Genomic DNA, 57,671 nt, shown 5'->3' on the forward strand with positions numbered 1-57,671 from the left:
CACCGCGGTCATGGTGCCGTGCCCGTGCCCGGTCGCGGCGAGGGACCCATACAGGTCCACCCGCAGCGAGGCCACCTCCGCCAGCACGCCGAGGCCCTTGAGCTCCTCCGCAAAAACAGCAGCAGCCCGCATCGGCCCCACAGTATGCGAAGAAGAAGGCCCAATCCCGATCGAAAACAGATCAAAGACTCCAACAGCCATGCGCTTGGTTCCTAACGACTAGTTCGTGCCGAGATGGCAGTTCGCGCTAGTGTTCATCGGAATCTCTGCCGCGAACTGCCATCTCGATGCGTGGTTTGGGGTTAAAGCCCGGGGTAGAGCGGGTGGGCCTTTGCCAGCTCCTCGACGCGGTGACGCAGGCCGGAAAGGTCCGCGTCGGCGTTGGCCGTCAAAGCCTCGGCGATGATGTCCGCAACCTCGCGGAAGGCAGCCTCGCCGAATCCTCGCGTAGCCAGGGCGGGCGTGCCGATGCGGAGGCCGGAGGTGACCATCGGAGGGCGCGGGTCGAACGGCACGGCGTTGCGGTTGACGGTGATGTCGATCGCCGCGAGCCGGTCCTCGGCCTGCTGCCCGTCGAGCTCGCAGTTGCGGAGGTCAACGAGGACCAGGTGCACGTCGGTGCCGCCGGAGACCACACTGATGCCCTTGGCGGTGACGTCCGGCTGGACCAGGCGTTCGGCGAGGATGCGGGCGCCGGCCAGGACGCGCTCCTGGCGTTCCTTGAACTCGGCGGACGCGGCGATCTTGAACGCCACGGCCTTGCCCGCGATCACGTGCTCCAGAGGGCCGCCCTGCTGCCCCGGGAACACAGCCGAGTTGATCTTCTTGGCGATGTCGGCGTCGTTGGTCAAGATAATGCCGCCGCGCGGACCGGCGAGGGTCTTGTGCGTGGTGGACGTGGTGACGTGCGCGTGTGGGACGGGCGACGGGTGCAGCCCGGCGGCCACCAGGCCGGCGAAGTGCGCCATGTCCACCATCAGGTAGGCGCCCACGGAGTCAGCGATGCGGCGGAACTCGGCGAAGTCCAGCTGCCGGGCGTAGGCGGACCAGCCGGCCACGATCAGCGCGGGCTTGGTCTCCTGGGCGAGGCGCTCCACCTCCGCCATGTCCACGGTGTGGGTGTCCTCCCGGACGCCGTACGGGACCACGTTGTAGAGCTTGCCGGAGAAGTTGATCTTCATGCCATGGGTGAGGTGGCCGCCGTGGGCCAGGTTCAGGCCCATGATGGTGTCGCCCGGTTTGATCAGCGCGTGCATCACCGAGGCATTTGCCTGCGCCCCTGAATGCGGCTGCACGTTCGCGAACCCGGCGTCGAAGAGAGCCTTGATGCGGTCGATGGCGAGCTGTTCGATGGCGTCCACGTGCTCGCAGCCGCCATAGTAGCGCTTGCCCGGGTAGCCCTCGGCGTACTTGTTGGTCAACACGGAGCCCTGCGCCTGCATCACAGCGACGGCGGTGTGGTTCTCGGAGGCAATCATCTCCAGGCCGTCACGCTGGCGGGCGAGCTCGTCGTCGATCTTCGCGGCGATCTCCGGGTCCAGCGCGGCGAGGTCTGCGTCCAGCGACGGCGAAACCGCCTGCTCGAAGGCGGTCACGTCTGCCGGGGCGGTCACAGTTCGCCGCCGTTTGCTGAGGCGTATTCTTCAGCTGACATCAGGGGACCTTCTTCGGTGACGGAGACCTTAAAGAGCCAGCCGGCGCCATAGGGATCGTTGTTGATCAGGGCGGGGTCCGAGACTACTTCGTCGTTGATTTCCACTACTTCGCCGGTGACCGGGGCGTAGAGGTCGGAGACGGACTTGGTGGATTCCACCTCGCCGCAGGTCTCGCCGGCCGTCACGGTGGAGCCAACCTCGGGCAGGTCCACGTACACAATGTCGCCCAGGGCTTCGGCGGCCACTGCAGAGATGCCGATGTTGGCGGGACCGGAGCCGTCAGCAGCAACCCATTCGTGCTCGGCCGAGTACTTCAGTTCAGCAACAACTTTTGCCATGTGTATTTCCTTAGGTTCGTGTTTGAAAAGTGAGAGAGCGTCGGCGCAAAAGCCGCATCAAGTGAGAGAGCGTCGGAGTGAACCCGACATCAAGTGAGAGAGCGTTATGCGGAGCGCTTGTAGAACGGGAGCTGGACCACTTCGAAGGGTTCCGGCTTGCCGCGGAGGTCGATGTCCAGGGCGGTGCCGGGTTCGGAGTGTTCGACCTCGACATAGGCCAGGGCGATCGGGTAGCCAAGCGTGGGGCTTGGCTGGCCGGAGGTCACCTCGCCCACGACGTTGCCGTCTTTGAGGACGGGGTAGTGGCTGCGGCCGGCGCGGCGGCCCAGGCCCTTGAGGCCCACGAGCCTGCGGCCGGAGGTGGAGCCGGCTCCCAGTGCATTGAGCTCGGCCAGGACTGCCCTGCCCACGAAGTCAGATTCCTTGGCCAGCGAAACCACCGGGCCGAGGCCCGCCGCGTACGGGTTTCCCTCGCGCGACAGTTCGTTGCCGTAGAGCGGCATGCCGGCTTCGAGGCGAAGCGAGTCGCGGCACGCCAGGCCTGCGGGGATGAGCCCGTGCCCGGCGCCGACTTCCAGCAGGGCCTCCCACAGTCCGGCGGCGTCCTCGTTCGGGATGTAGATCTCGAAGCCGTCCTCGCCGGTGTAGCCGGTGCGGGCCAGCAGCAGGTCCTGCACAGTGCCATTGACGGTAATCCCTACCTCAACGGCGGCGTAGTACTTCAGTTCGGTGACCAGTGCGTGCTGTTCGGCGGGGACCAGCGTCAGCAGGATGGCTTCGGCGTTCGGTCCCTGGACCGCGATGAGGGAGGTCTCGGCGGAGACGTCGTGCACCTTGACGTTGAAGTTGGCGGCCCGCTCGGCAAGGGCCGCGGCGACTGTTGCAGCATTGCCGGCGTTGGGGACCACCAGATACTTCGCTGTTCCGTCCGCAGCCGCAGGAAGGCGGTACGTGATGAGGTCATCGATGATGCCGCCGTCCTCCTGGCAGATCAGCGAGTACTTGGCCTTGCCTACTGCGACGGCGGACAGCTTGCCCACCAGGGCATAGTCCAGGAAGGCCCCGGCGTCGGGGCCGGTGACCCAGATTTCGCCCATGTGGGAGAGGTCGAACAGACCCGCGGCGTTGCGCACTGCGCGGTGTTCGGCCAGCTCTGAGCTGTACTTCAGGGGCATCTGCCAGCCGCCGAAGTCGGTGAAGGAGGCGCCGGCAATTTTGTGCTGCTCGTAGAGCGCGGTGTAGTTCTCAGTCATCGGAAGTCCTTAGTTCTCAAATTCAGAAAGCGGCGGGCAGGAGCAGACCAGGTTGCGGTCCCCTGCTGCGCCATCGATGCGGCCCACGGGCGGGAAGTACTTATCCTGCCGGAGCGAGGCCACCGGGAAAGCCGCCTGCTCGCGCGGGTACGTCCGGTCCCAGTTGGAAGAGACGACGGCGGCGGCCGTGTGGGGCGCGTTGCGCAGCGGGGACTTCTCCACACTGAAGTCTCCGTTGGCCACCTGGTCAATTTCCTTGCGGATGGTGATCATGGCTTCGATGAAGCGGTCGATCTCGGCGAGGTCCTCGGACTCGGTGGGCTCCACCATCAGGGTGCCGGCCACCGGGAAGGACAGTGTGGGGGCGTGGAAGCCGAAATCGATGAGCCGCTTGGCCACGTCCTCGGCAGTTACGCCGGTGCGGGCGGTCAGCTCGCGCAGGTCCAGGATGCACTCGTGTGCCACCAGGCCGCTCTCGCCGGTGTAGAGGACCGGGAAGTGCTCGTCCAGTCGGGCGGCAACGTAGTTTGCCGCCAGCAGTGCGGACTTGGTTGCCTCGGTCAGGCCCTGCCCGCCCATCAGCTTCACATAGGCCCACGAAATCGGCAGGACGCCGGCCGAGCCGAAGCGGGAAGCGGAGATCGCCACGCCGTGGCCCTCTTCATGGGCAGCCTTGTTGGCGTCGCCCGGCATGAACGGTGCCAGGTGTGCCTTGGCGGCAACGGGTCCGACGCCGGGTCCGCCGCCGCCGTGCGGGATGCAGAACGTCTTGTGCAGGTTCAGGTGCGAGACGTCGCCGCCGAACTTGCCCGGCTGCGCCAGCCCGACCAGCGCGTTAAGGTTCGCGCCGTCAACGTACACCTGGCCGCCTGCTGCGTGGACCGCATCGCAGACTTCGCGGACGTCGGAGTCGTACACACCATGGGTGGACGGGTAGGTGATCATGATGGCCGACAGGGCGTCCTTGTGGGCCTCGATTTTGGCGGCAAGGTCCGCGTGGTCGATCGTGCCGTCGGTGGCGGTAGCAACCACCACAACCTTCATTCCTGCCAGGACAGCAGAGGCAGCATTGGTGCCGTGGGCGGAAGCGGGAATCAGGCAGACGTTCCGCTGCTGGTCGCCCCGGGAGCGGTGGTAGCCGCGGATGGCCAGCAGGCCCGCGAGTTCGCCCTGGGAGCCTGCGTTCGGCTGGATTGACACTTGGTCGTACCCGGTGATCTCGGCGAGGTCTGCTTCCAGCCCCGCAATCAGTTCACGCCAGCCTGCGGTCTGGGAGTCCGGGGCGAACGGGTGGATCGAAGCGAACTCGGGCCATGAGATGGCCTCCATTTCGGCGGTGGCGTTCAGCTTCATGGTGCAGGAACCCAGCGGGATCATGGTGCGGTCCAGCGCCAGGTCACGGTCGGAGAGGCGGCGGATGTAGCGGAGCAACTGGGTCTCGGAGCGGTGCGTATTGAACACCGGGTGCTGCAGGTAGGAGGAGGTGCGCAGCACCGACTCCGGCAGCTCAAACCCGGAACCCGCAACTACCGGGCCGGCGCCAAAGGCGACGGCCACCGCGGAGAGGACCTCCGGCGTCGTGGTTTCATCGACGGACACGCCAACTGTGTCCGCGTCGATGAGGCGCAGGTTGATGCCGCGGGCTTCGGCGGCGGTGATCACCTTGGCAGCCTTGCCGGGCACGCGGACAGTGAGGGTGTCGAAGAACGTCTCGGACACCAGTTCGCGGCCGGCGATCTGAAGCGTGCTGGCCAGGGCGCGGGCGTTGTTGTGGACGGTTTCGGCGATCGCCTTCAGGCCGTCGGGGCCGTGGTAGACGGCGTAGAAGGAGGAGACGATGGCGAGCAGGGCCTGCGCGGTGCAGATGTTGGAGGTGGCCTTCTCGCGGCGGATGTGCTGCTCGCGGGTCTGCAGGGCCAGGCGGTAGGCGGGGACACCGGCGTCGTCCTTCGAAACGCCCACGATGCGGCCGGGCAGGGTGCGTTCCATGCCTTGGCGGACGGCCATGTAGGCGGCGTGGGGGCCGCCGAAGAACAGCGGGACGCCGAAGCGCTGGGTGGAGCCGACGGCGATGTCCGCTCCCTGCTCGCCGGGCGGGGTAATGAGGGTGAGGGCCAGGAGGTCGGCGGCGACAGTGACCAGCGCGCCGCGGTCCTTGGCCTCGGCGATGACGGCGGACTGGTCCCACACGCGGCCGGAGACGCCGGGCTGCTGCAGCACCACGCCGTTGATGTCGCCTTCGGGCAGGCCGCTCGTGAGGTCGGCGATTTCCACCTCGAAGCCCAGGGCTTCGGCGCGGCCCAGCACGATGGCAATGGTCTGCGGCAGGAGTTCGGCGTCCAGGACGGTCTTGCCGTCCTTCGCGGTCTTGGACTTGTTGGCGCGGCGCATCAGCAGGACGGCTTCCGCGACGGCGGTGGCTTCATCCAGCAGGGACGCGTTGGCCACCGGGAGCGCGGTGAGGTCCTGGACCATGGTCTGGAAGTTCAGCAGTGCTTCGAGCCGGCCCTGGGAAATCTCGGGCTGGTACGGGGTGTAGGCGGTGTACCAGGCGGGAGCTTCGAGGATATTGCGGCGGATCACCGGCGGTGTCACGGTGTCGTAGTAGCCCTGCCCGATCATTTGGACGGCGGTCTTGTTCTTGGCGGCGAGCTGGCGGAGCTCGCCGAGGACCTGGACTTCGCTGAGGGCGCTCTGGAGGGTGAGCGGTTTGTCCTGGCGGATGGAATCCGGGACGGCGCTGTCAACGAGGCCGTCCAGGCTGTCGTAGCCGACGGCCTTGAGCATGGTGTCGATGTCGGACTGGCGGCGCGCGCCGATATGGCGGTCTGCGAAGGTGGTGGGGGACGAATGAACCGTCATGAGAGGAACTCCATAATTCAGGTGGGGCCTTAGCCCCACGTTGATTCGGGTTCCTCCCCGCTCTGTATTGGACCTGAGAGTTTTGTAGTGCCCTGCTGTTCAGCGGGGCGCCACTTGCACCGTCGGTGAGCCCGGTTGCCCGGACTGCTTTCCAGAGTTGCCTTGCCGCGGCGGTACGTGGGCCTGAGAGATTCCTGGGGAGGATTTGCTCCTACGGCGCCTGCTGAACGTACCGGCAGGACTCTCCCGCCGCAGATCATAAGCACGTGCCACTGGTCGGTGACACGGCTCACACCGTACAGGGTTGCGGGGCGGGAAGCAAATTTGCTCGCCACTTTGAGGCGGATGTACGACGGCGGGAGGCACCGCCGTCGTGCGCCTCACCTGCAGCAAAACCTTATTCGCTGCCCCGTCCGCAAGCTGGCTTATGATTCCCACAGTGACTCCGGCTACCCATGGAAAGAGGTATCACGCGTGCCCCCATGCCAACCGTCAGGTACCGCCCGCACAGAGGCGAACACCAACCCCCCGTCAGTCCTCCCCAATGATGCCGATTCGGCACTCCTGATCGGCCGGATCTGGGACGTGGAGACGTCCGGCCCGCACGTGGTCGCGATCCAGGGCGGTGACGTCTTTGACCTCCGGCCCCTCGCTGAAACGGTCTCGGAACTGCTGGAGCGTCCCAGCTTGGTGGCCGATGTGCGCGCAGCGATGACGGCGAGGCGATGGACGGCGGCGGAAGTCATCGAAGCCTCGCTGGCCCGCGACAGGACCCGGCCGCACCTGCTGGCGCCCGTGGACCTGCAGGTCATCAAGGCCTGCGGCGTGACATTCGTGGACAGCATGATCGAGCGGGTGATCGAGGAGCGCTGCGGCGGTGACGCCAGCCGGGCGCAGCAGGCCCGCGAGCTGGTGGCCAAGGCGCTGGGCGGCAGCATCACCGCCATCCGCCCGGGCTCCGCCGAAGCTGCCGAGGCGAAGAAGGTGCTGATCCAGGAAGGGCTGTGGTCGCAGTACCTTGAGGTGGGCATCGGCCCGGACCCGGAGGTGTTTACCAAGGCGCCTGTGCTGTCCTCGGTGGGGCTCGGTGCGCAGGTGGGAATTCCCTCGTTCTCGCACTGGAACAACCCGGAACCGGAGCTGGTGCTGGTGTCCACGTCCCAAGGCTCCGTGGTGGGCGCGATGCTGGGCAATGACGTCAATCTGCGCGACGTTGAAGGCCGGAGCGCCCTGCTGCTGGGCAAGGCGAAGGACAACAATGCGTCAAGCGCGCTGGGGCCCTTCATCCGGCTGTTCGACGGCGACTTCACCCTCGACACGCTCCGCGACGAAGAAATCCTGCTGCGGGTGGAGGGTGAGGACGGCTACGTGCTGGAGGGCCGGAATTCCGTGGGGCGGATCAGCCGGCCCTTCGAGGAACTGGTGGCAGCAACCCGTGGGCGGCACCACCAGTACCCGGATGGGTTCGCGCTCTACACCGGCACGCTCTTCGCCCCGACGCAGGACCGGGACGAGCCGGGGCAGGGTTTCACCCACCATCTGGGAGACGTTGTGACCATCAGCAGCCGGCACCTGGGCGCGCTCATCAACCAGGTGGGCCGTACCGAGGAACTGCCGGAATGGTCGTTCGGGCTACGCCAGCTGTTCGACTACCTGCACCGGCAGCGCCAGCTCACCAGGTCCTGGTCTTATGGCGGCTAGGAATCCCTCCGGGCGCGGCGGCCCTTTTGGCCAAGCCTGTACCCCGCCCAGAACGCGAGCATGAGCAGGCCCACCACGGCGATGGCCAGGCCCGCCTGCGTGCCGGGGCTGAGGAAGGCCATGCCTGTTCCGGCGAAGGGCTGGTTGCTCAACGGCGCGTAGGAGAACCAGCCGATGTAGGTGTTGCGGTTGATCCAAGCGATGATCATCCCCGCCAGGGCTACGGCGAGCCCCGTTACCGGCAGGACCACACCCGCAAGCCGGGCCGGTTTCGGCGGTTTGTGTTCTTCAGGCGTGCTGTTCTCCCCCATGCAGGCGAGTCTAGCCCTGCTGGTAGTCGGCGGCCGGGAACAACTGCGCCGCTTATCCCGTTGGCATCCCTACGACCCGCGGCGCACTCACAGTGCGGCAGCACGCAACGAAAGGGACCAACATGGTCAGGGCCATCTGGAACGGAAAAGTCGTCGCCGAATCCACGGACACCGTGGTGGTGGAGGGCAACCATTACTTCCCGCGCGACGCCGTCAACGCCGGCTACCTGCGGGACAGCGACCTGTATTCGGTCTGCCCGTGGAAGGGCAGGGCGAGCTACCACACGCTGGAAGTGGACGGGAAGCTGAACGTGGATGCGGCCTGGTTTGATCCCGATCCTAAACCACGCGCGAAGCAGATCGAGGACCGGATCGCGTTCTGGCGCGGCGTGACCATCGAGGACTAACAGAGTCCTCACCCAAGGCGATAACTACAAAGCGAGCGGACGACGGCGGGACCTCCTGCCGTCGTCCGCTTCAGTTGGGAGGGGGTACGGCAGGGGTACCGGCCGCAGATTCCGAGCGGTAGCGTGAAGAGCAGGCCAACGCCATTCGAGGAGGAATCCGGCATGGAAGTTGTCAGCATTGAAACGCCCCAGCTCGGCGACCGCACCTATCTGGTCCATGACGGCGAGGTGGGCATCGTCATCGATCCCCAGCGGGACACGGACCGGGTGGACAAAAACAGCTGACGCTTGTGGGCGAGCGCCAGGATGTTGAAAACGCCATCCGCGACCTGTCCCGCATCGGCATCGACAGCCCGGATGCAGCCGTCGGCAAAGGCCCCCAGGACCTGGCCCCAGGTGCGCCCAGCACCTCCTACCAAAGCGTCGGCTGGCAGGAGGTGCTGCAGAAACCGCAGGATGAACGCATCCTCGACGTCCGGCGTACCGACGAATTCGAGAAATCCCACATCGAAGGGGCGGTCAACATCCCGGTCCACGAGCTGCTCTGGCGGATGGACGACGTGTCTGACGGACGGCTCTGGGTGCACTGCGGATCCGGGTACCGCTCGGCCGTGGCGGCGAGCCTGCTGCAGCGCGCCGGACGGGACGTGGTCCACGTTGACGGCAAGTTTAAGGACGCGAAAAAGGCCGGCCTGGCCACGGTGTGAGGCCCGACCGGCCAGCAGATGCAGTGGTGAGTGCATGCAGTGGCAAGCTGACGACGGCGCCCCCTCCCGCCGTCGTCCATTCCGTCCGGCGACCCCCGGCCCAGCCCGCTGGCCACCCAGGTGCTAAGTATGCTTACGATAATAAGCAACCTGTCCGCACGATGACGGCCGGAGGATTCCGGCGGGAAAGAGGTAACCATGTCCGCGTTTCCTGTTGCATACCTGAAGGCGGGTGAACCATGGGGTCCGTAGTGATCTTTGCTCCATCCCCCGTCCTGACTGTCACGGTGGAGGAAGTGGACGGCACCCCCGACATCCACATCCACGCCGGCGGCCAAGGGGTCTGGCAGGCCCGCATGTTGAAGGCCCTGGGCGCCGAAGTGACCATGTGCGGGGTCTTCTCCGGCGAAACCGGACGCATCCTGAAGCACCTGATTGACGATGAGGGAGTCACAGTGCTGCCTGTTTCCGGTGAAGGGAACAGCGGGGCCTATGTGCATGACCGCCGCAGCGGTGAGCGCGATGTGGTGGCCGAATCGCCCGGCCACCGGCTGACGCGCCACGAGCTGGACGAACTCTACGGCCTGACGCTGCAGGCGGGGATGAAGGCGGGGACCGTGATCCTCAGCGGCACCGGCCGGGAGGATTCGGTGCCGCCGGACATGTATCGGCGGCTCACTGCCGACCTGCGCACCGCCGGATGCACCGTGGTCGCTGACCTCGCGGGCGAGAGGCTGAAGGGCATCCTGGCGGGGAAGCCGTCGGTGGTGAAGATGTCCGACTCAGAGGTTGTGGACAGTGGCCGTGCCAGCGCTTCGGAAACAGATCAGCTGGTTGAAGCGATGCACGCCCTCGCGGCGGAGGGGGCGGAATCGGTAATCATCACCCGTGCCAAGCTGCCCTCCCTGTTCCTCAGCGACGGTGAGATCAGCGAAATCCACGTCCCGCAGTTTGAACCCGTGGAAACCAGTGGCGCCGGCGATTCGCTCACCGCCGGGGTGGCCGCAGTACTGGCCGACCGCGGAAGCCTGCACGATGCCGTTGTCCTGGGCACGGCGGCAGGCGCCCACAACGTCACGCGTCACGGCCTGGGTTCCGGCGAGGCGTCGGCGATCCGTGAAGTCGCCAAGCTCGTCAGGATTATTGCGCTCGGTGATACGAGTGAAGACGAACCGGCAGAACAGCTGAGCCCCGACGAGCTGGCACGAAAGGTCAGGAAATCATGAACCAGTCCACGCGTGTACTAATTACCAACGACGACGGCATCGGCTCCCCCGGCCTGCACGCGTTGGCCGCCGCGGCAGTGCGCGCGGGCTTGAGCGTGGTGGTCGCAGCCCCCGCCTCCGAGGCCAGCGGCAGCAGCTCCTCGATCACTGCAGTGGAAGAAGACGGCAAGATCACGATAGAAGAGCGCGAGCTGGAGGACCTGGACGGCGTTGAAGCTTACGCCGTCCACGGCGCACCGGCGTTCATCACCATGATCGCGACCCACGGCGCCTTCGGCCCCCCGCCGGACATCGTCCTGTCCGGCGTCAACCGCGGGGCGAACGTGGGACGGGCCATTCTCCACTCAGGAACCGTTGGGGCGGCGCTCACTGCCGGCATCAACGACGGACGCGGCATGGCGGTGTCACTGGACACGGGCATGCATCCGGAGAAGATCCACTGGGACACGGCCGCGCGGCTGGCCACCGGCCTGCTGCCGTTCCTGATGGAGCAGGAGGCGGGAAGCGTCCTGAACCTCAACGTCCCCAACAGTGCCGGGCCGGACCTGCCGGAGTACCGGACTGCCACGCTGACCAGGTTCGGCATCGTCCAGACCACCCTCGCAGAACGGGGGCAGCAGCACGTGCGCCTGGCCATCGCGGACACCACGGAAACGCCCGATCCGGACAGTGACGCGGCCCTGCTGGCGGCGGGCTACGCCACGGTGACTGCGCTCCAGCCGGTCACGGGAACTGCGCTGCCGTCCCTTGACGCCCTGCCGCAGGCAGCCTCGCAGGCTTAGCGCGGCGTTCCTGCGCGGCGTCACACTTGACGCGTCACAGAGTAAAGCGGACGACGGCGGAACCTCCCGCCGTCGTCCGCTTTCTGGTTGTCTCCGTTCCCTGCCCCGGGAGGCATCAAATTACAGGGTGGCTCTTTCCTCCTCCGCCAGCCTGATCAAGCGAAGTTCGTCCTCAACGGCACGGGCCGGCCAATAGTCCTTCGCCAGTTCGTCCACCCACACCCTGTCCGCTTCCGGGAACAGCTTGGGGAGCAGCCCTGCCGCCTCAAGCAGGGCGATCAGGGCCAAGATCCTGGCATCGGGGCCTTTTGCGGCAGGCTTCGCGGCGGCAGCCGCACCAGCTTCGGGCGTTCCAGGTCCCGAATCCGTGGTTTCAGGCACCTGTGGAGCAATCCGCGTATCAGTGAGCGCTGCCTCGAGCTTTTTCATCAGGGCCGCCTCCGGGGCATGGTCCTTCTCCGGGTACCGCATTGTCCGGAACAGCCCCAGGTGCTTTTCGCCGACCTGTTCCACGATGCCCAGCGATGCCATCGACTCGTAAACCCGCTGCACCTCGGAGCGACCCTCCAGCATGGAGACCCACCGCCGCGGCGTGTGCGGGCGCGATTTGTGCCGGATGAGGTCCAGTTCCCGCTGGAAATCGGTTTCGGGGGTGGTGCCGGTATCCCTGACGTGCTTTCCCCGAAGCTCGATTGCTCCTGTCCGTTCCAGCTCGGCCAGTATCGCCCCCGCCAGGGTTGTCCTAAGCGCGAACACGGGAATTTCGGGTTTGCCGTCAGTGTCGCTTGTAGCCAAAAGGAGGAAGGCCTGGGGAAGGTTCAGCTCCTCAGCCTTGGGTGATTCCGCGTTCATAGCTTTATGGTGCGCGCGTCGATGGTCCACCACAATGGCCAAAGGACCCGAGTTGGGGAAGCCGCCACAACCGACAACATGAGGATCAGGACCATGGCCATTATGCTGAGCGAAGCCATCGACGGAGATGGGTTGGGGGCATAGGGAGCATTTGGTGACATCAGGTTTCGGCAGCAAGGATTCAGGTAAACCTGCAGGCGGGCATGACCTTCCAGGAGTCCGGCGTTCACCGAGCGGACGTATCCCGCAGTGGGCCATTGATGAAGCACTAAGCAAGCTTCAGGATCCCGAGCCTTGGCGGACCGGCCCCGCGCCGATTGCGGCGAAGAGGCGGACCTATCGCAGGACGAAGCTCAGGCCCGTGCGCAGGCAGGGTCCCCGATTAGCCACAGCTCTGGGCCTCGCGCTCGTCGTGGGGCTCTACTTCACCCCGTCGTTGTTTGACCGGTTAACGCACCAGGCCTGGCTGAAACATTGACCTATCCTGATGGATCCGCGTTGGTTCGGGCCGTCATCATGCACGAGTTGGCGCATGTCGTAGGGCTGGACCACGTGAACGACCCGACGCAGCTGATGTACGAAGAGAACAGCGGACAGCTCGGAACGGGTGACCGCACCGGGCTGGCCATGCTGGGAAGTGGCGAGTGCGTCCCAAGGGTATGACCTACACACCCGCCGAACTCTCAGCTTCTCCTGCTATAGGTGGAATACTGCGAATGTTCGAAAGGGATGCATCAGCGTGGGCAAAACCTTTGAGGGTGCCTCTCCGGTCCCCCGAAATCCCCTGATTGCAGGGACCACGGGTTACAGCGCCCTCAAGTCCGTTCTGTGACATAGGTCTGCAATCGTGAGTCCAGGCAAGAAAGGCGGCGCGCGGCGCCCGGTTCAACTTCTCCTGAGCCTTCTCCTGGTCGGGATCCTGGCCGCCGCACTAGTTACGGTGCCCGGATTGCTGGGCGGCGTGCGCAGCGTCGTCGTCGCACTTGGAGGCGCATCAGAGTGTGTGGTCGAGACCGCCGAAGGAGAAGTTGGGCTCAACCGTGAAAAAGCAAAACTGGCAACGACGGCGGTGGCGCTGGCGGCGCGAGGGGCTGTGGCACCAGACACCTCCGACATCGACCCCGCAGTGCTGCAGCGGTTGGCTGACGGGCCGCCCGGGGATGCCGGTCCCAGCCTGAGCTGCCGTGGCTCGGCGGCCGACGACTTGCAGGAAGAGCAGTTGGCTGCCAGCGGTCTGACTCCCCGCGCCGAGCGATTGCGCGGGGCGATGACCGCGGTCTTCAGTGAGGGCAGCCTGGGCGGGTTCGCCCCCGGCGGCGTGAGCCAGGGACACGGCGGGGATTCCACCCACTACGACGGCCGGGCCATCGATATCTTCTTTCGTCCGGTCAGCGAAGAGAACCGGCGGGAAGGGTGGGTGCTGGCTCACTGGCTTGTCGCCCACGCCGAGGACCTCGATGTCCAGTACGTGATCTTCGATGACCAGTTCTGGAGCGTGCACAGCCCCCGCGGCCGATGGCACGACTACAACGCACCCGATCCCGGCAACGAGATCCTGCGTCACCTGGACCACGTGCACGTGGACGTCCTTCGCGGTAGTCCAAGCTGAACGCGTGTTCCCCCTGATTGGACGGTAAATTTGGTGGGGTGATTTCCATTGACCGGGACGACCCCTCGCGCGCCGATGTCCACCAGCTCCTCAGCGAACACCTGGCGGACATGTTCGCCACCTCCCCGGCCGAAAGCGTCCATGCCCTGGACCACTCTGCACTGTCCGCGCCGTCCATCACTTTCTGGACGGCCCGAGAGCACGGCGATCTGCTGGGCTGCGGCGCACTCAAGCTCCTGGATTCCGGTGCCGGTCCACCACGGCATGGAGAGATCAAGTCCATGCGGACCACGGCACGTGCACGGGGACGGGGCGTAGCCACGCTGATGCTCGGCCATATCCTCGACCACGCCCGCGCCCGCAGCCTCGACCGCGCCTACCTTGAGACCGGCACCGAGGACTACTTCGCCCCTGCCCGGCGCCTTTACGCCCGCCACGGCTTCACCGAGTGCCCGCCGTTTGCCGACTACACCCTGGACTCGAACAGCGTCTTTATGGAGCTGCGCCTGTAGGTGGCTTGCTGGAACAAGGAAGCCGACGACGGCGGGCGGGCACCCGCCGTCGTCCGCTTCCTTTTGGTGGCTAGGAGCTGAACGGGACCTTTTCCCACCTCAGGATGTCTGCGCCGTCGGCGCTGTTTCCGGCCACGGTGAAGCGCAAGTAGCCCGGCAAGGGGGATGCTGCCGGGGTGCCCCAAGGAGCCTCCCCTCCGCGCACGAACGGAAACGGTCGGGTTGGTTTCGGCCGGTGAATAGCAGGCATCGCGGAGGACGGAAAGCAGGTGCCAACCACCTTAATTCGTGGAACATCCGCGCGCTTCCGGTTGTTGTACAGGGTGATGATGACTCTTCAGGACATGGACCTGACCTCTCTTTCCCCCGCCCGCTTGTGGGTTCCCAAACACGTGATGATCACGCGTGCCGCGGCGGAATTGCCCCACACCGCGGAGATCATCAGGAGGTGCGAGCGGGCAGGGGTGGATGACATCCGCTTCATGCCCGGCAATGCGCTGACAGGTTTGCGCGGCGCCAGTGACCGCGAGACGTATGCCTCTGCAAAGAACACGCTGGCGGTGGTCGTGGCCCCGCCCAGCACCCTGAAGCCGCAGCCGATCCCGCCAAGTGCTGACTGGAGGATCGATTTGGCCAAGGGCTGCCCCGCCCACTGCCAGTACTGCTATCTCGCCGGCTCCCTGCAGGGGCCGCCCGTGACCCGCGTGTACGCCAATATAGACGACGTGCTGGACGGTATCCGCACCCACGCCGGCAGAGGGTCCGTCACCAGCGGGACGATCGAGCGTGGTGGCGAGGGCACGACGTTTGAACTGTCCTGCTATACGGACCCCTTGGGCATCGAGAGCGTCACAGGTTCGCTTGCCACCGCCATATCCCGGGTGGGGGCTGCCGAGTTCGGGAGCGACGTGCAGTTGCGTTTCACCACCAAGTTCGACGACGTTGCCGAGTTGGTGAACCTTGATCATGGGCGCAGGACCCGGATCCGGTTCTCGGTCAATGCTGCCGAGATCGCCAACCGCTTCGAGGGCGGGACCGCGCGGATGCCCGCGCGGCTCGCCGCCCTCCGGTCGGTGGCGGGCGCAGGCTACCGGGTGGGCCTGACCATCGCCCCTGTCATGCCTGTTCCTGGCTGGCGGGAGCAGTACGGCGCGCTGCTGGATGACGTTTCCGAGGCAGTCGCCGGCATCGACGACCTCGATCTCACGGCCGAGATCATCACGCACCGCTTTACGCCCGCGAGCAAGGAGGTGCTGCTGGGCTGGTATCCGCGGACCAAGCTCGAGATGGACGAGGATTCGCGGAGCCAGAAGCGTTCGAAGTTCGGTGGCGTTAAGTACGTGTATCCGAAAGAGACCATGACGGAGATGCGCCAGTGGTTCACGGAGGAGCTGGAGCGGCGCCTGCCCGCTGCCCGGCTTCTTTATTGGACCTGACGGTAATCAATGCAGACGACGACGGCGGGAGCCGCCCGCCGTCGTCCGCTTTCTGTTTGCTGGGGCTGGCTTTGCAGCTGATCCCGCCAGCACTGCTATAACTGCCCGGTGGGGCCGGTGTCCTTGACTACGCCTCGCCAGCCGCCGGTTTCGCTGCCACGCGATTCAATGAAGTCCTTGAACTTGCGCATGTCGGCCTTGACCTGCATCTCGTCAATCTTCAGGGCCGCGCCTGCCTTTTCAGTGGCTGTTTCCGGCGCCCATTCGAAGTGGACCTTGACCTTTGTGTGATCGGCATCCAACGGAGTGAATCTAATGATGCCGGCGTGGGACTTGCCGTCGGTGCTGCGCCATGCGCCAGGCGATCCGGTCGTCAGGCTCCTGGTCAACTATCTCGGTGTCGAACTCCCGCCTAACGCCGCCCACCTTGGTGACCCAGTGGTTGGTGGTATCGGTCAGCTGGGTTACCGATTCGACACCGGACATGAACTGCGGAAAGGATTCAAACTGGGTCCACTGGTTGTATGCGGTCCGCACCGGGACAGCCACATTCACGGTCTCTTCAACGTGTTCCATCTGCTTCCTCCTTCTGACGGACGGCTGCAACGGCAGACCGGCAGCACGGCATCCTGCCAGTCAGGCAGCCGCCACATCTGCACGATAAATCCGGCGGCCACCTGCGTCCAGACCTTCGGAGGTACGGCGAACGACGACGGGTGAGCACCCGCCGTCGTCCGCTTTAGCTTGGTGCAGGAGCGGCGAAAGCCGGCCCGGCCCCGGTCAGGCCTGCTGCGCTCGATAGCCCAATGGCCGCAGCGCCGGCTCCGGTCAGCCTGATGATGTTCCGGCGGGATACGCCGGCCTTGATTCCCTTGGCGACGTTGGGGTTTACGTTGCAGTCCGTGCTCATCGTAGTCATCCTCGTGATTGTCGGTTACGCATTCTGATGGACTTCGCAACCGCTAACCGCCCAGAGGGGCCTTGGCATAACCAGTTCAGCAGGAACTGGCGGGCTGATCGATCAGCTTCCCCTGACGCTGACGTTCAAGGACCACGGCGGCCAGGAGAAGATCGCCGACCTGCCGGCTCCGCTCTCCCTCGAGGGCATGCCGGCCGGCAGTGACGCAGAACCGCTGACCATTGGCTACTACGCTCCCAATCAGGCATTGGTGCTTTACTACGAATACGTCGGACATTACAACGGCATTGTCCCCATCGGCACGTTCGAGGACCTCGCGGCAATACGCGACCAGCCTGACGGTTTCACTGCAGCGCTGGACTCTGCGCCATAAGGGACGACGGCGGGCGGGCACCCGCCGTCGTCCGCTTGCGTGTCGCACGTTTGCACCCAAGGTAGCTGGCACACTGGCCCAATGACAGAAGCTCTCCTGCCTTTCCGCAGGCCCGGCGTACGCGCCGCGATGTTTGTCGATTTCGACAATGTCTTCACCGGCCTGCAGGCATTGGATCCGTTGGCGGCTAAGCGGTTTGCCGAGGATCCCAAGCATTGGGCAGATGCATTGTCGGCCGGCGGAACAGGAGAGAGCACCCGCCGCTTCCTGATTCGCAACTGCTACCTGAATCCGACCGTGTACTCGAAGTACCGCACCTACTGGACCCGCGCCGGATTCCGCGTCATCGACTGCCCGTCCTTGACGCAGCAGGGCAAGAGCAGCACGGACATCAACCTGGTGCTGGATGCCATGGACGCACTTTCCGGAAGCGGGGGCATCGAGGAATTCTTCATCGCTTCTGCTGATGCCGACTTCACCTCCCTCATCCAGCGGTTCCGCGCCGCTGACAGGATGACCACCGTCATAGCTGCCGGTGCTGTGGCTTTCGCCTACCGGGAGATGGCGGACCACGTGGTGGAATCCCACGACTTCGTAGCGATCCTCAATGGCACCACGGGTGAACCGATACATGCGGTCACTTCTTCGAAACAGCCGCAGGTCACGGCTGCGGCCAAGGGAAAGTCAAAGGCGGCTCCGCCTGCTGTGCGGGAGGTTCTGGAATTCATCCGCGCAGCACCCGGGCCAGTGGTCGGCGCCATGGTGGCCCACCGCGCGCTGACGGCAGACCCATCCCTCAAGACTGATTGGGGCGGGTTCGGAAAGTTTGGGACATGGATTTGCAACATCGGCAAAGACGTCGAGTACTCAGCAGCACGGGGCGGCTGGGTTTGGGATGCAAAGCGGTTCTCCAGCGAAGACCTCCCGGTGCCTGCCGACCTCCAGCCCGGGGTGGAAGAGCGGGTAACCCGGGTTACGGACGTGCCGGCGCTGTCCGCAGCCCAATTCCGGCAGATCTTCCAAGCCATGGCAGAGCGGCTCCGGGAGGATCCGCCGCTCAACCGCACCGAGCTGTCCCGGCACGTCAGGGATGATTGCGTCAATGCGGGCCAGCCGGTGTCGCGAAGTGCAGTCAGCTTTGTCCTGCAGAGTCTCGCCTACGTCAACTTCCAGCTCAGCGACCGGGCGACCTCGGCAGAACTGGCAGCAGCGTGGACCGCGAACGTGGAAGAACTGTGCCGGGTGGCGCTGCTGGAATTCGATGCTGCAGAGAAACTCGCAGTGCGGCGCTGGGCAAGCGGGAGACTGCTGGACAGCTGACCCCCGAATCTCTCATTCAAGTTTTGGCGCAAGATTAGGGCAGGTTAAGCCGCAGACGCGGCCGCACTGAATATGCTGATTCAGCTACCCGGCCCGCGCGTAGCGTTTCACCCACGGTCCGTTCAACGAAGGAACCCGAAATCTTGTCACCTCTTGTTCGCCGCCCTGGATTGCTCATGCTGCTGACCGTCCTGTCGGTCACCTGCGCCGGCGTGACTGCCGGAAACGCCGCGCCGGATCCCTCGCAGGCTGCCGTCGGCGAGGGGCCTCAGGGCGCAAAAGCCCGCTACATCGTGAAGTATGCCGATGGGACCGATCCAGCAGTCGGGGAAAGGGCGCTGCACGCCCGGAAACTCCCCGTTGGGCGGACCTTCTCCGCAGCGCTTCGTGGAGCTGTGGTGACGGCGACTCCCGCCCAGGCCGAGGAACTCAGGACGGCGGGCGAGGTGGCAGCGGTGGAAATTGATGCACCGGTTACGGTGGCCAACACCGGCCAGACGTCTCTTTGGGGACTGGACCGCATTGACCAGCGCAAATTGCCGCTATCGGGCTCCTATACGCCGGGGGCTTCTGGCGCCGGGGTGAGTGCCTACGTCCTGGACACCGGAGTGCTGGCAACCCATACCGAGTTCGCCGGACGCGTGGCGACTGGATGGACGGTCTTTGCAGACGGCAAAGGCACCGCCGACTGCAGCGGCCACGGCACCCACGTGGCCGGCACCCTTGGCGGCAAGACCTACGGCGTGGCCAAGGAGGCCACCCTCATTCCCGTACGCGTGCTGGACTGCGCAGGTTTCGGCTACATCTCGGATTTGGTCGCGGGCCTGGATTGGGTGGCCCGGCACCACACTGCGGGAACTCCCGCCGTAGCCAACCTGAGCGTGCGCACTCCATTCAGTGCCATGCTCGACTCCGCCGTCAAGGGCGTTATTGCCGACGGTGTCACCGCTGTCGTGGCTGCCGGCAACGCCGCTGACGATGCCTGCAACAGTTCCCCGTCCAGGCTTCCGGAAGCAATCACAGTCGCCGCCAGCGACAGCTCGGACCGGCAAGCCTCCTTCTCCAGCTTCGGCCCCTGCGTTGACTTGTATGCCCCAGGTGTTGGCATCAAATCGACAGGGCACACCTCTGTCACGGCCACGGCCACCATGGGCGGTACATCGATGGCCACACCCCACGTGGCCGGGGCAGCGGCGGTGCTGCTCTCCCAAAACCCTGCGATGACCCCATCGGCGGTGGCCTTCAAAATCACCGCCGATGCCACCACGCAAACTATCAGCGGCGTGGGAGCGGGCACGCCCAACCGGTTGCTCTATCTGCAAACCCCCGCCGCAGCAGCAGAATATACCGAGGCAATTTCCGCGGCGGCTGCTGCGTCTCCAGGGATAGGGTCGCCCACGGGACCGGTCATTTGCGGCCTGGCCGGCGGAGGCTGCTACCAGAACTACGAGGGCGGCGTGGTTCACTGGTCCCCGGCCACGGGTGCGCGGATCACCAAAGGAGCCATCAGAGCAGTCTGGGCCGCGCAGAACTGGGAAAACGGCAGCCTCGGCTACCCCACCACGAACGAAATCGGCGGCCTCAAGAACGGGGGCGTCTACCAAAACTTCCAAGGCGGCGTCATTCACTGGTCTCCGGCCAGCGGCGCCCACATCACCAAGGGAGCCATCAGAACAGCTTGGGCAGCATTGAACTGGGAAAACGGCTTCCTCGGCTACCCCACCAGCAACGAAATCACCGGGCTTAGAAACGGCGGCGTCTACCAGAACTTCCAAAGCGGCGTGATCTACTGGTCCCCCGGCTCCGGCGCGTACAGCAACGCCGGCGCCATCCGCCAGGCCTACGCCTTCCAGGGTTGGGAGAACGGGCGCCTCGGATACCCGGTCTCCAACGAAATTCCCTCCGGGTCCGGCGTGGTGCAGTACTACCAAGGCGGACATATAACCTGGTCCGCCTTGGCTGGGGCAGCCATCACCTACAAGTAAGGCGTGGCTGGTGGAACAGGAGCCGGTGCTGGGTGATCGGAGACGTGACGTCACATAACGCGACGGCATCCGGATCCGGATAGTCAACGCCCTACCCTTGACAGGTGACATTCACTAAGATTCGCACCGCCGCCGCGAGCTCCCTCGCCGCCGCAGGTCTACTGTTTTCGCTCGCCGCCTGTTCCGCGCCGGCCACCCAGCCAGCTGCCTCCGACCCCGCTTCGACGGCTCCGGCGCCAGCCACCGCAACCGCTTCAACCAGTGCCGCCGATGCCCCGTGCGAGGGCGTGAAGCTCATCGTTGATACGGGCGCCCTGAAGCAGTCCGCAGCTGACAAGAACGTCTGCGTGCCGGTGGACGGCCCGACTCCCGCCACCAAGGTGCTCGAAGAGGCCAACGTGAAGACCGAGGGCACGGCCCAGTACCCGACAGATATCGTGTGCCGGGTGAACGGTGTGCCCGCCGCTGACCTCGACATCACCCACCAGGGCGGCGCCTACCGCGAAGAATGCAAGGGCATGCCCGCCGCCTTCGCCTACTGGTCCCTCTGGCTCAAGAAGGATGCCGGCGCCTGGGAATACGCCCAGGAAGGCGTCTCCACCCTGCAGGTCAGCCCGGGCCAGAGCCTGGAACTGCTCTTCACGGTCGACGGCGAACCGGCCGCACCCGCGGCATGACGTTCCGACCCGCGCCGTTGCGCGCCGGCGCTGCACTCGCCGTCGTGTTCATCGCGGCGCGGGTCGTCTACCGCGTCCTCTTCAACGGCGCGGGCATGGGCGGGCCGCTCCTGCTCGACCTGCCGGCGGTGCGGCTGCCTGCCCCGTACGCCCACGTGGTCTTCCTCGGCCCGGTCACGGGACAAGGTGTGTGGGAAGCGGTCCTCTCCGCCCTGCCGATTGCCGGGATGATCCTCGGCTTCGGCCTGCTCAACGCCCTGGTGGACGTGGCCCGCGGCTTCGTGCACCTCGCCCGCCGCGGCCCCCTGCAGGGACTCGCCCGGGCGCTGGTGGTGGCGTGGGCGGCGCTTCCGGCGCTTTCCGACGCCGTTGCCTCCGTGCGCCTTGCGTTCCGGTTGCGGGGGGAACGCTTTGGGCCCCGCGCCCTGGTGCCCGTGCTCGAGCGCACTCTTGAACATGCGGCCCGGGTTGCCGCGGCCCTGGAGCTGCGCGGTTTCGGAAGCCGGGCCTCGCACCAGCCAGCTCAAACCACTGAAGCGCAGGTGCTTCTCCGGGACGCGCAGTTCCGCATTGGCGATGCGCAGGTGAACGTCCCGGACTTCGAGCCGTCGAGCGGGTCAATAACAGTCATCACCGGACCGACGGGCTCCGGAAAATCCACCATCCTGCGGGGCATCGCCGGCTTGCTCTCGCACATGGATGGCGGCCAACTCTCCGGCACCGTCCGCGTTGCCGGGATGGACCGGGCAGCCACGCCGCCGCGCGACACGGCCCGGCTCGTCGGCGTCGTCCTGCAAAATCCCCGCGCCGCCTTTGCCACCACCCGAGTCCGGGACGAAATCGCCCTCGCCCTTGAGCTGCGGGGCATGGTATCCGCTGCCGCCAAGGCCCGGGTGCTGGACGTGGCGGAGCATATTGGAGTCTCGGCGCTGCTGGACCGGAATCTCAACACCCTCTCGGCGGGTGAAGCTACGCTCGTCGCCATCGCCACCGCCGTCGTGGATCACCCCGCTTTGCTGCTGGTGGACGAGCCCCTGGCCGACCTGGACATCACAGCCCGCGGACGGGTCATCTCCGTGCTTCATGCCCTCGCCCGCGACGCCGGCGTCTGCGTCATCGTGGCCGAGCACCGGGCGGAAGCGCTCGCTCCGGTTGCCGACTCCTGGTGGACCATCGACAACGGCGACCTGGTCCCAGGTGCCGCACCGTCCCCCTCTGCCCCCGCTGCTGCACACCCAACGGACGTTCCCGAGACCGGGCACGAGCCGGTGCTGACGGCGGAAAACCTCGCCGTGCACCGCAAGGGCAAGCCGCTGGTGCGCGAGGCGTCCCTGACCCTGCACCGCGGTGAAGTGGTGGCCTTGGTGGGGCCGAACGGCGCTGGGAAATCGTCCCTCCTGGTGGCGCTCGCCCTGGGTGAAGGCCTCGGCGAAGGGGCAGGGGCTTTGAAGATGTGCGACGGCGGAGCGTCCGACGGCGGCTGGGTCGCCCTAGTGCCGGACGCCTCAGACGACCTGTTCACCAGGGATACCGTCGCGGGAGAGCTCCGCGCGGCTGAACGGCGTCTTTCACGCCGAAAGAACGGTCCACAGCTTGAGCCCGGCTTTGCCGCATCGCGCCTCGCCCGTCTGCGCGGAAACGTCGCGATTCCCCTTGGACATGGGCATCCCCGCGACCTCTCTGCCGGAGAGCGCAGGATCCTCGCCATCGCGCTGCAGACCATGGACAACCCCCAGGTGCTCCTGATCGATGAGCCGACCCGGGGCCTCGATCCGGCGGCACGCACGGCCGTGTCAGCAGCACTGGGTGCCGCGGCGGACGCAGGCGCGGCTGTCCTCATCGCCACCCACGACCTCAATTTTGCCCACGCCCTCGGCGCCCGGATCCTCCCGATGCGTGACGGCGTCGTGCCCTCATCCGGAACAGAAGCCGCCCGGGCTGATGCCGCCACTGCACATCCAGCAACGGCCCCACGGATTCCGGCACCAAAGTTCGTCGATGAACCAACGGACATTCATAGCGCGAAGAAGCCGCACCGCATCCGGCTGCCCCGCGGCGTTGAACTCGCCGTCCTCGCAGCCGCAAACCTTCTGGCTCTCGGCGCCTTCTGCTGGCCGCTCCTCGCAGCAGCCCTCCCGCAGGACGCTGCCGCGGCCCTGCCCTTCGCGGCGCTGGCTACCGCACCCGTCGCCGCCGTCGCCGTCGCCGTGTCCTTGGACGGCTCGGTGCGTTCCGCGCACATGGTGGCGCTGCTCGGCGTCCTGGCAGCGGTAGGTTCGGCAGTGCGGGTGGCGAGCACCGGCGTCGGAGGCGTGGAGGCGGTCTTTATCCTGCTGATCCTGGCCGGGCGGGCGTTCGGTGCCCGGTTCGGCCTGCTGCTCGGCGCCGCTACCATCGCCGTCTCCAGCGTTCTGTGGGGCGGCATTGGTCCGTGGACCCCGTTCCAGATCTTCGCCTGCGCGTGGGTCGGCGCAGGGGCCGGCCTGCTCCCCCGCCGGGTGCGCGGGAAGGCAGAACTGTGGATGCTGTGCGGTTACGGCACCGTGGCGTCCTACCTGTTCGGCCTGCTGCTCAACCTGTGGTTCTGGCCCTTTGCGGTGGGTGCCGGCACCGGCATTTCGTACGAGCCCGGCGCGCCGCTGGGCACCAACCTGAGCAGCTTCCTGCTGTACTCGCTGCTGACGTCGACGGCGGGCTGGGACACCCTGAGGGCCGTCACAACCATTACCGGAATCGCCGTGGCGGGGCGCCCAATTCTGGCTGCCCTCCGGCGGGTGAAGCCGGTGTCCAGCCTGGCCGGAAGCACGCGCGGACACGCCCCGCAGGCTCAATCAACACAGGCGAGGGACCGGCTTCGGCTCAGGGTCTAAGCACTCCGCTGGGAACCCAGAAGGCTGCGGCAGCCCCCGCTATTGACAGTAAGCCGCACCCCGCGCTATACCTCAATCAAGTCCAGCAGCAGGCCCCGCATCAGCTTAGCCGGAGGCCGCTGTGACAGCCCCTTCTTCCTCCAACTCCACGCATAGTTCTGCCCGCGAGGAGCACAGGCCGGGCCTCCCCCATGCTCCTCCCAACTCCAGGGCTCGGCCTGGGCTAAAGCCCGCACCGTCGATGGCCCACACTTACGTGGCCAACGACCTGCACCTAAACCGCGCCGCTGCACGCCCTCGCAGAGTGAGTCTCCGACGAGCACGAGGCAGCGGCACCACCCACCACCACGGATAACCCTTGGGAGTAACCGTTGAATGCCGAAACGATCTTAGGATTCAGCATGGGATACCTTGCCGTCCTTGTCGGCATCTTCCTCATCTACCTGCCGTACCTAATACTCTTTGTGCTGCTACTGATAACGGCCGGGATCCTGTATCTGTTGCTGTTGCCCTTCGCCCTCTTGATCCGGAAACTGCGGCGAACAAGGCCGCGGCCAAGCCAGGACAGCTCATGGATCCTCACCCCGCCGGACAGGCAGCCCACTGACCAAATCCTGCTGCCCAGGCGGCACAACGCGGCACCTCAGTGACGAGGGCCGCCTGGAGCTGCAGGGGCATGTCCTCAACAGTGACGACCGTGGGCCCCCCAAACGTGGGCACCGGCCCCACGGCGGCGGCCCTCCCTGCTCGCTGAAAAGCGACCCTTTTCCCAGTGCGCGCTCTTCGTCACGAAATGACTAATGGAGCAACACTCGGAAACAATATAGGAAGGGTACTTACTAAAAATTAGTAATCATGCTTATTATTGCATCAGTGCTGGTCACCCAGCTATTGACAGCGAAGGAAAGAGAGCATGATGACGGAAAATCAGTGGACGAACGTCACCGGGTCCTCGTCCCAGGATCCGGAAGCAACCACCATTATCGAAACGACCCCGTCCGTCACGCCGGACTCCGGGGCCGGATCCAAGAAGGACGCGGCGAAGGAAGAGGCTTCCAACGTGGCAGGGCATGCCGCGACCGCCGCGCAGGATGTAGCGCAGACTGCGAAGGAAGAGGCCGCAAACGTCGCGGCCGAGGCGAAGTCCAGCGCGAAGGACCTGTTGTCGCAGGCGAAGTCGGGTCTGTCCAGTCAGGCTGGCACGCAGCAGCAGAAGGCTGCCGAGGGCATTCGGACCATTTCCAGCCAGCTGCAGACGATGGCCGAGGCTCCTGAGCAGCAGGGTATGGCCAGTGACCTTATCCGGCAGGCAGCCCAGCGCAGCGAATCCGTGGCTTCCTGGATCGAGAACAAGGAACCGGGTGACCTCCTGAACGAGGTGCAGCGGTTCGCCCGCAACCGTCCCGGCACGTTCCTGCTGCTCGCTGCCGGCGCCGGTCTTCTGGCCGGACGGCTCACGCGAAGCCTCACTGCCGGCGCCCCGGATTCGGCAAGTGGCGGCGGATCCGCCCAGTCTCAGGGGCAGGTTCCTGCCCCGCCGGCAGCTTCGCTGCCGCAGGAATCGGTGTACGCAACGGGCAGCGGCACGGACCTGTATGAGGAGCCGGTTGTCATCGGCGCAGCGCCTGCTTCCACCACAACGCTGCCGTCAGGCACCGCGGAAGACACGCCGCTGCGGTTTGAAGATGACCTGTACAAGCCCGGGGAAGGACGGCACCTGTGAGCAGTCAGATACCCGAACCCGCGCCCAGCGAGGCGCATGTGAAGGCGGACAACACCTCCCTCGGCGACCTGCTCGGCGAGGTAACCCGCGACCTGTCCACGCTGATGCGCCAGGAAGTCGAGCTGGCAAAGGCCGAAGCTAAGCAGTCAGCCACGAAGGCCGGCAAGGGTGGCGGCATGCTCGCCGGCGCCGGCGTAGCAGGGCACTTCGTCCTGGTCTTCCTGTCGCTGGCGCTGATGTTCGCCCTGGGCGCCCTGATGCCTTTGGGCTGGGCAGCGGTGATCGTCGCCGTGATCTGGGGCATCATCGCCGCAGTCCTGGCCTCGATGGGGCGCAAAGAACTCAAGCAGATGAAGGGCCTGCCGCAGACAGGCGAAACACTTTCTGAAATTCCCCCGACTCTGAAACCAGGTGAGGTAAACCGATGAGCGATAACCCGGATGCAATCCGTCAGGAAATTGAAGAGACCCGCGCGCGCCTGGGCACGAACGTTGACGCGGTCGCCGACAAGGTCACCCCGTCCAACATCGTCCACCGCCAGACCGACAAGGTGAAGGGCAGCGTCAAGGACGCCGTCACCGGGGTGAAGGAGAAAGTCATGGGAGTAGCGGATTCGGCCACGTCCACCGTCCAGGACAAGGTCTCCACCGTTCAGGACAAGGTCTCCTCCGGCACCAGCAGCACCGGGCAGGCCGCGCACAGTGCCGGCGAGTCCTTGCACGGGGCCAAGGACACCGTCGCCGCCAAGCTCTCCGGGGCCGGCACCGCGATCTCCCACACCCCGGCCCAGGTCAAGGCCCAGGCCCAGGGCAACCCGCTGGCGGCGGGACTGATCGCCTTCGGCGCCGGGATGCTTATCTCGTCGCTGATCCCCGCCAGCACCAAGGAACGCGAAGCGGCCCAGCAGCTCAAGACAGCAGCCGAGCCGCTGGCCGGCAAGGTCAGCGAGGCCGCCAAGGACGTGGTCGCGGACCTGAAGGAACCGGCCCAGGAAGCGGTTGAAAGCGTCAAGACCACCGCCGCTGACGCCGTCCAGAACGTCAAAGCCGAAGGCCAGGGCGCGGCGACCGATGTCAAAGACCGCGCCGTCGACGCCAAGGACAACGTCCAGAACACGTGAGCGGCCAGGACAAGGCCCCGGAGCCGTCCCGCAACCCGGCGGGACGGCCAAGGGACCTGGACCAGCAACCCCTCCCCGGCGGACCCCGGCACATGAAAGCCGTCCCCGGCCCCAGGCCGGGACCGCAGCAGTGGGCCACGCACCGGTTGGTCAGCATCGCGGCCCGTCTTTACGAACGCCGGCTCAACCGCAGGCTTGCCCGGCTCAAACTGACCACCTCAGCGCTGGACGCGCTGGAGGCCGTAGCGGAACTTGAACCCGCTACAGCCACCGACGTGGCAGCGATGCTCTGCGTGAGCAGGCAAAGCCTGGGCAAAGTCCTCAGGCGGCTCCAGTCGCTGGGGTACCTGAGCAAGGAACGGGGCAGGGACGGCCGCAGCGCCTACCTTGACCTCACCTCGGAAGGACGTGCCGCCCTTTCCGCGGCCGAAAGCCTGATCAGTGAAGAAAGCAGCGGGGAGACGGGCACGGACTTCGCGGACGAGGCAGTCTTCCGCCAGCAACTGGAACAACACATCCGGCATTTGCGGAATACAGAATCAGGCACTGTCACACGGCACAGGACGAGGGAGCGGCAGGCACGAACCGTTTTATCTTCCCGCCACGGGCAAGAACATCACTCGATATATAACAACGAATCAGGAGCATCCCTATGACTACAACAAACCGCACCACCGGCCCCAAGACAAACCTCCAAAAAGCGGCCCAGGCAGTAGGCGCAGTCTTCCTTCTCGTCGGCGTCCTCGGTTTCATCCCCGGCATTACCAGCAACTACGAAGCGCTCTCGTTCGCCGGCCACGGCTCCGAGGCGCTCCTGCTGGGCATCTTCCAGGTCTCGATCCTGCACAACATCGTCCACCTGCTCTTTGGGGTCGCCGGGATCCTGATGTCCCGCAACAACACCCAGTCCCGCAGCTACCTGCTCTACGGCGGCGTCATCTACCTTGTCCTGTGGCTTTACGGGCTCCTCGTTGGCCAGGACAGCGCCGCCAACTTCGTCCCGGTCAACACCGCTGACAACTGGCTGCACTTCGTCCTGGGCGTCGGCATGATCGCCCTGGCCATCCTGCTGTCGCGCAACAGCAGCACCGCCGGCACGACCAGCCGCTAACCAAACCAGCGGTAGGCCGGGACCCCAGAATCGGACCAGGCAGGTCCGACAGATCAGCACCCCCGACTGATCGCCCCGTGGTTCGGGCTAAACACCACCGAAAAGCTCCGGACATGTCGAAGAACGCCGATGGCCCGCCCTGGATTCCCCAAGGGTGGGCCATCCGGCTTTCTGCCGCGCAAGTGGCGGAAGGCCTTCCTGCCCTTGACGGTCAGACTCAGAACGAATGCCCGTCGCCCATTTCGTGCGCGGGTTGTAATCCGGGCGCACTAAACTAGCAGCGTAGACAGCGTCTCAAGCAATGGGGCCAAGCAACACGGCGAACTGCTGTTCGCTCCTGCCTCCACCACCTGGAGAGCCTGGTGGCTGCGCATTGCCTCTACGGGCTTGCATGGAACAGGCCAACTAAATTCACTCACCGATGCCCCCCAAAGGCAGGACCAAAGGCGCACCCGAACATGACGAACCACAGCCATAACCTCACCCCCACAAATCCTCCAGCCGTCAGCCAGGGCGAGGGCGCATTGGAGGACCTTGACCTCACCCCCGCCGGTCTTGCCGACGCCCCGGCCCACCAGCAGGACCCTCAGAGCCTCGTCCACACCGGAAACAGCTAAGGGTATGCAATGACAAAGGGCACAGCACGGACCTTCGAAGAAATTGTCATCATCTTCAATCCCAACAGCACCGGGGACGCACCCAAGCTCGCCGAGGAGCTGCAGTCCAAACTCACCGGGCTTCTCCCCTACGCCGCAGAGATCAGGCTCAAGCCCACAGATCATGCCGGCCATGCCGTAGAACTGGCACGTACGGCGGCCAGCAACGGCAGGGACGTGCTGATCGTCTCGGTGAGCGGGGACGGAGGATACAACGAGGTGGTCAACGGCGTAATGCAAAGCGGAAACCCGGACGCCGTGTGCGCCGTAATGGCGGCCGGAAACGCGAATGACCACCGCCGCACCACCGGCACCCAACCGCTGGAGGACGCCATTGCCGGCGGCGCCGTACGGCGCATTGACCTGCTGCGCATCAAAAAAGGCCAGTCACCCGATGGCCCCGCCGAATACGCCCACTCCTACATCGGGTTCGGCCTGACCCCGGTCGTGGCTATCGATTTGGAGAAAGGCAGCAAAGGCGCGTTGAAGGAAATGTTCTCCGTCATCCGCACTTTTTCCCAATTCAAGCCCTTTGAGATCCGGCAAAAAGACGGCAAGCGCCGGAAGTTCGATAGCCTCGTCTTCGCCAATATCGCCCAGATGGCAAAGTACGCCACCCTCAGCGAAGCCGACGACAAAGCATCAGATGGCTTGTTCGAAGTCATTATTTTCCCCCACCGTTCAAAGTTGCGGGTGCTGCTCACCGCACTCAAGTCCGCCACCCAGGGCCTGGGAGACCAGCCCAGCGTCAGCAGCTACGAATTCACCACCCTCAAACCCATCCCGTACCAAATCGACGGAGAAGTGAACTCGGTCGAGGCGAACACACGCGTCACCATCGAATGCGCCCCCGCTGCCCTCGCAACACTGGGATGAGCGGGCAACCCGCAGAACACATTAGAAGGAAGACGTTGCAGCCGCAACCGATCAAACATCCGGCGTTGAAGCAGCTTTCATCTTCGGAGACCACCGGAAACTAACCGTACGCGACAGAGGCGTCGAGCATGCCCTGGCCGAGGATGCGCGCCAGCCAGTAGCGCTGGTGCCGTCGCGGCTAGGCTGGGACGCCCTGCGCGCCGTCGGACACCACCCAGGCCAGGGACCGGCTTCAACTCAGGGCCTGAGCGCACGAGTCATTCTGGGTTCTTCTGGTGGCCGCGCCAGTGGCATCGCTGCTGCCGATTGGCGCGCGCTTGTGCTCCTTGGCTGCCAGCAGTTGCGCAGGTGACTGCGCCAATCAGCAGCCCGCGGCGAACGATAAGCCTGGTTCACAGGTGCCAGGAAATCTCTGGACATTGCTCATGTGACTCCCCTAGGATCACTGATATATCATCCTCCAGACAATGGGATATCAGATCGTTGCACGTCAGGCGCACGTCAGTCCGGATTCCCATGGGAGGCCGCAGCATCGCCATGCATCACAGACAAGATCAAGGGAGAGACAGTGTGTAATTCACCCAAGTCCAGGAGCGCCGGGATGCTGTGACACCTGGCACGGCATCCCGCTGACAGCCTTCGCCCTCACGAAGGATTAGCTGTCCCGTGCACGTGAATGGTGCTTCGGTGGCCTGGCACCTGGGGAGGTATCTCCATCGAAGCACCGCTCTCGGGCAAGGGATCAGCGCCGGCGAGTTTGCCGGACCAGTGGAAGTCATCCGAGATGTCATGCCCTGCACCAAAACCAGTACCAACCCCACAACCAACAGGAGTGTCCATGTCAGGAAACAGAGCTGTCGCCTACAAAGAACCCGGTGTTGTCGAAATCATTGACACCGACTACCCGACGTTGGAACTCAAGGATGGGCCCGGGGTCAATCCGGCCAATGTGGGCCGAAAAGTACCCCACGGCGCGATCCTGCGTACAGTGACCACCAACATCTGCGGCTCGGACCAGCACATGGTGCGGGGCCGGACGACGGCTCCCAAGGACCTCGTCCTCGGCCACGAAATCACCGGCGAAGTAGTGGAAGTCGGTCCGGACGTGGAGTTCATCAAGGTGGGAGACATCGTCTCAGTACCTTTCAACATCTCCTGCGGCCGTTGCCGGAACTGCAAGGAGCGGAAGACCGGCATCTGCCTGAACGTGAACCCGGACCGCCCGGGCAGCGCCTACGGTTATGTGGACATGGGCGGCTGGGTGGGCGGCCAGGCAGAATACGTGCTGGTCCCCTACGCTGACTGGAACCTGCTCAAGTTCCCGGACCGCGACCAGGCCCTGGAAAAGATCATGGACCTGACCATGCTTTCCGATATCTTCCCCACCGGCTTCCACGGCGCCGTCACCGCCGGGGTGGGCGTGGGATCCACCGTCTACATTGCCGGTGCCGGCCCCGTGGGGCTCGCAGCCGCCGTGGGCGCGCAGCTGCTCGGTGCCGCCGTCGTGATTGTCGGTGACATGAACGAGGACCGGCTGGCGCAGGCCCGTTCCTTCGGCTGCGAAACGGTGAACGTCTCCAACGGCGACCCGAAGGACCAGATCGAGCAGATCCTGGGCGTCCCCGAAGTGGATTGCGGCGTGGACGCCGTAGGGTTCGAAGCCCGGGGGCACGGCAAGGACGCCTCGCACGAAGCCCCGGCCACCGTGCTGAACTCCCTGATGGACCTCACCGCCGCAGGCGGGGCCCTTGGCATTCCCGGCCTGTATGTCACGGGCGACCCCGGTGGGATCGATGACGCCGCCAAGCACGGTTCCCTGTCGCTGTCCTTGGGCACCGGATGGGCAAAGTCCCTGTCCTTCACTACCGGCCAGTGCCCTGTCATGTCGTACAACCGCCAGCTGATGATGGCCATCCTGCACGACAAGGTCCAGATCGCCAAGGCCGTAAACGCCACAGCGATCCCGCTTGAGGACGCACCGCGCGGCTACGCAGAATTCGACGCCGGTTCGGCAACGAAGTTCGTGCTCAACCCGAATGGATACGTCAAGGTGTAAAACCCCGGCTGGTGGGGCCGTGCCACCGGCGCGCATCCACTCTCCCTGCATCAGCAAAGGTAGTTATTGACCCATCGCAACGACCAAGAATCAATTCTCCGCCTTAGCAGAAACGGGAAAGAGCATGGTGACATCCAGCTCAAAGCATCGAGTCCCGTGACCGTTCGCCTGCAGCTGGATGGTGGCTGCAATTGCCAGCATGGCACTCAAAATCGTCCCGGTTCGTATGTGACAGCGACCTCGGCGTCCGCTGACAGTGGCTGCACCGGCCCGCATCAGCCCTAAGGCCGGGGAAAACCGTGCACCGCGGTACTCGCGCTTGAAATACCCTGCCGTGTCCCTTCGGCTCCTGGGCCGCAAAACCCAGGGGTATGGCCTTGCTGTGGCACTCTTCGGAGTCAGTGCGATCTCAACGTGGGACTAAGCGATCTCAACGTGAGACTACAGGACCCGACGCTGGTCAGGTGGCCCTGCGGTGGCTTAAGTCAGTTCCCCTGGCACCGCAACACCGGCTCATCGGGGTACGTTTCAGTTTCGTTCGAAAGAAGAAACCAAACGGCGAAACGAGAATCACCGAAGTGGCAGCCGATTACGACGAAGTCCGCTCCGAGGTTAAGGAATTGCAGGAACGTTCTCTCGAGGCATTGCAGTCTGCGAATGCCACCGGATGCCCGCAGCGTTGTCAATGAACTGGACGAGGCCGACGCACTGGATAAGGGCCTCACCCCTGGTGGAGAGATCGTCGCGAGGAGGTCATCGTGCAGGTCATTCCGCAGGCCGCGGACGAGTTCACCTGCTATTCCTGTTTCCTTGTCCGCCACCGGTCCCAAGTCGCGCGTGAGAGCAACGGCCATTCGTACTGCATAGAGTGTGAAGGTCAAACATTCCCGCCTGATCGGTGCGTACGCTTGCCTCCCCAGCTCTCTCCTTAGTGTCTCAGGGTGCGTCTTGTTGCCCGCTCCGGATTATCGGTTCTGCCCGAGGCGAGGTGGCGTTTACGCAGCTGCTTTGGGCATGAGGATGGCGCGGAGTGCTGTGAGTGCCTCTGGAAGTTCTTCAAGATGGGGGTGCCAGGCTTTTTCCCATTCGAGGCAGGCCCAGAACGTTTTATCGCCCTGGTCTTTGCTGATCTTCTCAGCCGTACCTGCGATAGCGGCCATCGGGATGGCGCCTTGGCCCGGAAGAGTGAGAGTGACGCTGTCGGGTCCTGCCCCAATGATGGCATCTTTGAACTGGCAGTAGGCCAGGGATCCCCGGAGTGCGTTGGCCGTGTCCTCAGGCTGTTCCCCGTGCCGCCAGGGATGGAGGACGTCCCAGATGGCCTTTGTGGCTCCGCTGGGTTCGACGCGGCGCAGGATCCGGGCGATGTCTGTCCCCGTGGGATGGGAGTCATGGGTTTCGAGCAGCAATTGCACGTCCAGGGATGAGGCAACCTCTGCTGCGGCTGACAGCCGCCGGGCGGCGAGGCCGTCCCAGTCCTTGGCCTTACCGTTGCCAGGGTCAGCGCCGGGAAAGATTCTGACGCCGCCGGCACCAAGGGCGGCGGCGAGTTCGAGTGTTTCGTGAAGGTCGCGGATGACGTCCGCGTCGGGCTCGGGTGAGCAGATTTTGATGTAACTGGAGATGGCTATCAACGTGAGGCCGGCGCCTTCGATACGCCGTCTAGCTGTTTGCTGAGCCTTGGCTGGCATGGTCTTGGTGATGGCCTCACCATCGGCGATTCGCAGTTCCAGGCCGTCTGCTTTTCCTTCTTCGGCGCAGCGGATGAGCTCGTCGATGCCCGCTCCGGGCATGCCGAGCGAGGAAAAAGCGAGTTTCATGCGCCCGGTCCTGGGCCGGTTCCGGTCATGCTATCCACGGCTGGCGGCGCTGGTCCGGAACGAGGGTTCGGTTGTTGATTGACGAACATGCAGCCGCGGGACGAACTCGAGGTGCTCGGTTGCCATGGCTTCGCTTGGGCGTCCGAAATTCCCTGCTGGTTCCCTTTCGGCGATGCGGCTGAGAAGCCGCTGGACCGCCCGGTGACCCACCATGCTTTTCCAGGGCGCTACGGCGGTCAGTGGTACGTGGGCTACTCCGGCGATGACGTCGTCGTAGCCGGCAAGGGAAACCTCTCCGGGGACGTCAACACCAGCGTCCTCCAGCCACATCATGCACCGGACCGCGAGTTGGTCGTTGTGGACGAAGATACCTGTGGCGCCGTCGCGGACGGACTGCAGGAGCAGTCCGGCGGCATCCTCGGAGCCTGCCCCGCCTTCATCAATAACCCCTAGGGACTCCAGGCCGAGCGACTCCACAGCGGACAGGTACCCCTGCCGGACCTGCGGGGTGTTGGGGCCCGAGATCATGACGCTGACGAGTTTGCGGTGGCCCAGTTCGGCAAGATGCCGGATCGCGAGGGCAGCTCCCGCGGAGTGGGAGGAGCTGACGGAGTCCAGGATTGACGCTACGCCCGTGGACGCGACCGGGCGTTCGACCAGGACGACAGGAACGGAGAGGGACACCAGCCATTGCTGCTGCTCGGCGTCGAGTTCGCCAGTGATGAAATCCGGGGTGGGGGCGATAAGCAGCCCGTCGACACCCTTGTTCGTGAGCCGGGCGACCTGGTGCATTTCGGTGGCCTTGTCGTAGTCCGAGACGCCCAGGACCAGCCGTGCTCCTGCCGATGCCGCAGCGGCTTTGGCGCCGGCGATGACCCCGTCGAAGTAGTAGTTGCTGTGCGGTACTACCAGGCCGATGGTTTTTGGCCCGTCCAGCGCCGCCGATGCGGGTTCGGCGGCAGGGGCAACTGAGCCGTGCGTCCGGTGGACCAGGCCCTGCGCGGCGAGTTCCTCCAGGTCCCGGCGGATCGTCACGGCGGAAATTCTCAGCCGTTCGGCCAGCTCCAGAACGACTTGTGAGCCTTCCTTCTGGACGATCTCCAGAATCGCCTGCCGTCTCTCTGTCACACTCCGCGCCAACGCAAACCCCTCCGGATGACTGATTGATCAATTTGATCATACTCCCACGATTTCGCCACACGCCGGGTCATAGCAGGACAAAACCGAAGAAGACATTACGGAACGGCCGTCTAGGAGGACCCGGAATACCAAAAAAGCGATCATATGATCTGTTTCGTTGATCCCGTGCGTGGCGCCCCTGTAGCATCGCCAAATCCCCAAGTGGTGATGTGCACCACATGCAGGCCCGCGTTGTTTCTCCATGCTGATCAGGCCCCTACGGCATGGATTGGGCCCTGCGACGGTGTTCCTCTTTGGGGACCCGCACCCCCTGCCCGCGTGGCGGGCCTATCCGCAGGAAGACTATGAAACCCGCTTTGAGAAGAATGCGGCAACTGGCAGCGGTATTGACCGTTGTTGCCCTGAGTACCACCCTGGCGGGTCCAACCGCCACGGCTGCCAATCCTAATCTGGTCACCAACGCCTCCTTCGAGGCCTTCGGTCCATCCGGGCCCACGTCATGGGGTACGTGGACGCCCTCCGGCACGGCCACCTACACCCAGGTTCCCGGTCGGGACGGCAGCGGCGCTGTCCAGATCGCCACCGGCACCACCACCAGCCGGGGCTTCCTCGTCCAGGACGCTACGGTGCCCGGAACGGCCAAGAAGCTCCGCCTGACGTTCTGGCAAAAGAAAGGGACTCTCACGGGCACCGGCAGGGCCGGCGTCCGTGTGACCTTCCCCGGCACGCCCACCCAGTTCCTGGGGACCGATGCCGCCGCCGCGTGGCGCCAGGTCACCGCGCACCTGGACGTCCCGGCAGGGGCCACCACGGTCCGCGTCGAGCCGATGGTGGATGGCATGCAGGGCTCAATGCAGCTCGATGACATCGACCTCTCCGTTTACGATGAAGCCTCAAACTTGGCCACTAACGGAGGCTTCGAGGCCTTTACCGGAATCAACCCGGACGCCTGGGGTCGCTGGAATGCGGCCGGAACAGGCACGGTCAGCACAACGGACGGCTACACGGGGACCAACGCGCTGCGCATTAGCACCGACACCCCCTCCAGCCGGCTCGCGCTGACTCAGGACGTTACCCTCCCCCAGGGCGGGGGTACGTTCCAGGCAGAATTCTTCAGCCGGATCGCCTCCATCTCCGGCACCGGCAAGGTGGGCCTGCGGATCGACGTCCTCGACGGCGGCGGCTCCACCTTTATCGGGCGGAACACCCCGACCTCGGGCTGGCAGAAATCTTCGGGCCTCTTCACGGTCCCGGCGGCCGCCACCAGAATCCGGCTGCACGCCTTCAACGACGCCGTCCAGGGAACCATGGACATCGACGAGATCCGGATCTCCCCCTCAACCGTCACCGCAGGGCTTTCCACGGCCACCACGGAGGCCGGTGATGTTGGCCTGAACTGGACCGTTGCTGCCCCCACAGGAACACCGGCAAGCTTCGCCATCCACCGCGGACCGGCCGGATCACCACTCACCGTTGACGCGTCCACCCTGATCCGCACCGTCCCGGCCAGCCTCCTGCAGGCCACCGACGTCGAATGGCTACCTTCCACCGAGTACAAGTACGTTGTGGTTGCCCGGGATGCCTCGGGCGCAGAAGTGGCCCGCACCAACGAAAGCAGGATCCTCTCCCCCGCCGCTGACACCACGGCTACGAGCTACCTCAGCGTCACCACGGACACGGCCGGCACCCACCTCGGCTGGCGGGCCGCCGGAAACGCTCCGCTGCCGCTGACGGCCGTCGCGGACACCGAACCCATCACTGCAGCCAACCTCGCCTCCACACGGGCAGCGGCCACGGACCTGACCCGCTTCGGCGGGACATCCACCCAGGATGCAGCAAGCCATTTCGCTCTCGTTGATGCCAACGGCGCCATCCTGGCCACCGCTTCCCGGGCCGCATTGCCGCACCCCCGCATCGGCCTGAATACCGACGTGCTGGCCAAGATCAACCGCCTCATCAGTGCTCCCGGCACCCCGCAGGACGCGTGGAAGACCATCAAGGCAAGGGTCGACGGCGGCATGGCCACCTTCGGCTCGTCCACTGACCGGTACGCCCGCGAAGCCGCGTTCGTATACCAGGTCACCGGCGACTCCGGCTACGCCGCCAAGGCCTACGACGCCTTCGTCGCCTCCGCCAACGCAACCCCGTTCACCGCCAAGCAGGACCTGGACACCGCGAACCCCGTTTCGCAGCTGGCGCTCACGTACGACTGGGCCTACAACGGCTGGACGGACGCCCAGCGGGCCTTCGCCGTCGAATACTTCGAACGCACGGCGGTCTTCTTCGAATTCGCAAAGCACCCGAACATCATCCTGCCGGACAAGGCCAGCAACTGGGTGGGCGTCGTACGGGGCGCTGAGCTTGCCCAGCACCTGGCAGTCCGCGGCGATGCCGGCTACGGCATGCGGAACACCCGGATCGGCACCTTGGTGGACCAGCTCCGCCGGCACCTGGAAGCCGCCCATACCGAGCACGGCTGGTTCCAGGAAGGCCTGGAATATCTCGACTACACCCAGATGATGTCCATGCCCGGCATCCGCGGCAGCCTGGATGTCGGAATTGACGCCCTTAGGCAGGCATGGATGACGCCGGAGACCGCCAACCTCCTGCTGCACACGGTTTCCCTGCGCCAGCCCAACAACCGCCTCCAGTGGGGTGTTGCCGCTGGGAACAACTCCACTGCCTGGCCGCTGTACCTGGGCCAGGCAAAACCCGGCGAACTCACCCCGATGATTGAGATCTTCGAAAGGGTCAACGGCCACCGCTCCGCCAGCCCGTTCTACTCCCCCGGCTTCATCACCCAGGGACTCATTGACTGGCCCGAGTCGATCCCGGCCGGGGAGGGCTACGACCCGGCCAAGGTGTACCCGGCAATCCTGGATGACGAGGCAGGGTCCTACTCCTTCCGCAACCGCATTGTTGACGCGGACGACGTCCTGGTCCAGCTGAACAACCGCAACCACTCCCACCTCGGCTGGGCAGGGGACGAAACGTTTGGGATCTCCATGATCAGCCACGATGCAAACTGGGCCACCCAGCCGGCAAAGTCCGTCACCGCGGCCAACAAGTACTCCCGGGTCCTGGTGGACAACAACCCGGGCCAGGCGGAGGGCAACGGCCGCACGCTGGCCTCACGGTCTTACGAGGGCCAGGGCGGCGGCTACGTTTCACTCGATGGCAGCGGCAACTTCCAGGTGGCCTCAGCCACCCGCGAAGCTGCAGTGGACCTGACCGACCACGGCGACGCAGATGCCCTGCTCGCGTTCCGAGACCGCTTCACCGACACCGCCAGCCACACCTGGGCTTGGCAACTGGCCCCCGAAGCCGGCGTCACGGTGGACTTCGAGACAATCGGCACGAACATCCAGTTCACCTTCCACAAGGGCGAATCCTGGCTCCGGGGATGGCTGCAGAACGCAGAAGGGGCCACTGCCTCCTTCACCGACGGTTCCTTCCGGATCACCCGGACAGGCACCAGCGCCGAGTTCGACATCGTCCTGGCCGTGGGCAAGGGCACCTCAATCCCCACGGCCTCAACGCAAGGATCATCGGTCACCATGTCCGGGGCAACGATCGATATGGCGAACCTGGACGGATACCAGCCGGGCGCCGCGAAGAACCTTACGGCCCCGGCCCTTACGGGGGAGCCCGACGTCGGACGGACCCTCAGTGCCAGCCAGGGGACCTGGAACGAAACAGGGCTGACCTTCTCCTACCAGTGGCAGCGCAATGGCCAGGACATCCCCGGAGCCACCACTGCGGCCTACACCCTGGCCGCTGAGGACCAGGGCCAGGAGATCAGGGCTATTGTCACCGCAACAGGAGAAGACGGGCTCCGGACCCCGGCCGCGTCATCCCCGGCAACGGTCCGCTACGCAACAACGACCACGGCGACCGTGAAGCGCAAAACCGGTGTCTCCTGGCAGGAATACGACGTCTCCATCAGCGTCTCCTCTCCCGGTGGTAATCTCAGTGGCCCCGTCGTGGTCACTGCCGGAGAGTTCACGGCCACAGGAACCGTCGACAGCAACGGCATGGGGCTGGTGACCCTGCCCCCGCTTCCCAAGGGAACGTACTCGGTGGTGGCGACCTATCAGGGGAACAGCACCACTTCCGTCTCACCGTCCACCTCGGACACGCTCCGGATCGCCGCCTAACAACGACGACCAGCAGTACCTGCTTGCCCAAAAGAGGCGGGCCGGATCAAGGATCCGGCCCGCCTCTTTTCGTGTTCAAATGGGCCTGACTGAAGGCCGGCCGTCGCTTTACTTTTTCGTTTCTTTCGTTTGGCCAGGAAAACAGATCGTTTTGTTCATCTGCGCTTGACTGGACACGCGCGGTGTTTCAGCATTGTGAGTGGGGCCACATCTACTAGGAGTTAATCTTCATGCCACGCAGTCGCAAACCAAGCATCGTCATTGCAGCGGGAATGCTCTCAGCAGCACTCCTCGCCGGCTGCTCGGGAACAGGAGCGGGTACCACCGCAGCACCTGCACCCACCGAGCAGGAGACGGTGGAAATCACCTTCTCGTCATGGTTGAAGGGTTCAAAGCAGGTCGTTGACGCATTCAACGCCGCCCAGGACGACGTCAACGTGACCTTCAACGAAGTCGCAAGCTCAAAGGACAACTACCCGCAGCTGACGAACCAGGTCAAGGCAGGAAACGCGCCGGACGTCATCACTGTCGAATACCCGCGCGTGGCCGAAATGGCCAGCCAGGGCGTCCTGAAGGACATCAGCAACGAAGCCGGCGACCTCGTCAAGGACAACTTCTCCGAATCCATCCAGTCCCTGGTGAACTTCGGCGGATCCACCTGGTCCGTCCCGCTGGACGCAGGCGTCCTGCAGATGTACTACCGCCCCGACCTCTTCGAGCAGTACGGCATCGCCGTGCCGAAGACCTGGGACGAATACAAGGCCGCAGCCGAGAAGGTCGCGGCAGCCGATCCGAACGTCCGCATCGGCGCCAGCGCCGTGGGCGACCCAGCCCTGTACGCAGCCCTCGCCTGGCAGAACGGCGCCAAGTGGGGAGCGCTGGACGGCGACTCCTGGAAGGTGGACATCGACACCGAGGAAACCAAGGAAGCGCTGAAGGTCCAGCAGGACCTCGTTGACGCCAAACTCCTCTGGACCGAGGACGCCCCGGTGCTGCAGCAGAAGCAGGCCGCCGGTCAGCTCCTCTCCGTCATCAGCGGCTCATGGTACGGCGCGGGCCTGCAGTCCACCTACGCCGACCAGGCCGGAAAGTGGCGCGTCGCCCCGGTGCCGGCACCGACCGCGGAGCCTGCTTCGGCGCTCTACGGAGGCTCGACCTTCGGAATCTCCGAGAACAGCACCAAAGCAGAAGCAGGCGTGAAGTTCATCGAATGGATGACCACCAACCCTGAAGGCATCAAGGCACGCATCGCCGGCGGCACTTCCACCGTCTTCCCCGTAAACGAGGAAGCCCGCAAGGCAGCCTCCGCCGCCTTCGCCCCTGACTTCTTCGGCGGCCAGAACATCTACGACATCGCCGCAGAGGGTCTGGCAGCAGTACCCGAAGGCTGGGTATGGGGACCGGGCACGGCCACCACCCTGGCCAAGCTCACTGATGAAAGCGCAAAGGTCAAGGCCGGAACCACCAAGCTCACCGACATCTTCGCCACCACCCAGGAAGCCACGGTCTCAGAGCTGAAGAACCGCGGAATCTCCGTCAAGTAAAGACCCCTTGGTCAGCCCGCCGCCTTCCCCAGGCGGCGGGCTGGCCAAGGCCCAACCCAGTGCCACCCATTCGAAGGGAAAAGTCATGACAGGCGCCACCACAACGGCCCGCTCCACCGTCATACGCCGTTCACGCCGCCGGTCAGGCAAACACGCTTTCTTGTTCCTGGCTCCGTTTTTCGTGCTGTTCCTGGCGTTCACCATCGCACCAATCGTCTACTCCGGCTTCCTCAGCCTCTTCACCCAAAAATCCAGCGGACTGGGACTGGGCGGGACAGCGCGGGTCTTCAGCGGGCTGGCCAACTACGCCCGGGCCCTCCAGGACCAGGCCTTCCTGGCAGGCTTTGTGAACATTGCCGTTTACTGCCTCTTTTACATTCCCGTCATGATCGGCCTGTCCCTGGTCGTTGCGCTTCTGCTGGACTCTGCCGCCGCACGCGCAAAATCCTTCTTCCGCCTGGCGTTCTACATGCCGAACATCGTCCCCGGCCTGATCGCCGCCGTCATCTGGGTCTACCTCTACACCCCCGGCGTGAGCCCACTGGTAGACGTTTTCGAAAGCACCGGCGCCGGCTGGGACATGGGTAGCCACCTGGCCGCCCTGCTCTCCCTGTCCAACATCACCATCTGGCTGCACACCGGCTACAACGTCATCCTCTTCTACGCTGCCCTGCAGGCCGTACCGCAGGAAGTCCTCGAGGCCGCCACCGTTGACGGCGCCGGACCCATCCGCACAGCCTTCGCCATCAAAGCCCGCATGATCATGGGCGCCGTGAGCGTCGCGACCCTGTTCACCGTCGTGGGCGCCATGCAGCTCTTCGCCGAACCACTGCTCCTGAAGAGCCGCGCAACATCCATCGACAGCACGTGGACCCCGAACATGTTCATCTACCAAACCGCTTTCGACAAGCACGACTTCGGCTACGCGGCAGCAACAGCCCTGATCTTTGCCGTCTTCATCGGAGCACTGTCCTGGGGCGTCACCAAATTCGGATCAAAGGTGGAATCATGAGCCCCCTCACCACTCAACCGGCAACGACCGGAACCCCTGCCCTGCCCGCACCCCTGCCCCCGGCAGGGGCGCCCAAAAGGCGCCAGACCAGGAGCGGCTGGTCCTCCAAACTCGCCGTAAACATCATGCTGGGCCTGTTCTGCCTCTACACCCTGCTGCCGCTGACCTGGCTCATCGTCGCATCCACCAAGAACACCTCAGACCTCTACGGCACCTCCGGGTTCTCCTTCGCCGAGTTCAACCTCATCGAAAACCTCATCCAGCTGTTCACCTGGGAAAACGGGACCTTCCTGCGCTGGATGGCCAACACCGCCGCCTACGCCGGCCTCGGCGCCTGCGCCTCCGTCGCCGTCTCCTTCCTGGCCGGCCACGCCTTTGACAAATTCGACTTCCCCGGCAAGGAACGCTGGTTCGGTTTCGTCCTGGTCGGGGTCCTCGTGCCCGCAGCGGTGACCACCATGCCGCTGTACCTGCTCGCCTCCAACCTCGGCCTGGTCAACAACTTCTGGGGAGTCTTCCTGCCCCAGATCGCCAGCCCCTTCGGCGTCTACCTGGCCCGCATGTTCAGCGCCAGCTACGTACCCAAGGAAATCATCGAGGCCGCACGACTGGACGGCGCCGGTGAATTCCGGGCCTTCCTCACCATCGCAGCGCCCCTGATGAAGCCCGGAATCGTCACCCTGTTCCTCATGACCTTCAGCGCCATCTGGAACAACTTCTTCCTCCCCCTGGTCATGCTCAGCGACACCAACCTGTTCCCCGCAGCGCTGGGCATCTACTCCTGGCACGGCAGGACACTGGCCGATCCCGAATACGCCCAACTCGTCGTCACCGGTGCACTCGTCACCATCATCCCGGTCATCATCCTCTTCATCTCCCTGCAGAGGTTCTGGAAAGCCGGCATCGGATCAGGAGCCCTCAAATAGCAACGGACCAGCACCTGCCCCAGGCGCGGCGGCCCAAAGCAGCGCTCGCCATGGAAAACGACCTCCCGAATAGACTCTTCACGCCATCGGTGTTCGAAGACCTCAAAACCGTGGTGGACCTGCAACCGGACCTGCTCACCAAAGCCAACGCAGCGAACTACCCCCTGCAGGACATCGAACTCATCATCGGCTGCTGGGGCTGCCCCCAGCTCGACGAAGACATCCTGAACCGGATGCCCCACCTCAAAGCCGTCATCTACACAGCAGGCTCGGTCAAGGAGTTCGCCACCGACGAGGTGTTCAACCGCGGCATCACGGTCACCTCAGGCGCGGATACCAACGCCCTGCCGGTGGCCGAATACACGCTGGCCATGATCCTCCTCTCCGGCAAGCGCGTCCTGGAACTGGCCCGGAGATATACGGAGAGCCGAAAATACCGCCCCTTCGAGGTGGAGCCTGCGCGCTGGGGCAACCACGGCCTCAAAGTCGGCATCGTCGGCGCCTCCCGCATCGGCCGAAGAGTGATCGACCTGCTCGCACCCTTTGACATCGACGTCGTCTTCTACGACCCGTTCGTGCAGCACGGCATCCTCGATGCACGCCCCGCAAGCCTGGAACACCTGCTGCAAACCTGCGACGTCGTCACCCTGCACGCACCCGAGGTCCCCGAAACCTTCCACATAATCGACAAAGACGCGCTGTCCCTCATGCGCGATGGCGCCACGCTGATCAACACCGCCCGGGGATCCCTTGTGGACACCGCAGCACTGACAGCCGAGCTCGAGACCGGCCGGCTGCACGCCGTCATCGACGTCACCGACCCCGATCCGCTGCCGGAGGATGCCCCCCTCTTCGACGCCCCTAACCTGGTGCTCACCCCGCACATCGCCGGGTCTCAGGGCAACGAGCTGCACAGGCTCGGGGAAGCCGCCTACCGCGAAGTCACCCGGTTCATCGCAGGCAGGCCCCTCCTGAACCAGGTCAAAGCAGAAGTCCTCTCCCACACCGCCTGAGGCAAACCACGCCCAAGAATCAACGCGCAGTCAGCGCGTCCTGCAGTCGTAAGGAAATTTCGTTGCCCGAGCCCATCCTGAGCTACCAAAACTCCCAGCTTTTCCGGTCCCATCAGCCCCACCGGATTCTCGCTGGAGCCATCCACTACTTCCGGGTCCACCCCGATCAGTGGCGGGACCGGCTGCTCAAACTCCAGGCGATGGGTGCCAACACCGTGGACACCTACGTGGCATGGAACTTCCACCAGCCGCGGCAGGACCGTGCACCAGACTTCAGTGGCTGGCAGGACCTGGGTGCCTTCATCGACACCGCAGCCGACATTGGCCTCGATGTCATCGTCCGTCCTGGTCCCTTCATTTGCGCTGAGTGGGACAACGGCGGGCTGCCGGCCTGGCTCACGCGCCTGCCCGGCATCGGGCTGCGGTGCATGGACCCCGTCTTCACCGGCGCCATCGAAACCTGGTTCGACCAACTGTTGCCCATCATCGTGCCGCGGCAGGCCGCGCACGGTGGCCCCGTCGTCGCCGTACAGATCGAGAACGAATACGGCAGCTACGGCGACGACAAGGACTACCTGCGCTGGAACAGGCAGGCACTTGAACAGCGCGGCATCACCGAACTGCTGTTCACCGCCGACGGCGGAACCGACTACTTCCTGGACGGCGGCGCCCTGGAAGGCACCTGGGCGGCCGCCACCCTGGGCTCCCGTGGAGATGAAGCAGTGGAAACCTGGCAACGCCGCCGCCCTGGGGAACCCTTCTTCAACGTGGAATTCTGGGGAGGCTGGTTCGACCACTGGGGCGAGGAAAACCATCACGTCCGCGATGTCACCGAAACCTGCGTCGAGGTCCGCAAAATCCTGGACCTCGACGGCTCCATCTGCCTGTACATGGCCCACGGCGGCACCAACTTCGGACTGTCTTCCGGCGCGAACCACGACGGCAGCAAACTCCAGCCCACCACCACCAGCTACGACTCGGACGCCCCCATCGCCGAGAACGGCACCCTCACCGACAAGTACCACGCGCTGCGGGCCGAGTTTTTCCGCGCCCAGGGAATCACCGATCCACCCCCGCTCCCGCCCGCCCTCCTGGAACCGGCGCCGGTACTTCCGGCGCAGTCCCTGCCCGTCGCCGCGGGCAAACCCCTGCTTCCACTCCTGCGCGAAGCCGGCCGTTCCGTCAGCAGCGTCCTTCCACTGACCTTTGAGCAGCTGGGGCTGGACGCCGGGATGGTTCTGTATTCTGCGCATCCAGTCCTCCCGGGAAGGGATGACCAGCCGGAGGAAACCCCGCTGCGGATCCTGGGCCTGGCAGACCGTGCCTACATCTGGGTGGACGGCACGTTCGCCGGAATCCTTGATGACCACAATGGCGCCGACGGGCTCATGCTCACCGGGACCGGGACCCCGGTGCAGCTGGAGATCCTGGTCGAGAACCGGGGCAGGATCAATTACGGCCCGCTGATCGGCCAGGGCAAAGGAATCCTGCACGGCGTGCTCGTCAACCAGCGGCGCACCTTCAACTGGACTCAGACTCCGATTCCGCTGCCCGGATGGGGAGCAGACAAACTCGAACCCCTCGCTTCCGCAACCCTGGACATCGACGCGCCTGCCGATGCCTACCTGGCATTCCCGGGCTTCGGTCAAGGCTTTGTCTGGGTCAACGGATTCCTCCTGGGCCGCTACCAGGAGGCCGGGCCACAGGTCACCCTCTATATACCCGCTCCCCTCCTGCACGCCGGGACCAACCGCATGCACATCCTGGACCTGGTCAAGCATGGCACGCAGGTTGAGCTTCGTGCCGAACCTGAACTGGGTACCCCCAGTACGGGAAAAATCCTCGCCGCGGAACTGTAGCCAGGACCCGATCATGAGCACAGCAACAACACCATGGAAGAGCCATGCGCCTTCACGGCAGGTGGCCCTTGCCCTGGACATCGGCGGAACGACGCTCAAGGGCGCGGCCGTGGATATCACCGGCCGCACCCTCATCACGCAGACCGTCCCCACGGGCCGCCCCGGTAAAGGTGTTATGCACCGGGCACTGGAGATCCTCCGGGCATTGAAGGCCGAATCACTCCAGCGCGGGCTGCATCCCGTTGGCATCGGCATCGGAACTCCTGGGTTGGTGAACTCCGACACTGGGATTGTCGAATATGCCTCATCCCTGGGCTGGACCACCATGCCCGTCGCGGACCTGCTGTCCGCAGAATTCGGTCTTCCCGTTCTCATCGGCCACGATGCGCGCGCCGCCGGGCTGGCAGAAGCCCGCCTCCTGCCAGCGTCTCCAGGCCAAGATTCTGTCTTTGTCGCCATCGGCACCGGAGTCGGGGCAGCAGTCATCACCGACGGCACCGTCGTCAAAGGAGCCACCCACTCCGCCGGAGAACTGGGCCATATCCCCGTCATCCCCGGCGGCGAAACATGCACCTGCAGCCAGCGCGGCTGCCTCGAAGCCTACTTTTCCGGCGCGGGCCTCGTCCGCAGATACCGCCGCCATGGAGGAGATCCTGCCACGACCGCGGCAGACATCGCCTCCGGCCGGGCAGGTGAGGCCGGTGCAAGCATCTGGGACGAAGGAATTCAGGCCCTTGCCCTGGCGCTGGCCACCGTCACCCTGCTCACCGACCCCAGAACGATCATCATCGGCGGCGGACTGTCCGAAGCCGGCGACACACTCCTGCACCCACTCGGACAAAACATGTCATTGCTCTTGGGCTGGCGCCGCCCGCCGGAACTGCGGCGCTCACTACTGGGACCACGGGCGGGACAAATCGGGGCCGCCATCCTTGGCTTCCGGGCGGCGGGTTTCCCGGACGCAGACACCAGCTGGAGCCCTGAAGATGTCACCGCCGAAGCACCACGGCCGCTGGAAGAGCACATAAGCCCGCAGCTGACACTCGACATCAGGAACCACCAAGGACACCCATGAAAATCGCCATCCTTAAGACCTCCGCCGACATCGGCGCCTACGCCGCAGATATCATCGAAAACCGCATCAGCCACGGCCGCATGAAAGTCCTCGGCGTCGCTACCGGATCCTCTCCGCTGCCCGTCTATAAGGAACTGGCCGCCCGGCGCCTGGAAGGCCTGTCCGCTGTGTCCGCTTTCGCACTGGACGAGTACGTGGGCCTCAGCCCCAGCCACCCCGAGAGCTACCACGCAGTCATTAACCGTGAAGTGACAAAGCCCCTCGGACTGGACCCGGAACGAGTCCACGTGCCGGATGGGACTGCCACCGACCTGGAAGGGGCATGCGCCGGCTACGAGGAACGCATCACCGCCTTCGGCGGAATCGACCTCCAGCTGCTGGGCATCGGCTCCACCGGCCACATCGGCTTCAACGAGCCAACCTCATCCCTGAGCTCACGCACCAGGATCAAGACACTCACGCCCGAGACGCGCAAAGACAACGCCCGATTCTTCACCAGCCCGGACGAAGTCCCAACGCACTGCCTCACCCAGGGCCTCGGCACCATCATGGACGCGAAGGAAGTCGTGCTGATCGCCCAGGGCCGCTCAAAGGCAAAGGCCATCGCCGGCCTCATTGAAGGCCCGGTCAGCGTCATGTGTCCTGGCTCGGTGCTGCAAATGCACCCCCAGGCCACGGTAATTTTGGACGAAGAGGCCGCCTCAGAACTTCAAGGCGCCGCCTACTACAAGTACGTGGCAGAGAACCTGCCCCTCTGGCAGCGGTAACCCCATGCTCTCGGAAAACCTCACCCAAAAAGCAACGGCCCGGCAGGGGCAGGGTGTTCTCTGCGACCTCATCATGCACAGCGCACGCCTCCTGGATACAAACGGCGCGGTAGAGAACGGATGGGTGGCAATCCAGGACCGCACGATTATCGCAACCGGCTCGGGAACCAGCTGGCACACCTATGCCGCCCGGGAAGTCGTCGACGGCAGCGGCGGGATTCTGGTGCCAGGGTTCATCGACCTGCACTGTCACGGAGCCGGCGGAGCGTCCTTCGACGCAAAACCACACCACATCCTGGACGCGCTGGCGGTCCACCGGGCACACGGCACCACCCGTTCCGTTCTCAGCCTTGTCAGCGCCCCTCTCGATGAGCTCTGCCGCAGCCTGAACACCATTGCAGACCTGGTGGACATCAACCCCCTGATCCTCGGATCACACCTCGAAGGACCCTTCCTCGCCACCGCCCGGTGCGGTGCCCACAACCCGGATCACCTGATACATCCCACCCCCGCAGCGGTGAGCCGGCTCCTCGACGCAGCCCGTGGAACCCTCCGCCAAGTCACCATCGCCCCGGAACTGCCCGGAGCCCTTAACGCGATCGAAGAACTCGTCGCCGCAGGAGTCACCGTGGCAGTAGGCCACACCGACGCGGACATGGCACTCACCCAAGAGGCATTCGCCCGTGGCGCCACCCTGCTCACCCACGCCTTCAACGCCATGGCCGGAATCCATCACCGTGCACCCGGCCCCGTCGTCGCCGCATTCGGCGACCCGGCCGCATCCCTGGAAATTATTCTTGACGGCGTCCACGTAGACCCCGCCGTAGCAAAAATGGCCTTCGACGCCGCCCCGGGCCGCATCGCCCTGGTCACCGACGCCATGGCCGCGACAGGGGCGAAAGACGGGCACTACCGCCTAGGCAGCGCGAACGTCACCGTTAAGGCAGGGCGTGCCGTCCTGACAGGAATCAACACGATTGCCGGCTCCACCCTCACCCAAGACACCGCATTCAGAAACGCAGTCACCCTGCTCAACCTCCACCCCCACGACGCCATCACAGCACTGACCGCCACACCCGCTCACCTTGTCGGCCGCCAAGACCTGGGAAGCCTCAGTACCGGGAAAACAGCAGACCTTGTCCTGCTCGACCAGGAATACAACGTACTCGCCGTCTGGGCCGAAGGGATCGAACAATCGTGATCGACGTACAGACCAAAGCGCTGGACGAGCACCAACAGCTTCAATCCCTCAACGTATCCGGACCATCCGCAACCGGACAGGTGTTCTTCCAAGGCGCCCAGATCGTCCAATGGACGCCCAACGGTGCCGACCCCGTCCTCTGGCTAGGCTCACGCAACCAGTTTCGCAACGCAGATCCCATCCGCGGTGGCATCCCCATCTGCCTCCCCTGGTTCGGCAGCACAGCCGCGCCCCGCCACGGCATCGCCCGGACGCTTCCGTGGCAACTGACCGGCGTCGAGCAAAACCCGGAACACGTCACGCTGACATTCGAGCTTGACTATCAACGGATGGCCACAAACACGCCCACCTGGCCGCACCCCTTCCGGGCCCGGTTCCAAGCCAAATTCAGCCAATTCCTGACCATCACGCTGCAAGTGACCCACCTCGGCGACCAGCCCGCGATCTACGAACCAGCACTTCACCCCTACTTCCAGGTAGGAGACATCAGACGCGTCCGTATCTCAGGCCTGGACAACGCCCCGTTCACGGACCGCAGCACCGCCGACACCCTGGAACCAGGCATAGGCTTCACCGGGCAAGGCATCGACCGCGTGTATTCCTGCTCGAAAGCGATCACCATCCACGACGACGCCAACAACAGAGACATCATCCTGCACTCGCCTGATGCCAGGAGCCGGGTCCTCTGGAATCCAGGTGCCCAAGACGCCGGCTCCCTCCACGATCTCGGAGAAGACGACTGGCAATCATTCCTGTGCGTTGAGCCCGGCAACGTACACGAGAACGCCATCACCCTGATCCCAGGAGAACAACACAGCTTCACATCAGGAATTCAGGTCATCACCCAATACACCGGACGATAAAGCACTGCATGGGTCCAATGCCGCATGTTTGCCGGATGTGCCAGTGGCGTCTGCGCTGTCCTGGCTGCAGCACCCAGTGCTCAGGTTCCTCCGCCGGCTCACATACAAGATGGTTCCCGTGCCGAAAACCACCAGTGGACCTGGCCAGCCCGTGATGTAGCTGCTTACTAGAGTCTTGGGCGGCCAGCAGTATCTCCGCCCCGCCATTTAGCTTTCACGACCTTTTTGGGGCTCGCATCCTGCCTGGTGGGGAGGTAGAGCCGGCTGTTCCGCTCCCGGCACGTATCTCAGTTGTACCTGACTCCTCGGACAGTGCCCGTTCCGTCAGGCACAAGCCGTAGCGAATAGGTCGGCTCCTGTTCTGGGTACCCGGCGCGGCGTCATGCTTGTCTTCAACGCCTTGGGAGCCGCGCTCCGCCCAGGCAAAGGACCACACCCAACTCACACCTTGAAGTACTTCGCCTCCGGGTGGTGGAATACAAACGCGTCGGTGGACTGCTCGGGGTGCAGCATCAGCTCGTCGCTCAAGATCACGCCCATCCGCTCGGGCTTCAGCAGCTCCGTCACCTTGCGGCGGTCCTCCATGTCCGGGCACGCGGGGTAGCCCAGCGAGAACCGCGCACCGCGGTAGTCCAGCTTGAAATACCCTGCGGTGTCCTTCGGCTCCTCGGCCCCGAAGCCCAGCTCCTTGCGGATGCGCGCGTGCCAGAACTCCGCCAGTGCCTCGGTGAGCTGCATGACCAGGCCGTTCAGCTCGTAATAGTCGCGGTACTGGTTGGCGGCGAACATCTTCGAGGTGAACTCCTCGATCTTCGAGCCGGCGGTAACCAGCTGGACCGGCAGGACGTCGATCTGTCCGGATTCGCGGGACTTCACGAAGTCGGCCAGGCAGAGGTGCCGGTCGCGGCGCTGGCGGGGGAAGTCGAAACGCAGCCGGTCGATGCCGATGGGGCCCCCTGAACCACCGTCCGGGGCGAGCAGGCCCGGTGTGCCGAGGACGCCGTCGGAATCCTCGCCGTGGTGCAGCACCACCACCTGTTCGCCTTCCGAAACCACCGGGAAGTAGCCGTAGGCGACGGATGCATCGAGCATGCCCTCACCGAGGATGCGGTCCAGCCAGTAGCGCAGGCGCGGCCGGCCCTCACGTTCCACGAGTTCCTCGTAGGAGGCGCCGTCCTCGCCGCGGCCGGGCTTGAGCCCCCACTGCCCCATGAAGGTGGCGCGCTCATCGAGGAAGGCGGAGTAGTCGTGGAGCGAGACGCCGCGGACAATGCGCGTGCCCCAGAACGGCGGCGTGGGCACGGGGTTGTCGGCGGTGACGTCGGACCGGCCGGGCATGGCTTCCGGCTCGGTCACCGTGAACTTTGCGCCTCCCTTGTGGATGCGCTTCTTCAAAGGCGGCAGGCCGACGTCGTCCGGCGACTCGCCGCGCGCAACGCGGACCAGCGGCTCCATGAGGGCGAGGCCCTCGAAGGCGTCCTTTGCGTAACGGACCACGCCGTCAAACTGCTCGGCCAGGTCCTGCTCCACGTAGGCGCGGGTCAGGGCTGCGCCGCCCAGGATGACGGGCCACTTCTTGGCCAGGCCGCGGGACTGCAGCTCCGCGAGGTTCTCCTTCATCACCACGGTGGACTTCACCAGCAGGCCGGACATGCCGATCACGTCGGCGTCGTGTTCCTCGGCTGCGGCCATGATCTCGGCGATGCCCTGCTTGATGCCGATGTTCACCACTTTGTAGCCGTTGTTGGTGAGGATGATGTCTACCAGGTTCTTGCCGATATCGTGCACGTCGCCGCGTACGGTGGCGATCACCATGGTGCCCTTGCCGGAGGAATCGGATTTCTCCATGTGCGGCTCGAGCAGGGCGACGGCGTTCTTCATCACCTCGGCGGACTGCAGCACGAACGGCAGCTGCATCTCGCCGGCGCCAAATCGCTCGCCTACGACCTTCATGCCTTCGAGCAGGTGGTCGTTGATGATCCCGAGCGGGGTCATGCCCTCGCTGCGGGCCAGGTCGAGGTCCTCTTCGAGGCCCTTGCCTTCGCCGTCGATGATGCGCCGCTCCAGGCGCGCGCCCGTGGGCAGCGCGGCGAGTTCGGCGGCGCGCTGGTCCTTGAGCGCTGCAGTGTCGACGCCGGCGAACATGTCCAGCATGATGGCGAGCGGATCGTACGTGGTGTTTCCGTCGGCATCGTATTCGCGGCGGTCCCAGACGAGGTCCAGGGCCACCTTGCGCTGTTCCTCCGGCAGGGAGGCGAGCGGCACGATCTTGGCGGCGTCGATGATACCGCTGGTCAGGCCCGCCTGGACGGCCTCGTGCAGGAACACGGAGTTCAGGACGATGCGCGCGGCCGGATTGAGGCCGAAGGACACGTTGGAGACGCCGAGGGTGGTGTTGATGCCGGGGTACTTGGTGGTGATCTGGCGGATGGCTTCGATGGTTTCGATGCCGTCCCGGCGGGTTTCTTCCTGGCCGGTGGCGACGGGGAAGGTCAGGGCGTCGACGATGATGTCCTCGACGCGCATGCCCCATTCGCCCACCAGGGCGTCGACGAGGCGCGAGGCGATGGCAACTTTGCCTTCGGTGGTGCGGGCCTGGCCCTGTTCGTCGATGGTAAGTGCGATTACGGCGGTGCCGTGTTCCTTCACGAGCGGCATGATGCGCGCGAAGCGGCTGTTGGGGCCATCGCCGTCCTCGTAGTTGACGGAGTTGACCACCGGGCGGCCGCCGATGTGTTCGAGGCCGGCCTGCAGGACGGGAGGTTCGGTGGAGTCGATGACGAGCGGGAGGGTGGAGGCCGACGCGAAACGCGAGACGACCTCCTTGATGTCCGCGACGCCGTCGCGCCCCACGTAGTCGACGCAGACGTCCAGCAGGTGGGCGCCGACGCGGATCTGGTCGCGGGCGATGTCCACGCAGTCGTCCCAGCGCTCTTCGAGCATGGCCTGGCGGAACGCCTTGGAGCCGTTGGCGTTGGTGCGTTCGCCGATGGCGAGGTAGGAGGCGTCTTGGTCGAAGTTCACGTGCTGGTAGAGGGAGGCGATGCCGGCCTCGCGTTCGGTGGGGACGCGGGCGGGGCCGTTCCCGTTGCTGGCTTTCGTCTCCTTGTTGCGGAAGGGCGCAAGGCGTTCAACGACGGCGGCCATGTGCTCCGGCGTCGTACCGCAGCAGCCGCCCACGAGGCCCAGGCCGAATTCGCGCACGAACTGCTCGTGCGCGGTGGCGAGTTCGGTGGGGGTGAGCGGGTAGTGCGCGCCGTTGGCGCCGAGGATGGGCAGGCCGGCGTTGGGCATGCAGGCGATGGCCACGGAGGACTGCTTGGAGAGGTGGCGCAGGTGCTCGCTCATCTCGTCCGGGCCGGTGGCGCAGTTCAGGCCGATGGCGTCGACGCCGAGCGGCTCGAGTGCGGTGAGCGCGGCGCCGATCTCGGAGCCCATGAGCATGGTTCCCGTGGTTTCGACGGTGACCTCTACAAAGATGGGGAGCCGGACGCCGCGCGTGACGATGGCCTGCTTGCAGCCGTTGACCGCGGCTTTGGTTTGCAGGAGGTCCTGGCTGGTTTCGATGAGGAAGGCGTCCGCGCCGCCGTCGATGAGGCCCTCGGCCTGCAGGGCGAAGGTCTGCTTGAGGTAGTCGTAGCTGGTGTGGCCGAGGCTGGGGAGCTTGGTGCCGGGGCCCATGGAGCCGAGGACCCAGCGCATGCGGCCGTCGGTTGCTTCTGCCGCTTCGGCGCGTTCGCGGGCGATCTTGGCGCCCTTGAGGGCGAGTTCTGCGATGCGGTCGTCGATGCCGTAGTCGGAGAGGTTGGACCAGTTGGCGCCGAAGGTGTTGGTTTCCACCGCATCGATGCCCGTGGCGAAGTACGCGTCATGGATGTCCGCGAGGACATCCGGCCGGGTGTCATTGAGGATCTCGTTGCAGCCTTCGAGTCCCTGGAAGTCCTCCTCGAGCGAGAGGTCCCGGCCCTGCAGCATGGTGCCCATCGCGCCGTCGGCAATGACGACCCGGTGATTCACAGCATCCAGCAGCTCCTGTGAACGCACGGGGCGGGGCACGGACTCAATATCAAGCGCAAAACGAGGCATCTAAACAGGTTACGGGTGGGGGCCGGAACGTTGCGCTGTGTGTCCGTGTACTACGACGGGGATGCGAGGGGCAGGCTATCGGCTCCTAACGAGGTCATACGTTACTCCGGCACGTGAAGCGCAAAGATTCACAGTCGGCCAATCAAGGAACCGTTACGGGCTCTGGTTGCCAAGCAATGGCTTCGATGGGCTGACATTGCGGCTACTGCCCTAGTGTCAGCCCTGCTGTACCGCTAGTATGCCGCATGCCGATTACTAGCGGAACCGGCCAAGCTGCCGGAGGCACCCGAGGTAAGATCTATGCGTCTACCACCTTAGAGCGGAAACGGGGCGGCAATGATCGAGGAAAACGTTGCCCGTGAACTGTGGCGTGAAGCTAGAGCCCTTGGTGACACCCCCTCAGGAGAATGGACCTTTCCACTGCATGTTTGTCGCGCAGTGGCATCAAGACCTGACGGACTCGACTGGTCGTATGAGCATTTATCTGGCTGGGAGGAACTCCTTGAGCTTGACCAGTTAGTTACAGAGCTGACCCTCGAAGGAGATATAGAACCGCACCAAATCTACTCCGTTACCCTCGGGGTCCACCTCTTCGACGAGAGCTTCTATAGCGTCACCGGAGAAATTCCTTTGCCCGAGGAGAGTGAGCCGTACCGGGGTCGCCACGCTGTGCAAATGGCTGGCTTCGAAGGCGACTCTCTTGTCTTCGTAGGTTCGTGGGGGAGTCGGTGGGGCGACAATGGGTTTGGATACTTATCGCGGTCTTACTTCGAGAAGCACGTCGACCTCATTTTGGCAGTCCGCCCTGCCATTTTCGGCCCGTCACTCAAGTTGGACAATGCATGGAAGGCCTACACCTGGCAGCAAGGCCGACCAGGGCAGTTCTATCTCTCGGATCTACGTGATTTGTGGTTCACAGAGAATGCCATTCGCGCGAAAATAGTGACCCTCAACAACACTGAGCATTCGGTAGCCCGACGTCAATTATTTGATTTCCACAACCGCCCCTTCGAAATCGTAGAATTAAGAGTTGGAAACGAACTGTGCGGCCGCCTGCACCTCATTCACAACTTTTCCGAAGGCAAGTCACTTATTGATGAGCTGTGGGTACCCCCACAGAGTAGGAGGAATGGTTACGGGACGTATCTTGCTGAACTGGCAGTCGAATTGTCCCAAGGCAGGAGGCTTCATGCGCGCCTCCATGAAGCGGACAGCCAAGGCTATGGGTTGAGTCGCGCCGAGGACTTCGCGGATAAGGTTGGCTATACCTGCGAATATCTGAGTACCACTCGGCCAAACCTCGCCTTGGCCGCGACAAGAAAGGATTCTTGACCAGACATGGCCGACTTTACATTACGTCCTGGCAATCCATACGACTTCTCCACTGAGGAGCTTGAAGAGCTAAAGCTGTTTATATCGTCGCAAGTTCCGAATGCTGACTTCGACGTAGTCAGTGAAGCTGAGCATGGTTACGGAGTCACACTTTACGAAGTGATTCAGGTTATAGCTGACGTTCGCGGCGCCGGGGGCGATCTCCTGATTGGCGCCTTGGTCATGTGGCTACAAAATCGATGGAAGCAGGAGAGGACGTCAGGTCGCCGCCCACGGCCACGTTCTATAGTCATCTTCGATGAAGATGGGAAAAAATTACGGACTATCGATATAGATGAACCAGACGGAGACCCACAGGAACGCCGGGATAACGATTGATCAACTTGCTAAGTGGTCCGCGACCGGCGGTAACCTGGTGGTACCTGCATTGTATGTGATGGTGATGCTAAAGCCTTTTATACGGCGCATAGCTCTGACCGTGGTTCAGGATAAGAGCCGCTTAATCCATGCAACCCAAGCGGTTATAGTCGCTTTATCGCGGTCCTTAATAAGGCGCATATGTGAAAGCCGGTTTCGAATGGGGAGAACTTCGAATGCGAACCTCTGCCACGTGGAATCGGTTATCCCCAGCCCTGCATAGTTATTGGACCTCACAACTTCCAAGAGCTCGCCCAAGCTCATCCATTCTATAGGGTCACGTAACTCTGCAACGCTCAGGGCCGTGAGGTATGCGTCACCATTAGCCCTCTTAACGAGCTTTTCAGCTAGATCGCCATGGTTGGCGACTTGCTTACGCCAACGACCTTGATGCCGCTCAATCGCTGCGTTGCGCAGTGACCGTCGAATCATTCGTTCTATCGTGAAAAGGCCATCCGCTACTTCGCGCCAATCGTCCTGCGGCAAGACCACATCAGCTAAGGCATGAGCGAGAGCTTCACGAAATTCATTAATTCTGTTGGGCACCGCAAAGACATAATCGCCGTCCTCATTCGTCCTGAGTAGTCCGGCCCCACGTAGCGCCTCACTCTGCGCAACATCAAGGTGCTTGATCATGTCCGCACTCTTGGTCTCCGTTTCATATAAGGCATGATCAAGGCTGGCGAGAGTTCCGACACCAAGTTCTCTCAGGGAATGATGAAATACTTCCGCGCAGTCTCGCTTCTCGATTCCAACCGCAGGAAGCAAGTAACCAGGCGGCTTCTGGTCTCCCTCAAAACTCTCACATTCTTCAGCGGCGAGAAGCGGCAAATGAAATACGCTGGCATCCTCGATTATCGAACTGCCAGGTACCTTCGGGAAAGCAACCCTAGGCGCCCGGGAAACTAGACAAACATCGACCCCAACTTCCATTACTTCACTGATCACTTTTCGAAGAACACCAAGAGGATGACTGGAAGATCGCCCAGGCGCGGTCATCACTTCGAAATCCGTGATTACGAGAATCCCTTCTTGGGGTAACTCAGTTGGCGCACCGGCACAAAGCTCCTCTGCCGTTACGCACCGTCCTCCGAGGTTTGCCAAGAAGTCCTCTCGGAGCACCTCAAAAACGATCCCGAGTTGTATAAACAGGAGGCCTCGCCGCTTGACCTTATTCCTCGCCTGCTTACTACGAACCAGAGCTGCTTCGGCCGAAGTCATTGCAGTTGCAGAACAGGTGTCAGCTCGAAGGCATGGTCATCGCGCTGGACCAAGCCAAGATTCAGTAAGTGCCCTAGCGCCAAGGGTTCGTCCCTGGCCATTGACGCAAAAAGGTCAGGTTCATCGCGCAGTACGTCGAGCAGGAATGCCTCATCCGGATAGTAGCGCTTAACATGGTCAACCATCTCGCGCATGTTCCCAGCGATTGCCAGTCGCCAATCCTCAAGTGCTCCCAAGACGTTCGCTCGCCTCATTTTTCGGTGAAACACATCAGCAGGCAATGTGCCTACAACGTGGGAGGCAAGATGCCGGTACAGAAACGCATGGCCACCCGATGCTTGGTAGAGAGCCTCAAGGGCCCCTTCTTCAAGAGTAATTCCCATTTTTTGTCCAACTGACCGTGCTAAGTCGTCGGCCTCAGCCCGCTCAAAAGGGGCAAGGAAGTGTGCTTTGGCCCATGAAAAAAGCGGATTCGGCCGTCCATACAGCCTGCCGCTTTCGACAATGGCACTTGTCAGCCCTGACAGGACAAAGGTGAAGTTCGAGTTCTCTTGAACGAGACTGCGGAGGGCACCAAGCATTTGGGCGACTGAAGCCATGTCCCCCTCTTGGACATCGATTCTGTCCGAGGGAGTCAAGTACTCAATTTCATCGAGCATCAAAACAACGCTTACGTCTTTTTCCGCCAACTTACGTAGTACGTTCTGGACGGCCCTCTTGAAGTCTGGAATGCCGTACTCTTGAGGAAGGCTGGTAAGGGGTTGTGTCCGTAAATCCCGCGCTCGCAATTCTACTAATAAATCTGCAGTTAAGTCACGGAGCAAATCTGGAACTGGGTCGTCAGGAGGCGATGGTAGGCTTTCCAAATCCCTGAGGATTACAATCGTATTGGCGTCAGACATATTTCGAGACAGTTCGGAAAGAACACTAGTTTTTCCGGCTTTACGAAGACCAAACAAGCCAGCTACGCGCTGATTTTTGACATCGTCTCGCAGATTTTGCAGTAAAATACGACGGCCAAAAAACCGCTCCCCTTGAACGGGGGTTGTTTCGTAAAATAGGTCCCTGGCAAAGATATAGTCGCGGAGCAAAGAAATGAACGCAATTGGATTCTCATCGTCAGTGAAATCCAATGGGATCGTGAGGAACTTCCCGGAAGACCAGTCGTCCAGCTTTTCGCGGAGTCTAGGATCGGGCGACCAAAAAAACATTATGTCCGGCGTGATTTCGCGGCGCGATTCTCGCAACACCTTGCGAGCTGCGTTATATGTTCTTATTTGCAGGTCGGGATGCGGGCTATAGAAGAACAAAACTTCCCGCGTCAACCCAAATCCAGTTTCAATTGCTCCGCTGAATCGCACAAACGCAGTGAAGCAACCTTCAAACGAGCGGATGTTACATTCAGATGCGTAAACGTACTGGGACCCAAGCTTTGCTAGAGCCTCTTGATGCTCCTTCGCAACGCTAAAACTCCTCTTCAACCGCTCAATGTTCGCCAAGGTATCGGGGTAACTTACCGGTTTGACGGCCCCGGCATTCCACCCTAGTTGGCGGTCGGTCGTGGAGGCTGAAAAGACATTTCCAGCAGGTTGACCAAGGGCTTCCCTCAACTTGGCCACTGCGTCCGCGTCGATCATACTCGAGGCGCTGGGAACGATGATGCCAATTTTCGCGAGCTGCCCAATAACCATTGTCGAAGACAGTCCTAACTGTTTCGCAATCTCGTGGACACGCTCTCTAACCACTGGCCTACCCTCTTTTGGATCAATTGGATGATCACTGCATCGTACTGGATGGTCGGAACTACTTGAGGGCGACACTGGCCGGCACGTCATATGGAGTAGACCGATATGCCATTAAACCTCCGCCGCAGGCGCCGCGAACTGGGCCTCGTACAGCCG

General features: G+C 63.9%; 49 protein-coding genes, 2 pseudogenes and 1 riboswitch (1 of these 52 running past the window's edge). Of the genes and pseudogenes, 36 read left to right on the forward strand and 15 right to left on the reverse strand.

The window, feature by feature from the left end; all coding sequences use genetic code 11:
* The 5 genes from FDW84_RS14605 to gcvP form a co-directional block, all read right to left on the reverse strand.
* Window positions 1-201, reverse strand: a 201-nt coding sequence (locus FDW84_RS14605; protein ID WP_305775692.1) for a serine dehydratase beta chain, incomplete at its 3' end; no start/stop codon positions are given.
* Window positions 202-302: 101 nt separating this feature from the next.
* The gene (gene glyA, locus FDW84_RS14610; protein ID WP_138610247.1) at window positions 303-1,613 is read right to left on the reverse strand and encodes a serine hydroxymethyltransferase; all 1,311 of its coding nucleotides are present in this window, start codon (window positions 1,611-1,613) and stop codon (window positions 303-305) included.
* On the reverse strand, window positions 1,610-1,993 hold the full coding sequence (gcvH, locus tag FDW84_RS14615; RefSeq protein ID WP_120692540.1) for a glycine cleavage system protein GcvH: 384 nt from the start codon (window positions 1,991-1,993) through the stop codon (window positions 1,610-1,612). Before gcvH ends, glyA begins: the two co-directional genes overlap by 4 nt.
* Window positions 1,994-2,097: 104 nt before the next feature.
* The gene (gene gcvT, locus FDW84_RS14620; protein ID WP_138610248.1) at window positions 2,098-3,246 is read right to left on the reverse strand and encodes a glycine cleavage system aminomethyltransferase GcvT; all 1,149 of its coding nucleotides are present in this window, start codon (window positions 3,244-3,246) and stop codon (window positions 2,098-2,100) included.
* A gap of 9 nt (window positions 3,247-3,255) precedes the next feature.
* Window positions 3,256-6,108 (reverse strand): aminomethyl-transferring glycine dehydrogenase, encoded by a 2,853-nt coding sequence (gcvP, locus tag FDW84_RS14625; protein ID WP_138610249.1) that lies wholly within the window; start codon window positions 6,106-6,108, stop codon window positions 3,256-3,258.
* Window positions 6,109-6,269: 161 nt separating this feature from the next.
* Window positions 6,270-6,367, reverse strand: a riboswitch (glycine riboswitch).
* Between the two features lie 215 nt (window positions 6,368-6,582).
* On the opposite strand from gcvP, the gene FDW84_RS14630 reads away from it, so the two are divergent.
* Window positions 6,583-7,809 (forward strand): fumarylacetoacetate hydrolase family protein, encoded by a 1,227-nt coding sequence (locus FDW84_RS14630; RefSeq protein ID WP_138610250.1) that lies wholly within the window; start codon window positions 6,583-6,585, stop codon window positions 7,807-7,809.
* Here FDW84_RS14630 and FDW84_RS14635 read toward each other — a convergent pair.
* Window positions 7,806-8,120: a hypothetical protein gene (locus FDW84_RS14635; RefSeq protein ID WP_138610251.1), complete on the reverse strand. Its 315-nt coding sequence runs from the start codon at window positions 8,118-8,120 to the stop codon at window positions 7,806-7,808. The two genes, FDW84_RS14630 and FDW84_RS14635, sit on opposite strands and share 4 nt — an antisense overlap.
* 122 nt (window positions 8,121-8,242) lie before the next feature.
* Between FDW84_RS14635 and FDW84_RS14640 the strand changes: the two genes are divergently transcribed.
* The 5 genes from FDW84_RS14640 (at window position 8,243) to surE (ending at window position 11,242) form a co-directional block, all read left to right on the forward strand.
* Window positions 8,243-8,527: a DUF427 domain-containing protein gene (locus FDW84_RS14640; RefSeq protein ID WP_138610252.1), complete on the forward strand. Its 285-nt coding sequence runs from the start codon at window positions 8,243-8,245 to the stop codon at window positions 8,525-8,527.
* Window positions 8,528-8,689: 162 nt separating this feature from the next.
* Entirely contained in the window at window positions 8,690-8,812 is a 123-nt protein-coding gene (locus tag FDW84_RS19905) for a hypothetical protein (protein WP_256371729.1), read from the forward strand.
* Window positions 8,813-8,817: 5 nt separating this feature from the next.
* The gene (locus tag FDW84_RS14645) at window positions 8,818-9,234 is read left to right on the forward strand and encodes a rhodanese-like domain-containing protein (RefSeq protein WP_371419173.1); all 417 of its coding nucleotides are present in this window, start codon (window positions 8,818-8,820) and stop codon (window positions 9,232-9,234) included.
* A 239-nt stretch (window positions 9,235-9,473) separates the two neighbouring features.
* Window positions 9,474-10,460 carry a 1-phosphofructokinase family hexose kinase gene (locus FDW84_RS14650; RefSeq protein ID WP_138610253.1) on the forward strand — a complete coding sequence of 329 codons (987 nt, stop codon included), beginning with the start codon at window positions 9,474-9,476 and terminating at the stop codon, window positions 10,458-10,460.
* A complete protein-coding gene (gene surE / locus FDW84_RS14655) occupies window positions 10,457-11,242 on the forward strand; it encodes a 5'/3'-nucleotidase SurE (RefSeq protein WP_138610254.1) in 786 nt (261 codons plus the stop codon). The genes FDW84_RS14650 and surE overlap by 4 nt, the downstream gene beginning before the upstream one ends.
* A 120-nt stretch (window positions 11,243-11,362) precedes the next feature.
* Here the strand turns inward: surE and FDW84_RS14660 are convergent, their stop codons facing one another.
* A complete protein-coding gene (locus FDW84_RS14660; protein WP_138610255.1) occupies window positions 11,363-12,094 on the reverse strand; it encodes a GOLPH3/VPS74 family protein in 732 nt (243 codons plus the stop codon).
* A gap of 474 nt (window positions 12,095-12,568) precedes the next feature.
* On the opposite strand from FDW84_RS14660, the gene FDW84_RS14665 reads away from it, so the two are divergent.
* From FDW84_RS14665 to FDW84_RS14680, 4 genes are all read left to right on the forward strand, one after another.
* Complete coding sequence (locus FDW84_RS14665; RefSeq protein WP_240721531.1) at window positions 12,569-12,757, forward strand: matrixin family metalloprotease; 189 nt, start codon at window positions 12,569-12,571, stop codon at window positions 12,755-12,757.
* 184 nt (window positions 12,758-12,941) lie between these two features.
* The gene (locus tag FDW84_RS14670; RefSeq protein WP_138610256.1) at window positions 12,942-13,703 is read left to right on the forward strand and encodes a VldE C-terminal domain-containing protein; all 762 of its coding nucleotides are present in this window, start codon (window positions 12,942-12,944) and stop codon (window positions 13,701-13,703) included.
* A gap of 38 nt (window positions 13,704-13,741) precedes the next feature.
* Window positions 13,742-14,215 (forward strand): GNAT family N-acetyltransferase, encoded by a 474-nt coding sequence (locus FDW84_RS14675; protein ID WP_138610257.1) that lies wholly within the window; start codon window positions 13,742-13,744, stop codon window positions 14,213-14,215.
* Between the two features lie 329 nt (window positions 14,216-14,544).
* Window positions 14,545-15,651 (forward strand): spore photoproduct lyase family protein, encoded by a 1,107-nt coding sequence (locus FDW84_RS14680; RefSeq protein WP_205754748.1) that lies wholly within the window; start codon window positions 14,545-14,547, stop codon window positions 15,649-15,651.
* Window positions 15,652-15,746: 95 nt separating this feature from the next.
* On the opposite strand, the pseudogene FDW84_RS14685 reads toward FDW84_RS14680, so the two are convergent.
* Both FDW84_RS14685 and FDW84_RS19355 read right to left on the reverse strand, forming a co-directional pair.
* A pseudogene (locus FDW84_RS14685) lies at window positions 15,747-16,227 on the reverse strand (SRPBCC family protein).
* Window positions 16,228-16,390: 163 nt separating this feature from the next.
* Complete coding sequence (locus FDW84_RS19355; protein ID WP_171046791.1) at window positions 16,391-16,570, reverse strand: hypothetical protein; 180 nt, start codon at window positions 16,568-16,570, stop codon at window positions 16,391-16,393.
* 97 nt (window positions 16,571-16,667) lie between these two features.
* Between FDW84_RS19355 and FDW84_RS19360 the strand changes: the two genes are divergently transcribed.
* The 14 genes and pseudogenes from FDW84_RS19360 (at window position 16,668) to FDW84_RS14755 (ending at window position 32,269) form a co-directional block, all read left to right on the forward strand.
* Entirely contained in the window at window positions 16,668-16,943 is a 276-nt protein-coding gene (locus FDW84_RS19360) for a cyclophilin-like fold protein (protein ID WP_256371732.1), read from the forward strand.
* An 81-nt stretch (window positions 16,944-17,024) separates the two neighbouring features.
* Complete coding sequence (locus tag FDW84_RS14695) at window positions 17,025-18,263, forward strand: NYN domain-containing protein (protein ID WP_138610259.1); 1,239 nt, start codon at window positions 17,025-17,027, stop codon at window positions 18,261-18,263.
* Window positions 18,264-18,406: 143 nt separating this feature from the next.
* Window positions 18,407-20,248 carry a S8 family serine peptidase gene (locus tag FDW84_RS14700; RefSeq protein ID WP_138610260.1) on the forward strand — a complete coding sequence of 614 codons (1,842 nt, stop codon included), beginning with the start codon at window positions 18,407-18,409 and terminating at the stop codon, window positions 20,246-20,248.
* 104 nt (window positions 20,249-20,352) lie between these two features.
* Complete coding sequence (locus tag FDW84_RS14705) at window positions 20,353-20,925, forward strand: hypothetical protein (protein ID WP_138610261.1); 573 nt, start codon at window positions 20,353-20,355, stop codon at window positions 20,923-20,925.
* Window positions 20,922-23,795, forward strand: a complete 2,874-nt coding sequence (locus FDW84_RS14710) for an ATP-binding cassette domain-containing protein (protein ID WP_138610262.1) — start codon at window positions 20,922-20,924, stop codon at window positions 23,793-23,795. Before FDW84_RS14705 ends, FDW84_RS14710 begins: the two co-directional genes overlap by 4 nt.
* A 913-nt stretch (window positions 23,796-24,708) precedes the next feature.
* Complete coding sequence (locus FDW84_RS14720; protein ID WP_371419174.1) at window positions 24,709-25,518, forward strand: hypothetical protein; 810 nt, start codon at window positions 24,709-24,711, stop codon at window positions 25,516-25,518.
* Window positions 25,515-25,946, forward strand: a complete 432-nt coding sequence (locus FDW84_RS14725) for a phage holin family protein (protein ID WP_138610263.1) — start codon at window positions 25,515-25,517, stop codon at window positions 25,944-25,946. The genes FDW84_RS14720 and FDW84_RS14725 overlap by 4 nt, the downstream gene beginning before the upstream one ends.
* Window positions 25,943-26,638: a DUF3618 domain-containing protein gene (locus FDW84_RS14730; protein WP_138610264.1), complete on the forward strand. Its 696-nt coding sequence runs from the start codon at window positions 25,943-25,945 to the stop codon at window positions 26,636-26,638. The genes FDW84_RS14725 and FDW84_RS14730 overlap by 4 nt, the downstream gene beginning before the upstream one ends.
* Window positions 26,635-27,294 (forward strand): MarR family winged helix-turn-helix transcriptional regulator, encoded by a 660-nt coding sequence (locus FDW84_RS14735; protein ID WP_138610265.1) that lies wholly within the window; start codon window positions 26,635-26,637, stop codon window positions 27,292-27,294. Before FDW84_RS14730 ends, FDW84_RS14735 begins: the two co-directional genes overlap by 4 nt.
* Complete coding sequence (locus FDW84_RS14740) at window positions 27,291-27,749, forward strand: DUF4383 domain-containing protein (RefSeq protein WP_138610266.1); 459 nt, start codon at window positions 27,291-27,293, stop codon at window positions 27,747-27,749. Before FDW84_RS14735 ends, FDW84_RS14740 begins: the two co-directional genes overlap by 4 nt.
* Window positions 27,750-28,207: 458 nt before the next feature.
* Window positions 28,208-28,366, forward strand: a complete 159-nt coding sequence (locus FDW84_RS19365) for a hypothetical protein (protein ID WP_171046792.1) — start codon at window positions 28,208-28,210, stop codon at window positions 28,364-28,366.
* Between the two features lie 9 nt (window positions 28,367-28,375).
* Complete coding sequence (locus FDW84_RS14745) at window positions 28,376-29,281, forward strand: diacylglycerol/lipid kinase family protein (protein ID WP_138610267.1); 906 nt, start codon at window positions 28,376-28,378, stop codon at window positions 29,279-29,281.
* A gap of 838 nt (window positions 29,282-30,119) precedes the next feature.
* Window positions 30,120-31,337 carry a formaldehyde dehydrogenase, glutathione-independent gene (fdhA, locus tag FDW84_RS14750; RefSeq protein WP_138610268.1) on the forward strand — a complete coding sequence of 406 codons (1,218 nt, stop codon included), beginning with the start codon at window positions 30,120-30,122 and terminating at the stop codon, window positions 31,335-31,337.
* A 578-nt stretch (window positions 31,338-31,915) separates the two neighbouring features.
* Window positions 31,916-32,269 (forward strand): annotated as a pseudogene (locus FDW84_RS14755) (DUF4193 domain-containing protein).
* Between the two features lie 63 nt (window positions 32,270-32,332).
* Here FDW84_RS14755 and FDW84_RS14760 read toward each other — a convergent pair.
* Together FDW84_RS14760 and FDW84_RS14765 are read right to left on the reverse strand one after the other, a co-directional pair.
* On the reverse strand, window positions 32,333-33,157 hold the full coding sequence (locus tag FDW84_RS14760) for a sugar phosphate isomerase/epimerase family protein (protein WP_138610269.1): 825 nt from the start codon (window positions 33,155-33,157) through the stop codon (window positions 32,333-32,335).
* A 30-nt stretch (window positions 33,158-33,187) separates the two neighbouring features.
* The gene (locus tag FDW84_RS14765; RefSeq protein ID WP_138610270.1) at window positions 33,188-34,285 is read right to left on the reverse strand and encodes a LacI family DNA-binding transcriptional regulator; all 1,098 of its coding nucleotides are present in this window, start codon (window positions 34,283-34,285) and stop codon (window positions 33,188-33,190) included.
* A 356-nt stretch (window positions 34,286-34,641) separates the two neighbouring features.
* Between FDW84_RS14765 and FDW84_RS14770 the strand changes: the two genes are divergently transcribed.
* The 10 genes from FDW84_RS14770 to FDW84_RS14815 all read left to right on the forward strand — a co-directional run bounded on the left by FDW84_RS14770 (window position 34,642) and on the right by FDW84_RS14815 (window position 48,714).
* A complete protein-coding gene (locus tag FDW84_RS14770; RefSeq protein ID WP_138610271.1) occupies window positions 34,642-38,454 on the forward strand; it encodes a hypothetical protein in 3,813 nt (1,270 codons plus the stop codon).
* A gap of 230 nt (window positions 38,455-38,684) precedes the next feature.
* Window positions 38,685-39,998, forward strand: coding sequence for an ABC transporter substrate-binding protein (locus FDW84_RS14775; RefSeq protein WP_138610272.1), 1,314 nt, complete (start codon window positions 38,685-38,687; stop codon window positions 39,996-39,998).
* Window positions 39,999-40,083: 85 nt separating this feature from the next.
* Window positions 40,084-41,010 carry a carbohydrate ABC transporter permease gene (locus FDW84_RS14780; protein ID WP_138610273.1) on the forward strand — a complete coding sequence of 309 codons (927 nt, stop codon included), beginning with the start codon at window positions 40,084-40,086 and terminating at the stop codon, window positions 41,008-41,010.
* On the forward strand, window positions 41,007-41,936 hold the full coding sequence (locus FDW84_RS14785) for a carbohydrate ABC transporter permease (protein ID WP_138610274.1): 930 nt from the start codon (window positions 41,007-41,009) through the stop codon (window positions 41,934-41,936). The genes FDW84_RS14780 and FDW84_RS14785 overlap by 4 nt, the downstream gene beginning before the upstream one ends.
* A 50-nt stretch (window positions 41,937-41,986) precedes the next feature.
* Complete coding sequence (locus FDW84_RS14790) at window positions 41,987-42,949, forward strand: hydroxyacid dehydrogenase (protein WP_138610275.1); 963 nt, start codon at window positions 41,987-41,989, stop codon at window positions 42,947-42,949.
* A 62-nt stretch (window positions 42,950-43,011) separates the two neighbouring features.
* On the forward strand, window positions 43,012-44,808 hold the full coding sequence (locus FDW84_RS14795; protein WP_138610276.1) for a glycoside hydrolase family 35 protein: 1,797 nt from the start codon (window positions 43,012-43,014) through the stop codon (window positions 44,806-44,808).
* A gap of 13 nt (window positions 44,809-44,821) precedes the next feature.
* A complete protein-coding gene (locus FDW84_RS14800) occupies window positions 44,822-45,883 on the forward strand; it encodes an ROK family protein (RefSeq protein WP_138610277.1) in 1,062 nt (353 codons plus the stop codon).
* On the forward strand, window positions 45,880-46,650 hold the full coding sequence (gene nagB, locus FDW84_RS14805) for a glucosamine-6-phosphate deaminase (protein WP_138610278.1): 771 nt from the start codon (window positions 45,880-45,882) through the stop codon (window positions 46,648-46,650). Before FDW84_RS14800 ends, nagB begins: the two co-directional genes overlap by 4 nt.
* Before the next feature lie 73 nt (window positions 46,651-46,723).
* A complete protein-coding gene (nagA, locus tag FDW84_RS14810; protein WP_371419177.1) occupies window positions 46,724-47,851 on the forward strand; it encodes an N-acetylglucosamine-6-phosphate deacetylase in 1,128 nt (375 codons plus the stop codon).
* Window positions 47,848-48,714, forward strand: coding sequence for a D-hexose-6-phosphate mutarotase (locus FDW84_RS14815; RefSeq protein ID WP_171046793.1), 867 nt, complete (start codon window positions 47,848-47,850; stop codon window positions 48,712-48,714). The genes nagA and FDW84_RS14815 overlap by 4 nt, the downstream gene beginning before the upstream one ends.
* 441 nt (window positions 48,715-49,155) lie before the next feature.
* On the opposite strand, the gene metH is transcribed toward FDW84_RS14815, so the two are convergent.
* Window positions 49,156-52,800 carry a methionine synthase gene (metH, locus tag FDW84_RS14820; protein ID WP_138610281.1) on the reverse strand — a complete coding sequence of 1,215 codons (3,645 nt, stop codon included), beginning with the start codon at window positions 52,798-52,800 and terminating at the stop codon, window positions 49,156-49,158.
* A gap of 336 nt (window positions 52,801-53,136) precedes the next feature.
* Here metH and FDW84_RS14825 point away from each other — a divergent pair, with 336 nt between their 5' ends.
* Both FDW84_RS14825 and FDW84_RS14830 read left to right on the forward strand, forming a co-directional pair.
* A complete protein-coding gene (locus FDW84_RS14825) occupies window positions 53,137-54,132 on the forward strand; it encodes a GNAT family N-acetyltransferase (RefSeq protein ID WP_138610282.1) in 996 nt (331 codons plus the stop codon).
* Window positions 54,133-54,138: 6 nt separating this feature from the next.
* A complete protein-coding gene (locus FDW84_RS14830) occupies window positions 54,139-54,510 on the forward strand; it encodes a hypothetical protein (protein ID WP_138610283.1) in 372 nt (123 codons plus the stop codon).
* 105 nt (window positions 54,511-54,615) lie between these two features.
* Here the strand turns inward: FDW84_RS14830 and FDW84_RS14835 are convergent, their stop codons facing one another.
* The 3 genes in view from FDW84_RS14835 to FDW84_RS14845 are tightly spaced (at most 21 nt apart) and all read right to left on the reverse strand, a layout consistent with a single transcriptional unit that may run on beyond the window.
* Complete coding sequence (locus tag FDW84_RS14835; protein ID WP_138610284.1) at window positions 54,616-55,770, reverse strand: hypothetical protein; 1,155 nt, start codon at window positions 55,768-55,770, stop codon at window positions 54,616-54,618.
* Window positions 55,767-57,605, reverse strand: coding sequence for a translation initiation factor IF-2 N-terminal domain-containing protein (locus tag FDW84_RS14840; RefSeq protein ID WP_138610285.1), 1,839 nt, complete (start codon window positions 57,603-57,605; stop codon window positions 55,767-55,769). Before FDW84_RS14840 ends, FDW84_RS14835 begins: the two co-directional genes overlap by 4 nt.
* 21 nt (window positions 57,606-57,626) lie before the next feature.
* Window positions 57,627-57,671, reverse strand: the 3' end of a protein-coding gene (locus tag FDW84_RS14845; protein WP_138610286.1) for an ABC transporter ATP-binding protein. The gene runs 1,989 nt beyond the window's last position; the window shows 45 of its 2,034 coding nt (coding positions 1,990-2,034); its start codon lies beyond the right edge, outside the window — the gene reads right to left on this strand; it ends in the stop codon at window positions 57,627-57,629.

The organism is Pseudarthrobacter sp. NamE5, assembly GCF_005796225.1.
In the GTDB taxonomy this organism is placed as follows: Bacteria; Actinomycetota; Actinomycetes; order Actinomycetales; family Micrococcaceae; genus Arthrobacter.

Bases quoted from the DNA above. Each gene is read 5' to 3' on its own strand.
- gcvH (WP_120692540.1), bottom strand. From the start codon at position 1,993: ATGGCAAAAGTTGTTGCTGAACTGAAGTACTCGGCCGAGCACGAATGG.
- gcvT (WP_138610248.1), bottom strand. From the start codon at position 3,246: ATGACTGAGAACTACACCGCGCTCTACGAGCAGCACAAAATTGCCGGC.
- gcvP (WP_138610249.1), bottom strand. From the start codon at position 6,108: ATGACGGTTCATTCGTCCCCCACCACCTTCGCAGACCGCCATATCGGC.
- FDW84_RS14635 (WP_138610251.1), bottom strand. From the start codon at position 8,120: ATGGGGGAGAACAGCACGCCTGAAGAACACAAACCGCCGAAACCGGCC.
- FDW84_RS14640 (WP_138610252.1), top strand. From the start codon at position 8,243: ATGGTCAGGGCCATCTGGAACGGAAAAGTCGTCGCCGAATCCACGGAC.
- FDW84_RS19905 (WP_256371729.1), top strand. From the start codon at position 8,690: ATGGAAGTTGTCAGCATTGAAACGCCCCAGCTCGGCGACCGCACCTAT.
- FDW84_RS14650 (WP_138610253.1), top strand. From the start codon at position 9,474: ATGGGGTCCGTAGTGATCTTTGCTCCATCCCCCGTCCTGACTGTCACG.
- surE (WP_138610254.1), top strand. From the start codon at position 10,457: ATGAACCAGTCCACGCGTGTACTAATTACCAACGACGACGGCATCGGC.
- FDW84_RS14660 (WP_138610255.1), bottom strand. From the start codon at position 12,094: ATGAACGCGGAATCACCCAAGGCTGAGGAGCTGAACCTTCCCCAGGCC.
- FDW84_RS14680 (WP_205754748.1), top strand. From the start codon at position 14,545: ATGACTCTTCAGGACATGGACCTGACCTCTCTTTCCCCCGCCCGCTTG.
- FDW84_RS19355 (WP_171046791.1), bottom strand. From the start codon at position 16,570: ATGACTACGATGAGCACGGACTGCAACGTAAACCCCAACGTCGCCAAG.
- FDW84_RS14695 (WP_138610259.1), top strand. From the start codon at position 17,025: ATGACAGAAGCTCTCCTGCCTTTCCGCAGGCCCGGCGTACGCGCCGCG.
- FDW84_RS14710 (WP_138610262.1), top strand. From the start codon at position 20,922: ATGACGTTCCGACCCGCGCCGTTGCGCGCCGGCGCTGCACTCGCCGTC.
- FDW84_RS14720 (WP_371419174.1), top strand. From the start codon at position 24,709: ATGATGACGGAAAATCAGTGGACGAACGTCACCGGGTCCTCGTCCCAG.
- FDW84_RS14730 (WP_138610264.1), top strand. From the start codon at position 25,943: ATGAGCGATAACCCGGATGCAATCCGTCAGGAAATTGAAGAGACCCGC.
- FDW84_RS14740 (WP_138610266.1), top strand. From the start codon at position 27,291: ATGACTACAACAAACCGCACCACCGGCCCCAAGACAAACCTCCAAAAA.
- FDW84_RS19365 (WP_171046792.1), top strand. From the start codon at position 28,208: ATGACGAACCACAGCCATAACCTCACCCCCACAAATCCTCCAGCCGTC.
- FDW84_RS14745 (WP_138610267.1), top strand. From the start codon at position 28,376: ATGACAAAGGGCACAGCACGGACCTTCGAAGAAATTGTCATCATCTTC.
- fdhA (WP_138610268.1), top strand. From the start codon at position 30,120: ATGTCAGGAAACAGAGCTGTCGCCTACAAAGAACCCGGTGTTGTCGAA.
- FDW84_RS14760 (WP_138610269.1), bottom strand. From the start codon at position 33,157: ATGAAACTCGCTTTTTCCTCGCTCGGCATGCCCGGAGCGGGCATCGAC.
- FDW84_RS14770 (WP_138610271.1), top strand. From the start codon at position 34,642: ATGAAACCCGCTTTGAGAAGAATGCGGCAACTGGCAGCGGTATTGACC.
- FDW84_RS14775 (WP_138610272.1), top strand. From the start codon at position 38,685: ATGCCACGCAGTCGCAAACCAAGCATCGTCATTGCAGCGGGAATGCTC.
- FDW84_RS14780 (WP_138610273.1), top strand. From the start codon at position 40,084: ATGACAGGCGCCACCACAACGGCCCGCTCCACCGTCATACGCCGTTCA.
- FDW84_RS14785 (WP_138610274.1), top strand. From the start codon at position 41,007: ATGAGCCCCCTCACCACTCAACCGGCAACGACCGGAACCCCTGCCCTG.
- FDW84_RS14790 (WP_138610275.1), top strand. From the start codon at position 41,987: ATGGAAAACGACCTCCCGAATAGACTCTTCACGCCATCGGTGTTCGAA.
- FDW84_RS14800 (WP_138610277.1), top strand. From the start codon at position 44,822: ATGAGCACAGCAACAACACCATGGAAGAGCCATGCGCCTTCACGGCAG.
- nagB (WP_138610278.1), top strand. From the start codon at position 45,880: ATGAAAATCGCCATCCTTAAGACCTCCGCCGACATCGGCGCCTACGCC.
- nagA (WP_371419177.1), top strand. From the start codon at position 46,724: ATGCACAGCGCACGCCTCCTGGATACAAACGGCGCGGTAGAGAACGGA.
- metH (WP_138610281.1), bottom strand. From the start codon at position 52,800: ATGCCTCGTTTTGCGCTTGATATTGAGTCCGTGCCCCGCCCCGTGCGT.
- FDW84_RS14825 (WP_138610282.1), top strand. From the start codon at position 53,137: ATGATCGAGGAAAACGTTGCCCGTGAACTGTGGCGTGAAGCTAGAGCC.
- FDW84_RS14830 (WP_138610283.1), top strand. From the start codon at position 54,139: ATGGCCGACTTTACATTACGTCCTGGCAATCCATACGACTTCTCCACT.
- FDW84_RS14835 (WP_138610284.1), bottom strand. From the start codon at position 55,770: ATGACTTCGGCCGAAGCAGCTCTGGTTCGTAGTAAGCAGGCGAGGAAT.
- FDW84_RS14840 (WP_138610285.1), bottom strand. From the start codon at position 57,605: ATGACGTGCCGGCCAGTGTCGCCCTCAAGTAGTTCCGACCATCCAGTA.